Origin of the sequence: Sphingomonas sp. (assembly GCF_026460985.1) — a bacterium.
In the GTDB taxonomy this organism is placed as follows: domain Bacteria; phylum Pseudomonadota; class Alphaproteobacteria; order Sphingomonadales; family Sphingomonadaceae; genus Sphingomonas.
The window spans coordinates 1-49,848 of the sequence record NZ_JAPKNM010000086.1 but is presented as its reverse complement, the minus strand read 5'-3'; the positions used below and the strand labels follow the sequence as shown (position 1 = coordinate 49,848).

At 68.5% G+C, this 49,848-nt stretch carries 46 protein-coding genes and 1 tRNA gene; 19 read left to right on the top strand and 28 right to left on the bottom strand.

From position 1 onward, the window contains the following. The 11 genes from MT490_RS14470 to MT490_RS14420 all read left to right on the top strand — a co-directional run. Positions 1-902 (top strand): cbb3-type cytochrome c oxidase subunit I (locus MT490_RS14470; protein ID WP_297389091.1); only part of this gene is annotated, 902 nt, incomplete at its 5' end. A gap of 12 nt (positions 903-914) precedes the next feature. After that, on the top strand, positions 915-1,649 hold the full coding sequence (gene ccoO / locus MT490_RS14465; protein WP_297389088.1) for a cytochrome-c oxidase, cbb3-type subunit II: 735 nt from the start codon (positions 915-917) through the stop codon (positions 1,647-1,649). Continuing rightward, positions 1,646-1,810 carry a cbb3-type cytochrome c oxidase subunit 3 gene (locus tag MT490_RS14460; protein ID WP_297389085.1) on the top strand — a complete coding sequence of 55 codons (165 nt, stop codon included), beginning with the start codon at positions 1,646-1,648 and terminating at the stop codon, positions 1,808-1,810. The genes ccoO and MT490_RS14460 overlap by 4 nt, the downstream gene beginning before the upstream one ends. Beyond that, entirely contained in the window at positions 1,803-2,723 is a 921-nt protein-coding gene (gene ccoP / locus MT490_RS14455) for a cytochrome-c oxidase, cbb3-type subunit III (protein WP_297389083.1), read from the top strand. Before MT490_RS14460 ends, ccoP begins: the two co-directional genes overlap by 8 nt. A gap of 7 nt (positions 2,724-2,730) precedes the next feature. Then, positions 2,731-4,203 (top strand): cytochrome c oxidase accessory protein CcoG, encoded by a 1,473-nt coding sequence (gene ccoG, locus MT490_RS14450; protein WP_297389080.1) that lies wholly within the window; start codon positions 2,731-2,733, stop codon positions 4,201-4,203. After that, a complete protein-coding gene (locus MT490_RS14445) occupies positions 4,200-4,658 on the top strand; it encodes a FixH family protein (RefSeq protein WP_297389078.1) in 459 nt (152 codons plus the stop codon). The genes ccoG and MT490_RS14445 overlap by 4 nt, the downstream gene beginning before the upstream one ends. Continuing rightward, entirely contained in the window at positions 4,655-6,796 is a 2,142-nt protein-coding gene (locus MT490_RS14440) for a heavy metal translocating P-type ATPase (RefSeq protein WP_297389075.1), read from the top strand. Before MT490_RS14445 ends, MT490_RS14440 begins: the two co-directional genes overlap by 4 nt. Further along, positions 6,793-6,960: a cbb3-type cytochrome oxidase assembly protein CcoS gene (gene ccoS, locus MT490_RS14435; protein WP_297389073.1), complete on the top strand. Its 168-nt coding sequence runs from the start codon at positions 6,793-6,795 to the stop codon at positions 6,958-6,960. Before MT490_RS14440 ends, ccoS begins: the two co-directional genes overlap by 4 nt. 23 nt (positions 6,961-6,983) lie before the next feature. Further along, on the top strand, positions 6,984-7,175 hold the full coding sequence (locus tag MT490_RS14430; RefSeq protein WP_297389071.1) for a hypothetical protein: 192 nt from the start codon (positions 6,984-6,986) through the stop codon (positions 7,173-7,175). A 56-nt stretch (positions 7,176-7,231) separates the two neighbouring features. Beyond that, positions 7,232-8,590 carry an oxygen-independent coproporphyrinogen III oxidase gene (gene hemN, locus MT490_RS14425; RefSeq protein WP_297389070.1) on the top strand — a complete coding sequence of 453 codons (1,359 nt, stop codon included), beginning with the start codon at positions 7,232-7,234 and terminating at the stop codon, positions 8,588-8,590. Positions 8,591-8,632: 42 nt separating this feature from the next. Further along, positions 8,633-9,880: a DUF4010 domain-containing protein gene (locus tag MT490_RS14420; RefSeq protein WP_297389068.1), complete on the top strand. Its 1,248-nt coding sequence runs from the start codon at positions 8,633-8,635 to the stop codon at positions 9,878-9,880. A 454-nt stretch (positions 9,881-10,334) separates the two neighbouring features. On the opposite strand, the gene MT490_RS14415 is transcribed toward MT490_RS14420, so the two are convergent. The 4 genes from MT490_RS14415 to MT490_RS14400 form a co-directional block, all read right to left on the bottom strand. Then, positions 10,335-10,865, bottom strand: coding sequence for an OmpH family outer membrane protein (locus tag MT490_RS14415; RefSeq protein ID WP_297389065.1), 531 nt, complete (start codon positions 10,863-10,865; stop codon positions 10,335-10,337). 19 nt (positions 10,866-10,884) lie between these two features. Further along, a complete protein-coding gene (locus MT490_RS14410; RefSeq protein WP_297389061.1) occupies positions 10,885-11,322 on the bottom strand; it encodes an outer membrane protein assembly factor BamE in 438 nt (145 codons plus the stop codon). A gap of 37 nt (positions 11,323-11,359) precedes the next feature. Next, the gene (locus tag MT490_RS14405; RefSeq protein WP_297389058.1) at positions 11,360-17,881 is read right to left on the bottom strand and encodes a YadA-like family protein; all 6,522 of its coding nucleotides are present in this window, start codon (positions 17,879-17,881) and stop codon (positions 11,360-11,362) included. A 160-nt stretch (positions 17,882-18,041) separates the two neighbouring features. Further along, positions 18,042-18,569 (bottom strand): hypothetical protein, encoded by a 528-nt coding sequence (locus tag MT490_RS14400; RefSeq protein WP_297389056.1) that lies wholly within the window; start codon positions 18,567-18,569, stop codon positions 18,042-18,044. Between the two features lie 1,070 nt (positions 18,570-19,639). Here MT490_RS14400 and MT490_RS14395 point away from each other — a divergent pair. The 4 genes from MT490_RS14395 (at position 19,640) to MT490_RS14380 (ending at position 25,096) form a co-directional block, all read left to right on the top strand. After that, a complete protein-coding gene (locus MT490_RS14395) occupies positions 19,640-20,140 on the top strand; it encodes a response regulator (protein WP_297389053.1) in 501 nt (166 codons plus the stop codon). A 694-nt stretch (positions 20,141-20,834) separates the two neighbouring features. Beyond that, positions 20,835-21,560, top strand: a complete 726-nt coding sequence (locus tag MT490_RS14390; RefSeq protein WP_297389050.1) for a response regulator transcription factor — start codon at positions 20,835-20,837, stop codon at positions 21,558-21,560. Then, positions 21,557-22,879: a FecR domain-containing protein gene (locus MT490_RS14385; protein WP_297389047.1), complete on the top strand. Its 1,323-nt coding sequence runs from the start codon at positions 21,557-21,559 to the stop codon at positions 22,877-22,879. The genes MT490_RS14390 and MT490_RS14385 overlap by 4 nt, the downstream gene beginning before the upstream one ends. A gap of 3 nt (positions 22,880-22,882) precedes the next feature. Beyond that, the gene (locus MT490_RS14380; RefSeq protein ID WP_297389045.1) at positions 22,883-25,096 is read left to right on the top strand and encodes a CHASE2 and HATPase_c domain-containing protein; all 2,214 of its coding nucleotides are present in this window, start codon (positions 22,883-22,885) and stop codon (positions 25,094-25,096) included. On the opposite strand, the gene MT490_RS14375 is transcribed toward MT490_RS14380, so the two are convergent. Together MT490_RS14375 and MT490_RS14370 are read right to left on the bottom strand one after the other, a co-directional pair. Then, on the bottom strand, positions 25,070-25,546 hold the full coding sequence (locus tag MT490_RS14375) for a DUF4136 domain-containing protein (protein ID WP_297389040.1): 477 nt from the start codon (positions 25,544-25,546) through the stop codon (positions 25,070-25,072). The genes MT490_RS14380 and MT490_RS14375 overlap by 27 nt on opposite strands. Before the next feature lie 634 nt (positions 25,547-26,180). Then, positions 26,181-26,273, bottom strand: a tRNA-Ser gene (locus MT490_RS14370). A 160-nt stretch (positions 26,274-26,433) separates the two neighbouring features. On the opposite strand from MT490_RS14370, the gene MT490_RS14365 reads away from it, so the two are divergent. From MT490_RS14365 to MT490_RS14355, 3 genes are all read left to right on the top strand, one after another. Then, positions 26,434-27,189, top strand: a complete 756-nt coding sequence (locus MT490_RS14365; protein ID WP_297389037.1) for an EipA family protein — start codon at positions 26,434-26,436, stop codon at positions 27,187-27,189. 101 nt (positions 27,190-27,290) lie between these two features. Continuing rightward, positions 27,291-29,270, top strand: coding sequence for a PAS domain-containing sensor histidine kinase (locus MT490_RS14360; RefSeq protein ID WP_297389034.1), 1,980 nt, complete (start codon positions 27,291-27,293; stop codon positions 29,268-29,270). A gap of 34 nt (positions 29,271-29,304) precedes the next feature. Further along, positions 29,305-29,568, top strand: coding sequence for a DUF1294 domain-containing protein (locus MT490_RS14355; protein WP_297389030.1), 264 nt, complete (start codon positions 29,305-29,307; stop codon positions 29,566-29,568). 231 nt (positions 29,569-29,799) lie between these two features. Here MT490_RS14355 and MT490_RS14350 read toward each other — a convergent pair whose 3' ends face one another. Together MT490_RS14350 and MT490_RS14345 are read right to left on the bottom strand one after the other, a co-directional pair. Continuing rightward, positions 29,800-30,579 (bottom strand): energy transducer TonB, encoded by a 780-nt coding sequence (locus MT490_RS14350; RefSeq protein WP_297389027.1) that lies wholly within the window; start codon positions 30,577-30,579, stop codon positions 29,800-29,802. Between the two features lie 95 nt (positions 30,580-30,674). Beyond that, the gene (locus MT490_RS14345; protein ID WP_297389024.1) at positions 30,675-31,997 is read right to left on the bottom strand and encodes a dihydroorotase; all 1,323 of its coding nucleotides are present in this window, start codon (positions 31,995-31,997) and stop codon (positions 30,675-30,677) included. Positions 31,998-32,044: 47 nt separating this feature from the next. On the opposite strand from MT490_RS14345, the gene MT490_RS14340 reads away from it, so the two are divergent. After that, positions 32,045-32,785, top strand: coding sequence for a folate-binding protein (locus tag MT490_RS14340; protein WP_297389021.1), 741 nt, complete (start codon positions 32,045-32,047; stop codon positions 32,783-32,785). A 336-nt stretch (positions 32,786-33,121) separates the two neighbouring features. Here MT490_RS14340 and MT490_RS14335 read toward each other — a convergent pair whose 3' ends face one another. The 20 genes from MT490_RS14335 to MT490_RS14240 form a co-directional block, all read right to left on the bottom strand. Next, entirely contained in the window at positions 33,122-34,438 is a 1,317-nt protein-coding gene (locus MT490_RS14335; RefSeq protein ID WP_297389018.1) for a hypothetical protein, read from the bottom strand. Positions 34,439-34,583: 145 nt separating this feature from the next. Further along, complete coding sequence (locus MT490_RS14330) at positions 34,584-35,714, bottom strand: OmpA family protein (protein ID WP_297389016.1); 1,131 nt, start codon at positions 35,712-35,714, stop codon at positions 34,584-34,586. A 109-nt stretch (positions 35,715-35,823) separates the two neighbouring features. Beyond that, positions 35,824-36,327: a DUF2793 domain-containing protein gene (locus MT490_RS14325; RefSeq protein WP_297389013.1), complete on the bottom strand. Its 504-nt coding sequence runs from the start codon at positions 36,325-36,327 to the stop codon at positions 35,824-35,826. Next, a complete protein-coding gene (locus MT490_RS14320; protein WP_297389010.1) occupies positions 36,324-38,480 on the bottom strand; it encodes a phage tail protein in 2,157 nt (718 codons plus the stop codon). The genes MT490_RS14325 and MT490_RS14320 overlap by 4 nt, the downstream gene beginning before the upstream one ends. Before the next feature lies 1 nt (position 38,481). Next, complete coding sequence (locus tag MT490_RS14315) at positions 38,482-38,883, bottom strand: peptidoglycan endopeptidase (protein ID WP_297389007.1); 402 nt, start codon at positions 38,881-38,883, stop codon at positions 38,482-38,484. Continuing rightward, complete coding sequence (locus tag MT490_RS14310) at positions 38,880-39,686, bottom strand: DUF2163 domain-containing protein (RefSeq protein WP_297389004.1); 807 nt, start codon at positions 39,684-39,686, stop codon at positions 38,880-38,882. The genes MT490_RS14315 and MT490_RS14310 overlap by 4 nt, the downstream gene beginning before the upstream one ends. Next, entirely contained in the window at positions 39,683-41,935 is a 2,253-nt protein-coding gene (locus MT490_RS14305; protein ID WP_297389001.1) for a DUF2460 domain-containing protein, read from the bottom strand. The genes MT490_RS14310 and MT490_RS14305 overlap by 4 nt, the downstream gene beginning before the upstream one ends. A gap of 143 nt (positions 41,936-42,078) precedes the next feature. Next, positions 42,079-42,639: a tail tape measure protein gene (locus MT490_RS14300; protein ID WP_297388998.1), complete on the bottom strand. Its 561-nt coding sequence runs from the start codon at positions 42,637-42,639 to the stop codon at positions 42,079-42,081. Then, a complete protein-coding gene (locus MT490_RS20360) occupies positions 42,632-42,973 on the bottom strand; it encodes a phage tail assembly chaperone (protein WP_363321753.1) in 342 nt (113 codons plus the stop codon). Before MT490_RS20360 ends, MT490_RS14300 begins: the two co-directional genes overlap by 8 nt. Beyond that, positions 42,973-43,314, bottom strand: coding sequence for a gene transfer agent family protein (locus tag MT490_RS14290; protein WP_297388995.1), 342 nt, complete (start codon positions 43,312-43,314; stop codon positions 42,973-42,975). The genes MT490_RS20360 and MT490_RS14290 overlap by 1 nt, the downstream gene beginning before the upstream one ends. Next, positions 43,311-43,718: a phage major tail protein, TP901-1 family gene (locus tag MT490_RS14285; RefSeq protein WP_297388992.1), complete on the bottom strand. Its 408-nt coding sequence runs from the start codon at positions 43,716-43,718 to the stop codon at positions 43,311-43,313. The genes MT490_RS14290 and MT490_RS14285 overlap by 4 nt, the downstream gene beginning before the upstream one ends. Before the next feature lie 95 nt (positions 43,719-43,813). Then, positions 43,814-44,209, bottom strand: coding sequence for a DUF3168 domain-containing protein (locus tag MT490_RS14280; protein WP_297388989.1), 396 nt, complete (start codon positions 44,207-44,209; stop codon positions 43,814-43,816). After that, positions 44,206-44,415, bottom strand: a complete 210-nt coding sequence (locus tag MT490_RS14275) for a hypothetical protein (protein ID WP_297388986.1) — start codon at positions 44,413-44,415, stop codon at positions 44,206-44,208. Before MT490_RS14275 ends, MT490_RS14280 begins: the two co-directional genes overlap by 4 nt. After that, on the bottom strand, positions 44,412-44,966 hold the full coding sequence (locus MT490_RS14270; RefSeq protein WP_297388984.1) for a hypothetical protein: 555 nt from the start codon (positions 44,964-44,966) through the stop codon (positions 44,412-44,414). Before MT490_RS14270 ends, MT490_RS14275 begins: the two co-directional genes overlap by 4 nt. A gap of 150 nt (positions 44,967-45,116) precedes the next feature. Next, positions 45,117-46,175, bottom strand: coding sequence for a phage major capsid protein (locus tag MT490_RS14265; protein WP_297389094.1), 1,059 nt, complete (start codon positions 46,173-46,175; stop codon positions 45,117-45,119). 648 nt (positions 46,176-46,823) lie between these two features. Next, entirely contained in the window at positions 46,824-47,195 is a 372-nt protein-coding gene (locus MT490_RS14260) for an HK97 family phage prohead protease (RefSeq protein WP_297388981.1), read from the bottom strand. Next, positions 47,192-47,500 carry a DUF6127 family protein gene (locus tag MT490_RS14255; protein WP_297388978.1) on the bottom strand — a complete coding sequence of 103 codons (309 nt, stop codon included), beginning with the start codon at positions 47,498-47,500 and terminating at the stop codon, positions 47,192-47,194. The genes MT490_RS14260 and MT490_RS14255 overlap by 4 nt, the downstream gene beginning before the upstream one ends. 46 nt (positions 47,501-47,546) lie before the next feature. Further along, the gene (locus MT490_RS14250) at positions 47,547-48,653 is read right to left on the bottom strand and encodes a phage portal protein (RefSeq protein WP_297388975.1); all 1,107 of its coding nucleotides are present in this window, start codon (positions 48,651-48,653) and stop codon (positions 47,547-47,549) included. Positions 48,654-48,850: 197 nt separating this feature from the next. Further along, entirely contained in the window at positions 48,851-49,333 is a 483-nt protein-coding gene (locus MT490_RS14245) for an N-acetyltransferase (RefSeq protein ID WP_297388972.1), read from the bottom strand. A gap of 4 nt (positions 49,334-49,337) precedes the next feature. Then, positions 49,338-49,848, bottom strand: a 511-nt coding sequence (locus MT490_RS14240; RefSeq protein WP_297388970.1) for a spermidine synthase, incomplete at its 5' end; no start/stop codon positions are given.

Genomic DNA, 49,848 nt, shown 5'->3' with positions numbered 1-49,848 from the left:
ACGCCGTCGGCTTCTTCCTGACCGCCGGCTTCCTCGGCATGATGTATTATTTCGTGCCCAAGCAGGCCGAGCGGCCGATCTACAGCTACCGGCTGTCGATCATCCACTTCTGGTCGCTGATCTTCCTCTACATCTGGGCCGGCCCGCACCACCTCCATTACACCGCGCTGCCCGACTGGGCGCAGACGCTCGGCATGGTGTTCTCGGTGATGCTGTGGATGCCGAGCTGGGGCGGCATGATCAACGGGCTGATGACGCTCAACGGCGCGTGGGACAAGGTCCGCACCGATCCGATCATCCGCATGATGGTGTTCGCGCTCGCCTTTTACGGGATGAGCACCTTCGAGGGCCCGATGATGTCGGTGAAGAGCGTCAACTCGCTCTCGCACTACACCAACTGGACGATCGGCCATGTCCATTCGGGCGCGCTCGGCTGGAACGGCATGATCACCTTCGCCGCGATCTACTACATGACGCCGCGCCTCTGGGGCCGCACCCGGCTCTATTCGCTGCGCATGGTCAACTGGCACTTCTGGTGTGCGACGCTGGGCATCGTGCTCTACGCCGCCTCGATGTGGGTGGCGGGCATCACCCAGGGCCTGATGTGGCGCGAATATGGGGACGACGGCTACCTCGTCTACTCCTTCGCCGAAGTCGTCCAGGCGATGCACCCCTATTACGTGATCCGCGTGGCCGGCGGCCTGCTCTACTTCCTCGGCGCGCTGTTCATGGTCTGGAACGTCTGGATGACGATCGCCGGCAAGCTCCGCGAGGAGGCCCCGATGAGCGACGCCGCCTTCGATCCGGCGCGCGACCATCCCCTCCCCGCCCGCGACGCGGCGCCCGCCCCCGCGTCGCTGCCCGCGAACGATGGCGGCCGCGTGACCGCCGCCGCCGAATAAGGAACGCCGAAGATGCCAAGCCTCGTTCAGGGCCACAAGAAGATCGAGCGCAACGTCACGCTGCTGGCGGCGCTCGCTCTGGTCACCGTCGCGATCGGCGGGATCGTCGAGATCGCGCCCTTGTTCTGGATCCAGTCGACCGTCGAGAAGGTCGAGGGCGTGCGCCCCTACACGCCGCTCGAGCTTGCCGGCCGCAACATCTATATCCGCGAGGGCTGCTACGGCTGTCACAGCCAGATGGTGCGGCCGTTCCGCGACGAGACTGAGCGCTACGGCCATTACAGCCTCGCCGCCGAGAGCATGTTCGACCACCCGTTCCAATGGGGTTCCTCGCGGACCGGCCCGGACCTCGCGCGCGTCGGCAACCGCTATTCGGACGAATGGCACGTCCAGCACCTGAAGGAGCCGCGGGCGGTGGTGCCGGAATCGATCATGCCGCGCTACGCCTTCCTCGCCGAGCGCGAGCTCAAGGCGGGCGACATCGCCGCGCACCTCAAGGCGCTCCGAGCCGAAGGCGTGCCCTATAGCGACGAGGACATCGCCAAGGCGGCGCAGGACCTGCAGACGCAGGGCTATGGCGACGGCGACACCGCCGATCTCGCGCGGCGCTATCCCAAGGCACAGTCGCGCGACTTCGACGGAAACCGCGGTCGGCTGACCGAGATGGATGCGCTCGTCGCCTATCTCCAGGGGCTCGGCACGCAAGTCGACTTCGCCGCCGCAGCAGCACGCGAGAAGGCGAAATGAACTACGACGCGCTGCGCCATTTCGCCGACAGCTGGGGACTGGTCGTCATGGCCGCCGTCTTCCTGACGCTCGTCGCCTGGCCCTTCCTGCCCGGTTCCGCCCGCGGAAATGTCCGCGCCGCCACCAGCATCTTTGAAGACGAGGAACCTATCGATGGCTGACAACAAGCGCATCGACGAGAAGACCGGCACCAGCACGGTCGGGCACGAATGGGACGGGATCGAGGAACTCGATACCCCGATGCCCCGCTGGTGGCTGTGGACCTTCTACGGCACCATCCTGTTCGCGATCGTCTATTGCGTCGCCTATCCGGCATGGCCGCTGATCAGCGGGGCCACGGAAGGCGTCCTCGGCTGGTCGAGCCGCGGCCAGCTCCAGAGCGAGCTTGCCGCGGAGCGCGACCGGCGCGCGCCGGTGATGCGCGCGCTCGCCGCGACGCCGCTCGAGCAATTGCCGGGCAACCCGCAGCTGTTCGCCGCCGCGGTGGAGGGCGGACGCTCGGCATTCAAGGTCCACTGCGCCGCCTGCCACGGCGCGGGCGCTGCCGGAAGCAAGGGCTACCCCAATCTCAACGACGACGACTGGCTGTGGGGCGGCGACCTCGCCACGATCCAGCAGACGCTCGAGCATGGCATCCGCCAGCCCGGCGACGACGCGACGCGCCAGTCGCAGATGCCCGCCTTCGGGCGCGACCAGCTGCTCAAGCCCGAGGAGATCGAGGACGTGGTGTCCTATCTTCGCTTCGCGTCGAAACAGGAACCCGCGAACGCCTCCGCCAAGCGCGGGGCGCCGGTCTTCGCCAACAATTGCGCCGCGTGCCATGGCGACAATGCCCGCGGAAACCGCAGCGTCGGCGCCCCCAACCTGACGGACGCGATCTGGCTCTACGGCGGCGATCGCGCGGCGCTGGCCGAGACCGTCGCCAACAGCCATGGCGGGATCATGCCCGCCTGGGGCAAGCAGCTCGATCCGGTGACGATCAAGATGCTCGCCGCCTATGTCCATGCGCTCGGCGGCGGCGAGGCGACTCCGCCAGCCGCACAGGTCGCCGCCGCTCCGGCCGAGCCCCGGTGATCGAGCGATGAACGCGCCTGCCGGGCCCGGCCCCGCGTCGCACCTCTTCGAGGCGCGGCGCAAGGTGCTGCCCAAAGCGGTGAAGGGACCGTTCCGCCGCTTCAAATGGGCGGTGATGGCGCTCACCCTGCTGGTCTATTACGCCACGCCGTGGCTGCGCTGGGACCGCGGGCCCTACGCCCCCGACCAGGCGGTGCTCGTCGACCTCGCGCATCGCCGTTTCTACTTCTTCTCGATCGAGATCTGGCCGCACGAATTCTATTACGTCGCCGGACTGCTGGTGATGGCGGCGATCGGGCTGTTCCTGGTCACTTCGGCGGTCGGCCGCGCCTGGTGCGGCTATGCCTGCCCGCAGACGGTGTGGACCGATCTGTTCCAGCATGTCGAGCGCCTCATCGACGGCGACCGCAATGCCCAGCTCCGCCTGCTTGCCGCGCCGTGGGGGCCGAAGAAGATCGCCCGCCGGATCGCCAAGCACGCCATCTGGATCCTGATCGGCCTGCTCACCGGCGGCGCGTGGATCTTCTACTTCGCCGACGCGCCGACGCTCGCCCGCCAGTTCGTGCGGGGCGAGGCGCCGCTCGTCGCCTACACCACCGTCGGCATCCTTGCGGCGACGACCTATGTGCTCGGCGGGCTGCTGCGCGAGCAGGTCTGCCAATATATGTGCCCCTGGCCGCGCATCCAGACCGCGATGATGGACGAGCGCTCGCTCACCATCACCTACAAGTTCTGGCGCGGCGAACCGCGTACGCGCGGCCTCAAGCGCAGCAAGGCGGCGGAGACGCATCCGGTCGCGCTGCTGGAGACCGGCGACTGCATCGACTGCAATGCCTGCGTCGCGGTCTGCCCCACCGGCATCGATATCCGCGAAGGGCCGCAGATCGGCTGCATCACCTGCGGACTGTGCATCGACGCCTGCGACGACATGATGACGCGCATCGGACGCGAACCGAAGCTGATCGCCTATGCGACCGAGCTCGACGCGCGCGCGGAGCAGGCCGGCGAGGCGCCGGTGTCGCCGCTGCGCCGGCTGCTGCGCGTGCGTACGCTCGCCTATTTCGCGGTCTGGTGCGCGATCGGCATCGCAATGCTGACGATGCTCGAAGGTCGCACGCGGCTCGAGCTGAGCGTGCTCCAGACGCGCAACCCGCTCTGGGTGCGGCTCAGCGACGGCGCGATCCGCAACACCTATGAGATCAAGGTCCGCAACCTCGAGGCTCGCCCGCGCGAGATCGAGCTGACGATCGGCGGCGTGCCCGGAGTGGTCTGGGCGGAAACCGGCGACCGCGCCGGCGCGGGGCAGAGCGTGCGCTTCCGCGTCGAGGCCGACAAGGTCGCCAAGGAGCGCCTGTTCTTCGCCGCGCCCGAGGCGGGGCCGCAACGCAGCGATCTCCGCTTCACCGTCCGCGCGCTCGACCCGCAAGGCGAGGTCGCCACCACCACCAGCCATTTCGAACGCCCGGAGATCCGGCAATGACGCGTCCCTTCACCGGCCGGCACATGGCGGCGATCCTGATCGGCTTTTTCGGCATCGTGATCGCCGTCAATTTCGTCATGGCGACCAATGCCGTGCGCACCTTCGGCGGCGCCGTGGTCGACAACAGCTATGTCGCGAGCCAGCGCTTCAACGCCTGGCTCGCCGAGGCCCATGCGCAGGATGCGCAGGGGTGGAAGGCCGAGGCGCGCGGCACGAGCGACGGTGCGCTCCTCGTCGCGCTCAGGGACGCCGACGGACCGATCAAGCGTGCCGCGGTAACCGTCGAGGCCGAACACCCGCTCGGCCGCCTGCCCGGCCGCAGCTTCGCTCTCACGGCGCTCGGCGACGGCCGCTACGCCGCCCCGCACGCGCTCCCCGCCGGCCGCTGGCGGATCCGGATCGACGCGCGCGCCGCCGGCCGCGACGCCCGCTTCGTCGAGGATGTGCGGCTATGAACGCCCCGACGTCGCTCCGCGCCGCCGCGCCGCTTGCCGACACCGATCTCGTCGTCGACGGGCTGCGCTGCGCCAGCTGCATCGCCAAGCTCGAGCACGGCCTGCTCGCGCTCGACGGCGTGATCGAGGCGCGGGTCAATTTCACCACGAAGCGGCTCCACGTCGCACACGATCCGGCGCTCGACGCCGAGGCGCTGATCGCCGGAGTCGGCAAGTTCGGCTTCGAGGCGCACCTGCTTGCCGAGGCGAAGACCGCCGACAGCGAGAGCAAGCGACTGGCGCGCGCGCTCGCCGTGGCGGCATTCGCGGCGATGAACGTGATGCTGCTCTCGGTCTCGATATGGTCGGGCGCCGACGGCGCCACCCGTGCGCTGTTCCACTGGCTCTCCGCGTTGATCGCCTTGCCCGCCGTGGCCTATGCCGGCCGCCCGTTCTTCGAGAGCGCGTGGCGCGCCCTGCGCCAGGGCCGCACCAACATGGACGTGCCGATCAGCATCGGCATCACCCTCACTTGCGCGATGAGCCTCTACGAAACCGCGGTGCAGGGCCCGCACGCCTATTTCGACGGCGCGGTGATGCTGATCGCCTTCCTGCTCGGCGGCCGGCTGCTCGACAGCGTGATGCGCGAGCGCGCGCAGGATGCCGTCGCCTCGCTGCTCCGCAAGCTGCCGGACGACGTGCGCGTCCTCGATGATGACGGACGGGTCCGCAGCGTGGCGGTGGCCGAAATCCGGCCCGGCATGCGCGTGCTGGTTCCCGCCGGCGACCGCATCGGCGTCGACGGGGTGGTCGAAGCCGGAATCAGCGATATCGATCGCAGCATCGTGACCGGCGAAAGCGCACCGGAGCCCGTCGAGGCCGGCGGCATTGTGCTCGCGGGAACGATGAACCTCACTTCGCCGCTCGCCGTCCGCGTCACCGCCGCGGCGACCGACACGGTGCTGGCCGACATCGCCCGGCTGATGGAAGCCGCCGGACAGCACAAGTCGCGCTACGTCCGCATCGCCGACCGCGCCTCCCGCCTTTACGCGCCGGCGGTGCATCTGCTCGCCGCGCTCAGCCTCGCCGGCTGGCTGATCGCCGGCGCCGGCTGGCACGAAGCGCTGCTGATCGCCGTCGCGGTGCTGATCATCACCTGCCCCTGCGCGCTCGGGCTGGCGGTGCCAGTGGCGCAGGTCGTCGCTTCCGGCGCGCTGATGCGCCGCGGCGTGCTGGTGCGCGACGGCGCCGCGATCGAGAAGCTCGCCGCGGTCGACACCGTGCTGCTCGACAAGACCGGCACGGTGACGCTCGGCCAGCTCACCCCGGTCGCCGGCATGCCCGAGGATCCGGAGGCGCGTCGCCTCCTGCTCGCACTCGCGCTCGGCACCCGCCATCCGCATGCCCGCGCGATCGCCGCAGCGCTGGAAGCCGAGGGAGTCGTTCCGGTGCCGCTCAGCGAGCTCCGCGAAGTGGTCGGCAGTGGCGTCGAGGCGATGGTCGACGGGCGCCGCGCGGCGCTTGGGCGACTTGCGTGGGTGGCGCCCGGTACCGAGGCGCCGGATGCCGAGGAGGTGAGCACTTGCTTCGCGTTCGACGCGGCGCCGGTCTCCCGCATCCTGTTCGCCGACGCCGAACGCGTCGACGCGCCCGCGGCCGTCGCCCGCCTCAGGAAGCTCGGCCTCGACCTACAGTTCGTCTCGGGCGACGCCTGGCTGGTCGTCCGGACGCTCGCGCACCGGCTCGGGCTGTTCGCCCGCGCACGGATGTCGCCCGCCGACAAATATGGTGCGGTCGCCCGGCTCGAGGCCTCGGGCAAGCGCGTGCTGATGGTCGGCGACGGCGTCAATGACGGACCGGCGCTCAAATGCGCCTCGGTCGGCATGGCGCCCGCCGCCGCCAGCGACGTCGGGCGCCAGGCCGCCGACGTCGTCTTCTTCGGCGACCGCCTGATGCCGGTGCCGGTCGCGATCGCGGCGGCGCGGCGGACGATGCGGGTGGTACGGCAGAACTTCGTGCTCGCCATCGGCTACAACGTGCTGGCGGTACCGCTGGCGATCGCCGGCTATGTCACCCCGCTCGTCGCTGCCCTGGCGATGTCGGGCTCGTCTATCCTCGTCGTCGCCAATGCCCTGCGCCTGCGGAGCGCCGCGCGATGAGCATCGTCGCCGTCCTCATCCCCGTCGCGCTGCTGCTCGGCCTGCTCGGCCTCGGCGCGTTCTTCTGGGCCTCGTCGAGCGGCCAGTTCGACGATCTCGACGGAGCGGCGCTGCGCATCCTGATCGAGGACGAGGCCGCCGCTCGCCCGGATGACCGGCGATGAGCCGCGCCGCGACTCTTGTCGCGATGGCGGCGATGCTGCTCGCCGCCGCACCGCGCGCGTCCGCCTCCGCACCGGTGTTGGGGCGCCTCTGCGCCGCGCACCCCCTGCCGCTGCCGCTGCGCCAGCGCGACGAGCGCCGCGACTGCCCCGATGCCTGTCACGCCGCCTGCACGCGAAGCGCGCGCGGCGAAGGCGAGGACGAGAACTGCGACTGAGCCATCCGGGGAATCCACAAGTGCCGGGCCGCGTCGCTGCTGGCATGGCGCACACGATGACGATCGCGCTCGCCCGCTCCGCCGCCGAACCCGCCTGGCCCTTCTACCCCGAGCTGCTCGCCACGCCGGTGCCGCGTTACACCAGCTATCCCACCGCAGCCGAGTTCGTCGAAGGCTTCGACGGCGAGGCGCTCGGCACCGCGCTGGACCATGTCTCGGCCGACGCCCCGGTCTCGCTCTACCTCCACATCCCCTATTGCCGTGAAATCTGCTGGTATTGCGGCTGCAACACCGGTGCGGCCAACCGCAGCACGCGGCTCAACGCCTATCTCGAGTCGCTGCTGCGCGAGATCGCGTTGGTGGGGGCGAGGCTCGACGGTCGCGGCAGGATCCGCAGGATCGCCTTTGGCGGAGGCAGTCCCAATGCGATCGCGCCGCAGCAGTTCGATGCGCTGGTCGAGGCGCTGACGCGCCACTTCACCCTCGACGATCCCGTGCTCTCGGTCGAGATCGACCCGCGCGGGTTCGGCAGCGACTGGGCCGAGACGCTGCGGCGCAACCGAGTCACGCGCGCGAGCCTCGGCGTCCAGACGCTGGCGCCGCGTCTGCAGGCGGCGATCGGCCGGGTCCAGCCCGTCGAGACCATCCGCCGCGCGACACAGTTGCTGCGTGGCGCCGGGCTCGACTCGATCAACTTCGACCTGATGTACGGCCTGCCCGGCCAAACGGCGCGCGACCTGCTCGAGACGCTCGACGAGTCGGTGGCGATGGCGCCCGACCGGCTCGCCGTGTTCGGCTATGCGCATGTCCCGCACCTCATCCCACGCCAGCGGCGAATCGACGCGACGGCGCTTCCGGACGCGTCCGCCCGGTTCCGCCAGGCCGCGCTCGCGCACGACCGCCTGATCGACCATGGCTTCGTGCCCGTCGGCTTCGATCATTTCGCCAGGCCCGGCGACGCGCTCGCAGAGGCCGCCGCCTCGGGGGCCCTGCGCCGCAACTTCCAGGGCTTCACCGAGGATCAGGCAGAGATCCTGATCGGCCTCGGCGCCTCGGCGATCAGCACCTTCCCGGACCGGCTGCTGCAGAACGAGAAGAATGCCGGCCGCTATCGCGAGCGGATCGCCGCCGGCGCGCTACCGGTGAACAAGGGCGTCATTCGCGACGCCGAGGATCGCCTCCGCGGCACCGTGATCGAGCGCCTGCTGACCACCGGCCGGGCCGAACTCCCGCGCGCGATCGACCTGGCGCCGGAAATCGCGCGAGTGGAACGTTTCGAGGCTCGAGGTCTGGTGCGGGTCGAAGACGACTTCATCGAACTGCTCCCGCAAGCTCTGCCATATGCACGCACCATCGCGGCGGTGTTCGATCGCTATCGGCAGGCGAGCGTCAGCCGCTTCAGTTCGGCGATCTGATTTGGAATCCGGCCGCGCTCTCCAACCTGTCGGGTGCGAGTGATGCCCGACTTCGTCCCTGGGCTGGCGCTGGCGCTCGCGATCGGCCTGCTGATCGGCTTCGAACGCGGCTGGCAGTTTCGCGACGAGCCCGACGGGCAACGCGTGGCTGGCGTGCGTACCTTCGCGATCCTCGGGCTGCTCGGCGGCCTCGCCGGCCTGACCGCCTCCGGCGCGCTTCTCGCGCTCGGATTGGTCCTCGTCGTTGCCGCGGCAGCCATGTTGCTGATCGGCCATGCGCTGGCGATGCGCCAAGACGGCAACGTGAGCGCCACGGCGGCTGTCGCGGCCTTCGCGACCATGCTGCTCGGCGCGCTGGCTTCGACCGGGCAGCACGCGCTCGCGGCGATCGCAGCCGCCGCAATCGTCACCTTGCTGTCCGCTCGTGGTCCGCTGCACCGGCTGGTCGAGCAAAGCTCCGAACAGGACGTCCGGGCGCTGGTCCGACTGGCGTTGGTCGCCTTTCTCGTCCTGCCGTTGCTGCCCGATACGGGCATCGGCCCGCATGGCAGCCTCAATCCACGCCGGATCTGGGTCGTCGTCGTGGTGATCGGCACCATCTCGTTTGCCGGCTACATTCTGACACGATGGCAAGGCCCGCGGCATGGCAGCCTCGTCGCCGCGGCCTTGGGGGCGCTCGTGTCCTCCACCGCGGTCACGCTGGCCTGCGCCCACGCGATCCGGCGCGGCGAAGGCGCCGCCAATCAGGCGGGCGTGGCGCTCGCCTCGGCGATCATGCTGGCGCGCACCCTCCTGCTGGTCGCGGCGCTGGCACCGCTGGCACTCTCCGATGTCGCGATGCTGGTCGGCCCGGCACTGGCCGTCGCGATCGTCGCGGCAGCCTTGCTGCTTTGGGCAACCGCGGCGCACGGTGGAAGCTCTGCCGAAGTCCCGGCAAAGCCGCCCGGTTTGGCCACGGCGTTCCTCTTTGCGGCGCTGGTGGCCGTGATCACGGTGGCCGCCGCATGGCTCGAGCATCGGATCGGCGAGGGTGGCGGCGCGGCGGTCATCGCAATCGGTGGCATGGTCGATGTCGACTCCGCCATCGCGGCGATCGGTGCCCTTCCCGCCTCGGCGCTGTCGGCGCGGCTGGCGGCGCTCGCGATCGCCGCTCCCGTTGCCTTCAACACGCTGCTCAAGCTCGGTCTGCTCTTGAGCATCGCCGGATGGCGGCGCGCGCAATGGGCCGCGCTGGCACTCCTCCTGCCGGTCGTCGCCGTCGGGGCAAGCACTGCGCTGCTGCTGGCCTAGCTGTCCGGATCAGATGCGGGTCGCTCCTGCGGAGCGGCATCGGGTGTGTAGCCCGGATCGGGCGGACAGACATATTCCGGCGCGCAGCGGCCTGGCTGCTCTGCCGGCGACGGCGTGGATGGCGCCTCCGCGGGCGCGCGCGGCTCGATCGTATCGGGCACAGGAGAAACCGGCTTGTGGGACATGATCGCATCTCCATGCTGGCTTCGGAAGCGACAGCAAGCACAGCCGGAATGCGCGGCGGTTGGCGTGTCGAACATTGGGAAATGTACGAGGCAGCCGCGTCGGTAAGCTTCCCAATGGGATCGCCCGGAAGGCCGAGAGGACGAAACCCGGCATTGAACCGAGCGCCACTGACGCTCGGGTACGCAACCCGAGTACGGGGCGGGGCCATGCCGAAACTGGCCGGATTGGCTGACCGATGCCAGAAGAACGGTTCCGCGCGAGAGGCGTCCTATTGAAGAACGATGTTCTGTAGCACGCTGTCCATTTCGCGGGCCGCTGCCCCGGTTATGTCCATGGCGTTGTTCCAGCCATAGGCGTGGTCGCGTTCCATCACGACACTGCATGCGCTGCGTGTGATGACGCGGCTGAGTGCGTCGTTTAGCGCGCGATCGATCTGCTGCTGGCCGCGTGTCTGCGCGGCGATGAAGCGCGCATTCTGCTGCTGCTCGATGCCCTGCGCCCGTTGGTTGAGCGCAGCCAGCTGTCGCTGGAATTCGATCGGCGCGATGCCACTCTGCCGCGCTTCGAGCGCCTGGCGCTCGCGATCGAGGGACGCGCGTCGTTGCGCCAGCTCGCCGTTCAGCGACGTCTGCATCTGCCGCAGCTGGACCTGCATCGACTGGCCCGCCCGCGAGGCGCTGATCGCGCCCATGCGCGACAACAGGCACATTCCCGGGATCGGCGATCCGAATGTCTGCGCCGACGCGGGAAGGCTGACGAGCATGAGCAGGGAGGTGGCGAACAGGCCGATCAATCGCATGGCGCCACCTCTCTCTCAATCAGTTCGCGGCCGCAACCCGATCCGCGCAGGATTGTTCCTGCCAGATCACTTCGGACACCGTGACGCTATAGCGTCCGCGCTGCCGCTCGAAACGGATCTGCATCCGGCAGCGCACCCGTTCCGTGCTCCCCGGCGCGACGGGGAAGAACAGGACATAGTTCCACCGGCGCGTGATGCCCTCGCCGAAATGCGGCGGGCCGAGCAGCGGATAGATGCTGAACTTGTCGACCCCCGGCGTGATCAGCCGCACGGATGCGGGGCTCACCGTCACGCCCAGTTTCTTGTGCTCGAGCGGTGCCTTGTGAAAGGCCGAGGGATCGACCGACGCCACATAGGTGGCGGGCGGCTGGGGTGAAGCCTTTTGCGCGACGGCCGCAGCCGGACTGATGAGGCCGAACCCCGAAAGGATCGTGAGCGCGAGGAACTCGGTTTTCATTGCGTCCTCCTTGGAAGGTCAGATGAGCGGTGGCGCGTCAGAACTGGAAGCCGACGCCGGCATTGGCGCCGACACGCTTCTGCGTGTCGTAGGTCGCGCCCGCCTTGATGACGGTGCGGCCGTCATCCATCACCCGCGAGAGGCCGAGGGCGAAGGCGGATTGCCCCTGATAGGTGCCGGCACCGAACGCCAGCATCCCGCGGCCCGGCTCGAACGCCTGGGGAAGTCCCGCCGCCGCCAGCGCGCCCGCGGTCCCGGCATTGGCGTCGCGCCGAACCTGCGACAGATCGAACTCCAGGCCGGCCAGCCGCGTGTCGGTATAGGCGTTGGCCGATGCGAGCGTGCTCGCCAGCCCGTCGTTGAGCTGCTGGAGGTTGACCGCGTCGGTCGGCGCGACGCCGGCGGCGACGTTGTGCAGCACCGCCGCCTGGCCACCCGGGTTGAACGTCACCGAATTGCGCGAGGCGTCATATTGCACCGAATTGTTGGCGACCTGCTGCACCTGGTTGAGCTGCGATCCGTTGACCGCGTCGGTCGAAGTGGCGTTCACCGCGCCGGCGCCGACATTCTGGACCACGTTGCCGCCCATGTTGACGCTGGTGTTGGCGCCGACAGCGAGGCCGCCATTGGCGTTGACCACGCCGGTGAAGGTCGGGTTGCTGGCCATCGCGACCTCGAGCCGGTTGCCGTTCAGCGTCACGACCGTGTTGGAGCCGGCAGTGACGTTGAGCGTGCCGTTCGAAGGAACGTTCGTCGCCGGTCCGCCATTGGCCTGGATGTTCCAGCCCGCACCCGCCGTCTGGTTGATCGCGGTCAGGGCGTCGTTGACGTTGGTGTAGGTGTTGCCGCCGACGTTCAGCGAGGTAGACACCGTCCCGGTCGTCGGATCGTAGCTCGAGTTCCCGCCAAGGCCGGCGGCGGTGCTGTTGCCGAGATTGGTGACGTTGCTCTGCACCGTCGAGACGCTGCCCTCGATGTTGGTCACCCGGTTGTCGAGGCCGGCGACATTGTTCTCGACATTGGTCACCCGGTTCTCGACCGCGTTGGTCCGGCTCTCGACCGTCGTGACCCGCCCGTCGAGGTTGGTGACACTGCCCTCGACAGCCGTCACCCGGCTGTCGAGATTGGTGACCTGGCTGTTCACGCTCTGCGCGACCGCATCGAGCTGGCTGACATTGACCGCGTCGGTCGGGGCCGAACCCGCCGCCACGTTGGTGAGCTGCCGCTCGGCGCCGGCCGCACCGATCGAGACTTCACCCGCCGAGTTCTGCGGTGCGGCGAGGCCGTAGCCGGTATAGCCGATCCGCGAACCGACGCTGGTCGTCGCGCCCGCGCCCAGCGCGACGCTGCCCGAGAAGCTCGCATTGGCGCCCGGGCCGATCGCGATCGACTGGATGCCGTTCGCGATCGAATTGGTGCCGAGGGCGACGCCGTCCGCCTGCGAGACCTGGGCGTTCTGGCCGATCGCGGTCCCGCCGGGCGCGGTCATCTGGACGATCGCGCCATTGCCGATGCCGATGCCGTTGTCGCCATTGACCACCGTGGTGGGGCCGACCGCGATCGATTCCGCGCCCACCGCGAGCGAGTCCGGCGCCGTCGAATTGGCGTGGAAATACTGCACGGGGGTCACCGAGACCGAGGAGATCGCGCCCTGGAGCTGGCGGAGCGTCACCGCATCCTGCGCGCTCGTACCGTCGGCGACATTGGTGATCTGGCGATAGTCGCTCGTCGCCGCGTTGCCGACCGACACCGCGCCAAGCAGGGTCGCGTCGGTCGTGTTGTAGGGGACGAAGCCGATGCCGGCCGCGATCGTGCCGCTGATCGGCGCGATCGCACGATCGGCAACCGAGCCGCTGCCCAGCGCCAGCGAACCGTCGATGCTGGCCTGCGCGTCGCGCCCGATCGCCACCGCGTTCCCGGCGGTTGCGGTCGCCTGATAGCCGATCGCGGTCGAGCCCACCCCCTGGGCGAAGGCGTCGGTCTGCGCCAGGCCGGTCTCGTTGGTGCGGGCATAGCGGATGCCGTCGCCGTTCGCGTCGGAATAGGCGGTCGAAGTGTTGCCGGCGATGTTGGTGATCGTGTTGCCGAGATTGGTGAGATCGCCTTCCACCGTCGTGACGCGGCCATCGAGATTGGCGATGTCGGTCGTGTTCTGGGTCACCTGCTGGTTGGTGGCGAAGAGCTGCGATCCGTTGACCGCATCGGTCGAGGTCGCGTTGATCGCCCCGTCCGCCACGTTGGTCAGGTTCTGCGCCGCACCCGGCGCCGCACCCGAGCCGCCGGGCGCTACAAGGGCAAGCTGATCGGCGATGCCGGTCCGCTGCACCGGCCCTGCCGTGCCGTTGTTGACGTTGTTGGTGAGGTTGGTGATCGCAGTCGTGTTGCCCGCGATGGCGGTGGTGTTGCCAGCGATCGCCGTCGTGTTGGCGGTGACCTGCTGGTTGGTCGCGAAGAGCTGCGAGCCGTTGACCGCGTCGGTCGAACCCCCGTTGAGCCGGCCCGCCGCGACATTGGTGATCGTGCGCTCGGCGCCCGCCGCGCCGACGCTCACCGTGCTGGTCGGCGTCGTTCCGGCGAAGCTGTAGGCGGTGCCGCCGATCGTCGCACCACTCGTGCCCACCGCCACCGACGTGATCGAGCCGTTGCCCAGCGCGATGTCGCCGGCATTGTTGGCCACCGCATTGGGGCCGATGGCGACCGAGTTCGTTCCCAGCGCCTGGCTGTCCGCCAGCGCCGAGTTGGCGTGGAAATATTTGATGCCGCCGCCAGTGGTGATGTTGGTGAGATCGCCCTCGATGGTGGTCACGCGGCCGTCGAGATTGGTGATGTCGGTAGTGTTCTGGGTGACCTGCTGGTTGGTCGCGAAGAGCTGCGAGCCGTTGATCGCGTCGGTCGAGGCCGCCGAAATGGTGCCGTCGGTCACGCCGGTGATCTTGCCCGTGCCGCCGTCGTTGACGGTGACGCCGCCGAAGGTCGGCGAGTCGGCCAGCTGGATGTTGATCGCGCCGGTGACCGGATCGGTGACCGTCCTGATATTGCTGCCCGAATAGCTGCCCGCCGTGGTGGCGGTGCCCGCGATCGTCAGCGTTTCGCCGAGATTGCGATGCACGACGCCTGCGCTGGCGTCATTGCCGGTGAAGTTGACGCCCGCCGCCGATACACCGGAGGTGAAGCTGGTGAGCTGGCTGACGTTGACGGCATCGGTCGGGTTCACGCCCGCCGCGACGTTGGTGATGGTTGCGCCCCCGGCATTGATGCCCGTGGTGGTGACGCTCGGCCCGCCTGCGATGGTGAGGCCGGTGGTGCCCAGCACCGTGCCCCCCGCGGTCACGCTGTTGAGCGTGACGTTGTCGGCGAGGTCGAAGCTCACATTGTTGCTCGCCCCGCTTTTGGACACGACGATGTTGCCGTCGGCATTGTTGAGATCGATGCTGTTGCCCGTCGCGCTGTCCACGCCGACGCTGGTGGCATTCGCGCCCTCGGCGCTGATCGCCCAGCCCTGGCTGATCGCTTCGACCGCCTGGTTGGTCGCGAAGAGCTGCGATCCGTTGACCGCGTCGGTCGAGCCGCCGTTGAGCCGACCCGCCGCGACATTGGTGATGGTGCGCTCGGCACCTGCCGCGCCGACGCTCACCGTGCTGGTCGGCGTCGTTCCGGCGAAGCTGTAGGCGGTGCCGCCGATCGTCGTGCCGCTGGTGCCCACTGCCGCCACGGTGCTCGAGCCCGAGCCGAGCGCGACATCGCCGGCGCTCGCCGTGGCAATCGCGCCGTTGCCCAGCGCGACATTGCCGGCGATGCCGGCCGCGCCGGCGGTCGAGCCGTTGCCGAGCGCGACGCTGCCCTGGCCGATCGCCCGGTTGTTGTTGCCGATCGCCACCGCGCCGTTTGCCTGGTTGGCGGCCGTTGCCGTCGCGGTTCCGTCGCTATTGGCGATATTGTTCGCGCCGCCGGTGAAGGCGCCGGTGCCGCTGGCAAAGCTCGGATCGCCGATCGATACAGCGCCGTCGCCGAAGGCGGTGTTCAAGCGCCCGATCGCCACCGCGCCGCCGGCGGCGGTGGCGGCATTGGCCGTGCTCAGATTGCCGATCGCGACGTTGACGCCTGTCGCGCCGGTGGTGGCGGTGTCGCCCAGGGCCACCGAGGAGGCGCTCCCGACCACAGACCTGTTGCCCATGGCTACCGAGTTCGTGAACGCAGCGACCGTGTTCTGGCCGATGGCGATTGCGCGGTTTGCGGTTGCCGAGGCTGGAGCACCGGTGGGCACCGTTCCGCCACCGCCACCGATGGCGATGGCCCCGATGCCCGTTGCGCTGGCGCCCGTCGTCGGCCCGGAGCCGATGGCGATGGCATAGGTGCTGCCTCCCGCCGCCCCCCCGCCGAGTGCGATCGAGTTTGTAAAGAGCGCGGAGGATTGGCCACCGATGGCGATCGCATTACCACCGAAGGTGTGCGTCGCTGTGCCGATCGCAATCTGATCGGTGGAGGTCCCGGCCCCCCCCGGGTCTTGGTTGAAGGCGCCAATGCCGATGGCGACGCTGTCCAACGTCTGCGAAGCCGCATTCACCCCCATGGCGATCGAATTCGTCCCGGTCGCGCCGTTATTGTTGTAATTGCCGCCGGTGACGCCGCCGTCGTTGACGCTGAGATAATGGATGGCCGTCGCATCGACCGTGTTCGCCAGCGCGTCGATCGACTGGTTGGTCGCGAACAGCTGCGAGCCGTTGACTGCGTCGGTCGAGCCGCCACTGATCCGCCCCGCCGCCACGTTGGTGATCGTGCGTTCGGCGCCCGCGGCGCCGACGCTCACCGTGCTGGTCGGCGTGGTGCCGGCGAAATTGTAGACCGTGCCGTTGATCGTCATGCTCGTCGTGCCGACCGCGACCAAGGTGCTCGAGCCCGAGCCGAGCGCCACGTCGCCGGCATTGTTGGCGACCGCGGTATCGCCGAACGCGACCGCGCCCGCCGCCAGCGCGCTGCTGGTGCTGCCGATCGCGACCGAGCCCTGGCCCACCACGTTGTTCTGATAGCCGATGCCGACCGCGCCCTGCGCCGCCGTGCCGGGCGTGCTGATCGCCTGGCCGCCGCCGCCGACCATGTTGGTGTTGCCCATCGCGACCGAACCGTTGCCGGTGGCGGTGTTGTCCTTGCCCTGCGCCACCGCGCCGTCGCCGGTCGCGGTGCTGGGATCGCCGATCGCGACCGCGCCGTCGCCATTGGCGACGTTGCCGGCGCCGATCGCCACCGCCTTGCCGCCGGTGGCCGTCGTGTTGGTGCCGATGGCGACCGAATCCGCGGAATTGGCGATCGCGTTCGTGCCGGCGGCAATCGCATTCTGGGCGCTCGCATTCGCGGTGTCGCCCACGGCCAGCGCGCTCAGCCCGCTCGCCGACGCGCTGACGCCCAGCGCGGTTGCGCGGTCGTTGGTCGCAAGGGTGTTGTTACCGATCGCGACGGCCCCGACGTTCGTGCTCTGGGCTCCCGAACCTGCCGCAACGGAGCCGAAGCCGCTCGACACAGCCTGATTGCCCAGGGCCAGCGAATAGTCTCCCGAGGCATTGGAGACGGTGCCGAACGCCGACGAACTGATCCCGCCCGCGCTGGAATTGAAACCGGCGGAGGCAGAATCGGCGCCGGCGGCGTTGGCCAGGCGCCCGACCGCGGTGCTGTTAGCGCCGCCGGCGATGGACCCATGACCGCCGGCCCAGGCATAGGCCCCGCTGGCCGTGGCACCGACGCCGACGGCAGTAGAGTTCCCTCCCGAGGCAAGCGAGAAAGTGCCCAGGGCACTCGCGCCCGCTGCGGTGGCATTGGCCTGAACGCCGAGCGCGACCGTATTGACGTTGTTCGAGATGGCACCTTGCCCCACCGCCACCGCACCCCCGGGACCGGAGGCATTCGCATTCAGACCGAGCGCCACTGTATATTGACCAGACGCAACGGACTGGCGCCCGATCGCGACGGCGTCGTTCAGAGACGCTGTCACATCGGTGCCGATGGCGATGGCGCCGGGCGCAAGCGCTCCCGATCCGGCCAGGGTGCGCGCACCGAGATAGACGGTGTTGATCTGGGTCGCGGCCGCCTGGAAGCCGATAGCGACGGCGTTCTGAGCGCCGGCACTGGCGAGTGTGCCTTGCGCAATCGAATCCAGTCCAGCCGCCGTCGGCTGGTTTCCGATCGCGACGCTGCGCGGTCCGCTCGCGGTGGCCGTGGTCGCGGTGGTTCCGATCGCGATGCTCTGCGCGCCCGATGCGGTGCCGTTCCCGACGGCGGTCTGGGCTTGCGCCGCTGCTGGTAGCCCCAGCGCGACGATCGCGGCCAGGCCGCCGATCATGCCCGCGGGACTTGCGGACGACAGAAGTGCCGACCGGACGCCGCCGCCGAAGCCCAGTGATCCCACGCCCAATTCCCTGCGGTTGACGCCCAGCACGCGATGCGCGCGGCGCAGCATCGCCATCAGCCGGCGCCGCTGCGTCCAGCTTCCCTCGCTCCTGCCGCCGATCCAGTTCCTGGCGAGGCCGGTGTGACGATCGCCATTCGATGCGGACGCAACGCTAACCATGACAATTCCCCTTTTTTGCTCGCCGGTTGGACAGTGGGCGAGAGCGCAGACACGGACCCCTCCGCAGCAAGCCATGTGCGGATCGGCCATCGGGCACGGTAATTTTGGGGACGGGCGCCGTCCGGCTCGCGGAAAGTTCAGCGCCCGCCCGTCGCGGGCTTCACCCGGGCTGGGCCATCCCGGCCAGGGTCACCACCACGCAGGTGGAGCCGTTCGGAATCACGAGCGCCTGCCCCTGATTTCCGCCGAGCCGATATTGCGGGACGCCGGAGAGCCTCTGTTCCTCCACGCTCCCCGCGGGCAACAGGCGCAGGACCTCGGCGCAGGGCTTCTGGAACGGAGCGACGCGGATCATATAGCCTTCGCATCCCTTCGGCATCGGCGTCGCGAGCACGATGCCGCCGGCCGGCCCCTTGAGATCGGGCAGGTTGTAGGCCATCCCGACGACGCCCTGCACGATATGGGCGTCGGGCGCTTCCTTGCTGGTCTCGGTCTTGAGGGTATAGGCCGCGCCCTGGGTCATGCCTCGACCGAGCGCCGCGTAGAGGCTGGCGCATTTCCGCGCGCCGAGCTTGCCGGCCTGGTCCTGGAAAAGGTTGGCCGGAGGCGGCGCAGCCTGCTGGGCAAGTGCTGAAACCCCCGCGCCACAGGCAAATGCGATACCGGCCATTGCCGCGAAGGCGGTCAAGTGGCGCTTCGGACGCCGCACCGGCGCGCTTTCCCCGGCCGATTCATATCCTGTCTTCTGAGACACGAGCACCTCCTACCAGTTTGTCGACACGGTCCGCACCCTAGAGAGGCACGAATTGTCCCATTCCCGGACGTTAGATAGGAAGAAAAAGTTAAAAATTCGTTAATTCTGCGAATAATATGATAAAATTCCACGTAAAATTGGAATTATCATAAATATACAAATGCGCTGCGTTTGACCAAATACTGTAGCGTATTGGCCAGATATACTTCAGACGCGAATTCAATCATTCCCATCGATGCGATTTCCGATGGGAGAGCATTTGCTCGATTATGAAATTGGCTGCCCCGTCCTGACGCTTTCCGAGCGCAAGCTTGCAGCCAGCTATCCTATGGGCCTGCCAAAACCATTTCCCCTCTTCTTGTTCGGATCGCCCCGCTCGGCGGCGCGGCAACGGCCGCGTGGGCACAGGGCGAGCAGGAACGGCAATGGTTCGCGTCGATCCCGCTCGACGAACCAAAACCGCCGGAGCAGGTCAGCTCCCGCCTCGCTCGGTTCCCATGCTTGCGCTTGAAGATTGGGTCGCTGCCCCAAGCGGCTGAGCCACCTGGGAAGGAGCGCCGGCCAATATGGACGTAGGGCGGACAGGCGCCGGCCATCATGGGGTGCGGACGAGCCCACCCGATCGGGCGGTTCTCGAAACGCCGCCAGCAGCATCGCGGTGCGTTTCGCCGTCTGCAATGCCTGGCACTATTCACTGGCGCCCCCGCAACTACAGAGGCGCCGATGTCATATCAGGCCAAGGAATGGAAGAATAAACGACAGATTTTACAGAATGTTACAATCTGGTTTCGATAACAATTCATGGCCGCTCAATTGCGGCTGCCGGCAAGCGCCCGGCCCATCTCGGACCGAACGTGCAGCAGCTCGATTTCTCCGTTCCGCAATCCTGGGCACGCCACGCTGCGCTTTGTCCGGAGCATCTCGCGGGACTGATGAATTCGCACCGCTCGGTATTTTACGACTGTTTACTCCGCGCGACTCGGGTTCGGCGTTAGATCTGCGCAATGCACGCGCAATCGTCTTCAGGCATCGCCGATGAACGGCGGACGGTCCTCGTTGTCGAGGACGATCTCCGCATCCGTCTTCAACTGGCCCATTGCCTGCGCGCCGACGGCTATGCCGTGGTGGAGGCCGGGACCGCCGACCAAGCGGTGCGAATACTCGCAGCCGACCGTCGAATCGGTTGCGTCTTTTCGGACGTTCAGATGCCAGGCGCCTTGAGCGGTGCGGACCTTGCCCGATGGGTGATGTTGAATCGACCGGGCCTGGGCGTGATTCTCGCCTCTGGCGGCCTTCGCGAGGAACAGGTCGTGGCATCCCTGGAAGGCGAAGTCCCGTTTCTTGCCAAACCGTTCCGATATGCGCGCGTGAGGGATCTCCTGGACATGATCTTCGGAGAGCCGCGGGCGCGCATCGACTGCGAGGTGAAGGAGGGCTCCGTGACAGATGTCCAGGCCCTTCCGGCAAAGCGCTCGGAGCATTCCTGGGAATGCACGACGCCTTAACCATGTCGCCGGCCATGTAGGGATCTTTATCCGGGAGCTCCTCGAACTTCAGTGCCAAACAGGCGGCTTGTCTTCCGCCAACCGAACCACCCGCTTTCGCCCCATCGACATGCCCAAGGCCGATGCGCTCGTGCCCTTGTCCTGTCCGCGACCCTGAGAAACCGGTTTCGCGCCGAGGATGAACGGCACTTCATCGCCTCTCGATGCTCTCCGCGATTCGTTGTACTTTTCCCGATAGTGCAAATTGAAGTATATTATATGTTATACATTCGGTATTACAAAATGATGTAATGGACTAATTATATAATGTTCTTCACTGTCCTCGACCAAAACATCCAAACATCATAGGCATACTTATTTTGGATTGCGGAGAAACATTACAAACTTGAGCGAGAAATACGCCCAGTTGCGGTGCCGTTACAACTGTTTACATACGCCGAGATTGTCCCGGTGCAGGCGCCTTTGCTAGCAGCGCCTGCTGAAGATGATCGATCGGGACCTCAAATGAGGACCTGCGGCGTAGAGATGGGTCATGTCTCCAGTGCGAATTGTCCGGAACCGAGGCTCATACCGGATGGGACGGGCCGTCCGTGAAAGGAATCCGAGTTCCGATGGCGAACGGAGACCGAGGCCAATGGCGATCATTCAGAGAGCGGCATGACCACCACGACCGCAACGGTGCGCGCCTGATGGAGTGGCGCAGAAACGAGGCGCCAAGGTGCGGATCGCGGTAGTCGACGACGACGAGAGCGTGATCGAGTTCGTCTGCGCGCCTCTCGGCGTGGCGGGTCACGGCTGTTCCGGCTTTCGGACAGGGGCCGCGCTCCTCGCCGCGCTTCGGCGCGAGACCTTCGATCTCATCCTCCTCGATTGGAACCTTCCGGACAGTTCGGGGATGGAATTGCTGCGCTCGATCCGCGAGGCGGTTTCGCGCTCCACCGCCATCATCATGCTGACGAGCCGGTCCGACAAGGACGACGTCGCCGCGGCGCTTCATGCCGGCGCCGACGATTATGTGGTGAAGCCCGAGAGCGCGGCGGTGATCGTCGCGCGGGTCGAAGCCGTATTGCGGCGCGCCATGCCCATGGCCGCCCAGCAGCGCCTGCTGCATTTCGGCAACTACACCTTCGACCGGCTCACGGAGCATGTCCGTGTCGGAGAGGAGGAAGTCTCGCTCAGCGCCAAGGAGTTTCATCTCGCGCTCATGCTGTTCGAGAACATGCATCGCGCCCTCTCGCGCGGCTATCTCCTCGAGACGATCTGGCAGAGCTCCGGCGATCTTCCCACGCGCACGCTGGACATGCACGTCTCGCGCATCCGCACCAAATTGAATCTCACGCCGGAGAATGGCTATCGCGTCGTCGCGATCTCCGGCTATGGCTACCGCATGGAGCGCTTCGGGGCGGAGGGGCAGGAATGATCCTTGCGATGGCATTGCATGCCATTCCGCAAGCCTCACCGATCCAGCCCGGGCGGAAGTCCGTCGAAACGATCGTCTACACGGTGCGGCGCGGTGACACGCTGGACCGGATGAGCCGCAGCTTCCTCGTCGAGGAACGGACCTGGCGATCCCTGCTGAAGCTGGCCGGCATCCGCGATCCGCGGCGATTGCCCACAGGGCGCCGGCTCGTCATTCCCCGCGACTGGCTGCGCTACACCGTCGAGCCGGCGAGGCTCGCGAGCTATCGCGGAAACGTGCGCGTTGCGATCAGCGGGCGCCCGGTTTCGCCGACGGTCGGCATGCCGGTGATCGAGGGCACGCAGCTGGCCACCGGCGCCAACAGCTTCGTGACCTTGATCCTCGCCGACCGGTCGCAGATCGTGCTCCCCTCCCAGACGCGCGTTCGTGTCCGGCAGCTCAGGCGCATTCTCCTGACGGGTGCCGTGGACTATCGCCTCGAGGTCCAGAATGGCCGTCTCGAGACCAAGGTGACGCCGCTCGACGAGCCCTCCGGCCGATATCGCATCGAAACGCCGGTCAGCATGACCGCGGTGCGTGGAACCGAGTTCCGCGTGGCCTTCACGCCGGACGCGACCACCGCCGCCACCGAAGTGCTTGGAGGCACGGTGGCCCTCTCCGATGCGGAGGACAGCCAGCCGCCGCTTCGGCTCGAACCGGGCATCGGCGCCACGATCGACGGCACGGGCGCCACGCGCACCGAAAAGCTGCTTCCGGCGCCGGACCTGGACAATCCGGGGCAGCTGCAGACCCATGACAATGCGGAATTCCGCGTCCGTGCCGTACCGGGCGCCGCGCGGTATCGCGCCGTCATCGCGAGCGACGCCGGCTTCGTCGAGAATCTGGCCGAGCAGATTTCCGCCGACGGATCGTTCGCCATTGCCGATATCCCCAATGGCAACCAGTTCGTCCGCCTCTCCGCGATCGCTCCCAGCGGTCTCGAAGGGCTTGCGCAGGCCTACAGCTTCACGCGTCGCCTCGCATCCATCCGGGCCTCGGTCAAAGCCGAAGACGACGGGTATCGGTTCCGTTGGACCGGGGCCGGCGGCGGCGCGCGTCGCTATCGCTTCCAGCTCATGCCCGGAGCCGTCGGTGCACGCCCGATCGTGGATCAGGTCGGCTTGCAGGAAGATTCCGTAACGCTGCGCAACCTGGCCCCGGGCATCTATCATTGGCGGGTCGGCCTCTTGCAGATCGATTCGGGGGAAAGCGTCGAGACCTGGACCGATCCGGAGAAGCTGACCATCGCCGACGCCTCCGCCCACCGATCTGGCCCCTAGCCGTTGATCCAGCGGCGGCTGCTGTTCGAATGGTGCGCGATCGCCCTCCTGGCGCTCGCCGTCTCCTGCGGCCTGGCGGTCGTGGGCGCGACGTCGCGGCTCGACAACGCCATCTATGACGGATTGGTCCCTCTCCGAGCGGCGGCGCCTTCGCCTCGAATCCTGATCGTGGCGATCGATGACACGAGCATCGCCGCGATCGGTCGGTGGCCTTGGGGCCGCGACGTCCATGCCCGGGCCATCGAGCGAATCGCCGCCGCGCGCCCGGCCGCCATCGCCTATGACGTGATCTTCACCGAGAATGGGCGCAGCGCGCGTGAGGACGCGCTGCTCGCCGCGGCGATGCGCCGCTCTTCGGTCGCGCTGCCGCTGCTGATCGACGCTCCCGGCGCGAACGGCAACGCCTTCGACGTGGTGCCGCCGATCCCTCCGCTGCGCGCTACCGCCGCGGCGCTCGGTCACGTGGCGCTCCCGCATGAGCCCGACGGCAGCGCACGCGCCGCGCTGCTCGCGATCGAGCAACCCGGTCGGCTGTGGCCGCACCTCGCCGAGCAGATATTCCGGCGCTCGACGGGCGCCGCTTCCCCCGCCTTCCGCCGTGCGGCGGAGCGTGGCGACTTCCGCGTGCTGATCCCCTATGCGCCTCCGGGGTCCTTCCGGACGGTGGCGTTCAAGGATGTGCTTTCCGGGGAGGTGCCCGAGGAATTCCTTCGCGGCCATATCATACTCGTCGGCGCCACCGCAGGCGGCCTGGGCGACCGCCACTTCGTCGCGGGCGCGGGCAGCCTTCCCGGCGTGGAAGTGCAGGCCAACCTGCTCAACGCATTGCTCGCCGACCGGTTCGTGCAAGTCGCACCCCTGGGCTGGCGCCTGCTCTTCGCTGCTCTCCCCGGCCTCGCGCTGCTGCTCCTCTTCCTCCGGCTCCGCCCGTCGCGGGCACTGCTTGCCTCCCTGGCGATATTCGGGATCACGGCGGCGCTGCCGGCATTGCTCCTGATCCTCGCAGGGATCTGGGTGCCGCCGGTATCGGCACTGCTCGCATTGCTGATCGTCTATCCGCTCTGGGGCTGGCGGCGACTGCACGCCATCCATCGCGCGATGTCCGACGAACTGTTCCGCTTCGCGAGCGAGAGCGGCGTCCCGCTGACGACTGCGCGCGCCGGGCTCGATCCGGCCGGACACAGCGCGCTCGCGCTCAGCACGTCGATCGCCCGGCTGCGCGACATCAAGCAATTCGTCTCCGACACGATCGAAGGGGTTTCCGATCCGCTGATCGTCACGACGCTTTCGGGCGAGATGCTGCTGGCGAATCGCCGGGCGCAGTCGCTGATCGATGGCGGCCTCGATCCCTCGACAATTGCCGGATTGCTTCAGGAACCGGCGCAGGAAGATCTCATTCTGCCCGACGGTCGCAGCTTCTCCCCGCGGACGACCCCGCTCACGGGTGCCCTGCGCGAGCAGCGAGGCTGGATCGTGCTGCTCGTGGAGATCAGCGCGATCCGTGCAGCCGAACGCGATCGTGAGGAGGCGATCGAGTTCCTCAGCCACGACATGCGCTCACCTCAAGCCGCTATCATTTCCCTTCTGGAGAGCGAGATCGGCAGGTCGGTGCCGGCTGACCTGGCCGCGCGGCTCGCCGGGCATGCCTGGCGCACGCTGCGTCTGGCGGACGATTTCGTCCAGCTTGCGCGCCTGCGAGGCACCGACTTCGACCCCGAGGAGACCGACCTCCGCGATTCGCTGGCCGAGGCAGGCGATGCGGTCTGGCCGCATGCCGCGCGAAAGAGGGTGCGCGTCGTCGCGCCGGAGATCGGCGAGTCGTGCTGCATCATGGGGGAGCGTCAGGCCCTGACCCGTGCGTTGCTCAATCTTCTTGATAATGCGGTCAAGTTCAGTCCTGCTGACGCAGAGATACGCTGCCGCGTCGAGGAGACCATCGACCAGGGCCGCCGCTGGTATGCGCTCTCGATCGAGGATAGGGGACCGGGAATCCCGCCGGAACGTCTTACGCGGCTTTTTGGGCGTTTCGGGGCGGTGGACAATGGAGGGCCGGGAACCATTGCTGGCGCCGGTCTGGGGCTGAGCTACGCGCGCGCGGTGGCCGAACGTCACGGCGGCTTCCTGCTCTACAGCCCTGCGAAATCGGGCGGCGCGCGTTTCACTTTACGATTGCCTGCGCTCGATCCCTCCTCATCGTCCGAGCGCGCTTCGAGCTAGCTGCGGGATTGTTTTGGTGGCCGCCTTCGCGCAGCGGCGCGCCGTCGCGCCGGTGCGGAACACGATACGTCCATCGTTGCGGTCGATCATCGCGACCGACAGAACATATTGCCTACGTCGGCACAGCGCTATTCCGGTCGACGCGCCGGCACTCACGACCCCGCGCCCGGCCGACACTTCGAGCGGCAACGGCGCCGTGGCGAGGCCGACGTCGACGCGATAGGCGGCATCCGCGCTTTCTCGCAATCCATGGCCGGCAAGCTCCTGTCGCACGGCTTCACGCGCTTGGAGAAGGCTGGGATCGCTTTCCGAAGCATCGCCCGCCATGACGAAGTCGGGCGTCCGGAGCGCCGACCCCGCAGCGAACGCGCCACTGTTTCCCATGATGGGAGGAGCGCAGGCCGAAAGTGGGATGAAGCCAATTGCGACAGCCATGAGTCCGATGCGCAATCGCCTCTCCTCGATGCGGAAAACTGGCAACGCATAGGCGAAACGAGCCTCGCAGCTCAACTTCGCGGACCATCGCGTTCGATCGCCCTGCCTCATTGGGCGCTGTGTCAGCCGATGATTTTCCGCGAGCTGCCGTTTTCCGTCGATGGCTCGCCGGATCCTGTAACCGGTGAACGATGAACCACGGGATTCTCCGGGTCGACCGACATGTCGGAAGACCAGCGTATCAGGGGCGCCGGATTCGGCGCGTTGCCTTCCGGGTGCTCGAGTTGCCGGAGAATGTTAGCGAATCGACGCAATGACATGATCAACACCGATCTGCGCCAAGGCGATCCAGGACCATATAGTGAGTCAGTGGACGCTTTCGGCTCGACGAAGATTCGAGGCTACACGAATGAAGCCCTTCTTACAGCAACAAGTTCAGCGTTTTTACAAGAGTTTACAGGGCCATATTCTCGATGGCATCCGCCCGCAGGCACATCGTGCGTCGTCGAGCCATCTGTCATGGCAACGCTCCCACATAATGCATGCGCTTTGGCGATGCATCAAGAGACACGCAGATGCGTATCGCTTCGCAGGACCCGCAGAAGTCTGCGGAAAATGAGACAATGTGAGATGGCGGGAGGCACGAGCCTGGCGGAGACGGAGGGATTCGAACCCTCGGTACGAGTAATCCCCGTACGGCGGTTTAGCAAACCGCTGGTTTCAGCCACTCACCCACGTCTCCGGAAGAGGCTCGAAGCCGGCCCTATAGCGACGGACTTTGGAGCGATCAACGGCAGAACCGCCTCGACGCAAAATCGACTCCCGTCGTCGTCCGTTCATTGCAGCGTCAGGCGCCGGCAAGTAGCGTGCGAGGCTGGAAGTTCCTCGGGGGTGGAGATCGAATGCGCGTGCGAACCTTGATGCTGTGGGCGGCGACGGCCGCGCTCGGGCTCGCGGCGGCCCCCGTCTCCGCGCAGATCACCACCATCGATCCCAACACCGCGATCGATTCGGACCTGCAGACGCCGCCGCCGCAGGCGCAGGAAACGCCGCCGCCCGCGGACCAGGGCGCGTACCAGGAGGCCCCGCCCGCCGAGCAGCAGGCCGGGCAGCAGCCCGCTTTGGCGCCCGTGGCCCCCGTCGACGCGGGCACCAATGCGCGCAGCCAGGCCACCAACACCTATCAGCGCGACGATCTGATCGGCGCGGCCGAGGGCGTGTTCGGCAAGGGCGCCTCGGGCCTGGCCGGGATCATCGAGGACATCCTCAAGGACCAGGGCCAGCCCAATGCCTATATCGCCGGGCGCGAGGCGGGCGGCGCGATCGGCGTCGGCCTGCGCTACGGCTCGGGCGAGATGTTCCACAAGGTCGAGGGGCAGCGGAAGGTCTATTGGACCGGCCCGTCGATCGGCTTCGACATCGGCGGCGACGCCAACAAGGTCTTCGTGCTCGTCTACAATCTCTACGACAGCCAGGACCTCTACAAGCGCTTCCCCGCCGGCGAGGGGCGCGTCTATTTCGTCGGCGGCTTCTCGGCGAGCTATATGCGCCGCGGCGACGTGGTGCTGATCCCGGTGCGGCTCGGCGTCGGCTGGCGGCTGGGGGTCAATGCCGGCTATATGAAGTTCAGCGAGAAGCAGCGCTGGCTGCCCTTCTGATCCGGAAAATCCCCCCGCTTTCCACGCCTTAGGAACAAAGGCCCGGCCAGCCGCGTTGTGCCCGCCAAGTCGGGCCACATGGGGTCCCGCGAGGGAGCCCCATGACGACCCCAGTCACGACCGATGCCGCTTCCGCCGAACCGGGCACCAACCGTTTCGAGCTGCTCGTCCAGAGCGTCACCGATTATGCGATCTACATGCTCGATCCCACGGGCGTGGTGGCGAGCTGGAACGCCGGCGCCGAGCGGTTCAAGGGCTATGCGGCCGAGGAGATCATCGGCCAGCATTTCTCGCGCTTCTACACCGACGAGGACCGCGCCGCGGGAATCCCCGCGCACGCGCTCCGCACCGCCGAGCAGGAAGGCCGGTTCGAGGCCGAGGGCTGGCGCGTGCGCAAGGACGGCACGCATTTCTGGGCCAGCGTAGTCATCGATCCGATCCGCCGGCCCGACGGCGTCCTGCTCGGCTTCGCCAAGATCACGCGCGACCTCACCGAACGCCGCATCGCCGCCGAGGCGCTGCGGCGGAGCGAGGAGCGCTTCCGCCTGCTCGTCCAGAGCGTGACCGACTATGCCATCTACATGCTCGACCCGGACGGCCATGTGGTGAGCTGGAACGCCGGCGCCGAGCGGTTCAAGGGCTATGCGGCCGAGGAGATCATCGGCCAGCATTTCTCACGCTTCTATACCGACGAGGATCGCGCGGCAGGGATCCCGCAGGCGGCCCTCGAGCATGCGCGCACCAAGGGCCGGCTCGAGGCCGAGGGCTGGCGCGTGCGCAAGGACGGCACGCATTTCTGGGCGAGCGTGGTCGTGGATCCGGTTCGCGACGCCAGCGGCGCGCTGATCGGCTTCGCCAAGGTCACGCGCGACCTGACCGAGCGGCGCCAGTCGCAGCAGGCGCTCGAGCAGGCCCAGGAGGCCTTTTACCAGGCGCAGAAGATGGAGGCGATCGGCAAGCTGACCGGCGGCGTCGCGCATGATTTCAACAATCTGCTCGCCGCGATCGTCGGGAGCCTGGATCTCGCGCGCCGCCGGGCGGCCGATGGCGGCGACATCACCCGCTTCATCGACAATGCGATGAAGGCGGCCGAGCGCGGCGCGACGCTGACCCAGCGCATGCTCGCCTTCGCGCGCAAGCAGGAGCTCAGGCTCGAGACCGTCGATCCCGCCGCCCTGGTACGCGGCATGGCCGATCTCCTCCAGCGGACGATCGGTGGCGGGGTGCGGATCGACACGCAATTCCCCCTGGTCGTGCAGCGCGTGCACGCCGATCCCGCCCAGCTCGAGCTCGCCTTGCTCAATCTCGCGGTCAATGCCCGCGACGCGATGCCCGAGGGCGGGCGCATCGTCATCGCCGCGCGCGAGGAGCAGGTCGGGCCGGGCGAGGGCCTCAAGCCCGGCGCCTATGTCTGCCTGTCGCTGTCGGATACCGGCCAGGGTATGGACCCCGAGACGCTCGCGCGCGCCACCGAGCCCTTCTACACCACCAAGGGCGTGGGCAAGGGCACCGGGCTGGGCCTGTCGATGGTCCATGGCTTCGCCGAGCAATGCGGCGGCAGGCTCTTGCTCGACAGCCGCCCGGGCGAGGGCACCACCGCCGACATCTGGCTCCCGGTCGCCGACGGAACGGTGCCGCTACGGCCCGAGGACGATACCGCCGAGACGCGCGTCGTGCCGGCCGATCAGCTGGTGGTGCTCGCGGTCGACGACGACGCGCTGGTCCTCACCAACACCGCGGCGATGCTCGAGGATGGCGGGCATCGCGTGCTCCAGGCGACCTCGGGCAGGATGGCGCTCCAGTTGCTGAGCGAGAGCCGCGTCGACGCGGTCGTCACCGATTTCGCGATGCCCGAGATGAACGGCGCGCAGCTCGCCGAGGCCGCGCAGGCGGGCTGGCCGGGGCTGCCGGTGCTGCTCGTCTCGGGCTATGCCGAGCTTCCCGCCGACACCGCTCCGGACCTGCCCCGGCTCGCCAAGCCGTTCCGCCAGGACCAGCTCCTGCGCGGCCTCGCCCAGGCCGTCGCCGCGCATCGCCCGGGCGGCAAGGTGGTCCGGTTTCCGGAGCGCAAGCGGCGCTAAGGTTTCGCTCAGCTGTAGCTGCTACGCTGCGGGAATGCTCGTCTATGCGATCCCCGCGCTGCTGATCGTCAATCTCTGGACGATGCTGCGCTTCTATGACGACAAGCAACGCGCGCGGCTGGGAAAGCGCAGGATCCCGGAGGCGGACCTGCTCGCGCTGGCGCTCATCGGCGGGAGCCCGGGCGCTTTCGCCGCCCGCCATCTCTTCCGCCACAAGACGCGCAAGCAACCCTTCTCGACTTGGCTGATGCTGATCGCAGTGGTGCAGATCGGCGCCGCAATCGGCTTCGCGATCTAGGGTCCGCCCGCAGTTACCGTCATCCCGGAAGCCAATTTTCTCCAAATCTGTGATTTGGGAAGAAAATTGAGCTGTCCGGGATCCACCGAGAGGCAGATGCTGGTGGAGAGGTGGATCCCGGACAGTAAGGCTTTCCGACGAAAAACCTGGCGGTTTTCCGGGAAAGCCTAACTTCCGGGATGACGGGTTTGGCTTATTGAATCCGGACCCTGGGCAAACTTGGACCGACCCCTACCACCCAAATCTCCGCCTCGGCCGCGGCGGCGGCGCCTCGGCGGGCTCGCGGTGGATCTCCCAACTATGGTTCTCGACGATCACCGCCGGCACCGGCCGCCCGCGCGCGTCGCGCGAGGGGCGAAAGCGGAAGCGTTCCTCGATCAGGCGGCATGTCGTCGCGTCGAGCTCGCGGCTGCCGCTCGATCGGGTGACCTCGCATTCGCGCACCCGCCCGTCGGTCCAGACGAGGTAGCGCACCCCCACCGTGCCGCCGATCCCCGCTTCGGCGGCGCCGTCGGGATAGTCCGAATCGCGCAATTGCCCACGGACCCAGCGCGGCGGGATCTCCTCCCCGCCGGCGCCGCTGCCGTCGCCCTCGCCGCCGCTCCCGCGGCCATCGCCTTCGCCCCCGGCGCCGGTTCCGGGGCCCACCACATCGGCATTGCCCGCCGTCGGCGCGCTCCCCACCCCGGCGATCGGCGCCGCGACCACCGGCGGCGGGACCGCGAGCGGCACCACCGGCTCGGGCGCGACGATCTCGGTCGGCTCGGATCGCAGATTGGGCGGGGACGCCGCGCCTTCGCGCCGGCTGCTGGTGCGGTGCGGCACCAATTTCTCGGGCGGCGGCGGGGGTGGCTCGGGCCCGACTTCGAACAAAGTAAGCGCTTCCCCGGGCGATGCCCCGCTACCCAGCGCCAGCCCCGCGACCAGCGCATAGCCGAGCGCCGCGGTCAGCGCCGCCGCGCCCAATGCGGCGCGGGCCCGCTCCATTCGCGTCGATCGCACAAAGGTCATGCTCGCAGCCGCCGGCCTCGTCGGGAGATTCCCGAAAGCACAGGCCGAATGAACGTGCGCTGGCCGTCAAAGGATGCACCGGCGCCGCGATCGGCTCAGCCGAACTCCACCGCTTCGAACCGCACCGGCGCGCCGATCGCCGCATTGGCTAGCTGGCCCTCCCACATCACGCGGTTGCCGCGGACGATGGTGCCCAGCGGCTTGCCGGTGAGCGCCATGCCGGTGAAGGGCGACCAGCCGCACCGCGACGCGAGCCAGCTCTCCTCCACCGTCCAGCGCGCCTTGAGGTCGACGATCGTGAAGTCGGCGTCATAGCCCACCGCGATGCGCCCCTTGCCGGCGATGCCGAACACGCGCTGCGGCCCGGCGCTGGTCATGTCGATCAGCCGCTGGAGCGTCAGCCGCCCCTCGGCGACATGGTTGAGCATCAGCGGCAGCAGGGTCTGCACGCCCGGCATGCCGCTCGGGCTCGCCGGATATTCCTTCGCCTTCTCCTCGCGCGTGTGCGGCGCGTGGTCCGATCCGATCACGTCGGGAACGCCCTGGTTGAGCCAGCGCCACAGCCCGTCGCGATGCGCGCCCGATCGGATCGGCGGGTTCATCTGCGCATAGGTGCCGAGCCGCGGATAGGCGTCCTCGCCCGCCAGCGTCAGGTGCTGCGGCGTCACTTCGCAGGTCGCGATGTCCTTGTGCCTGCCCAGCAGTTCCAGCTCGGCGGGCGTGGTGACGTGGAGCACGTGGATCCGCCGCCGGGCTTCGCGCGCCAGCCGCAGGATGCGCTGCGTGGCGAGCAACGCGCTCTCGTCGTCGCGCCACACCGGATGCGAGGCGGGATCGCCGGCGATGCGCTCGCCCAGCCGCGCATTCATCCGCGCCTCGTCCTCGGCATGGATCGCGACGCGGCGCTTGCCCGAGGCGAGCACGCGCGCCAGCTCCGAATCCTCGGCGACGAGGAGGTCGCCCGTGGACGCGCCCATGAAGATCTTGACGCCCGCCGTGCCGGGCAGCCGCTCGAGCTCCTTGAGCTCAGGAGCATTGGCCGCGGTCGCGCCGACATAGAAGGCATGATCGCACCACATCCGGTCCCTGGCGCGCGCGAGCTTGTCGTGCACCGCCTCGGCGCTGTCGGTATTGGGCTTGGTGTTGGGCATCTCGAACACAGCGGTGACGCCGCCGAGCACCGCCGCGCGGCTGCCGCTCTCGAGATCCTCCTTCGCCTCGAGCCCGGGCTCGCGGAAATGGACCTGGCTGTCGATCACGCCGGGCAGCACGTCGAGCCCGGTGCAGTCGATCGTCTCGCCCGCGTCGCCGACGTGGCCGATCGCGACGATGCGGCCGCCGCTGACGCCCACGTCCAGTTCGGCCGGTCCGCCGGGCAGATGCACCCGCCCGCCCTTGAGCCTGAGATCGACGTTCATGCTATCGCCCTCTTCCGTCCTGCGTGCCCGGCTCCTACCTGTTCGCCATGAGCGAGACCAGTCCCGGAACATGGCTGCCCGATCGCGCGCTGCTGCGCGTGCAGGGCGAAGACGCGCGCGGCTTCCTCCAGGGGCTGGTAACGCAGGACATGGCGGAAATGGCCCCCGGCGCGCCGAAATGGGCGGGGCTGCTCACCCCGCAGGGCAAGGCATTGTTCGATTTCATCCTCTGGGACGACGGCGACGCGATCCTGATCGATTGCGAGGCGGCCGGGCGCGAGGCGCTCGCCCGCCGCCTCACCCTCTATCGCCTGCGCCGCGCGATCAGCATCGAGCCCGTGGAGGGCGACGTGCACTGGTCCCCCGACGGCGCCGAGGGCGTCCCCGATCCGCGCCTCGCCGCGCTCGGCCGCCGCTGGCTCGGCCCCGCCGGCGGCGTGCCCGCGATCGGCTGGCCGGCGCACCGCCTGCGCCTGGGCGTGACCGAAGGCCTGGCCGAGCTCGGCCAGGACAAGACGCTGTGGCTCGAATGCAACGCCGGCGAGCTGAACGGCGTCAGCTTCACCAAGGGCTGTTATGTCGGCCAGGAGAATACCGCGCGCATGCATTATCGCGCCAAGGTCAACCGCCGCCTCGTCGTCGCCCCGCTCGCCGAGCCCGGCGACCGGACGCGCGCGACCTATCCGGAATTGGGGCTGATGGTGGAGCTGCGGCGGACGGAGGCGCTGGGGGACGCGATCGTCCCGTTATGGTTGGCGACGGCGCTTGAGGACGCGCCGACCGCCTGATCCTTCGCGCAGGCGGGCCTGGTCCGCTCCGGCAAGCGTCTCACCTACGCCCAACCTGGTAGGAGGGTCTGATGCCGAAACGGAAAAGCCAGGAGTCGCCGAAGGAGCAGAGCGAACGCTTTCGGCGGGAAGCTCGAGAGCTCATAGACGCCGGCGAACTAAATCCTATCGAGAGCGGGCGCGGCGTCGATAGGATTGTCTCGAATGCCGGTTTGAAGCGAAAGCAGCCCCCGTCTGGTGACGGGGGCTAGCTTAAGCGATTATCCGCCAGTGTTCATGAAGGCTCTCCCCAGCGTGGTGGCACCAAAGCCATTGCGGGACGGGTTGTCAACCAAGCTAGTGACCGCCATCGTATAAAACAACCTCTCCGGCGGCAACTGCTATCAAATGCACCCATGGCCGCAAAAGTTCAAAATTCCGTGAAGTGGGCAAGATTGCCTTTGCCGACTTCGAGTCCTTGCCATGAGCGAGGGCGTTGCGAATCTGCGTAATGGACCGCGCGAATGTCTCAACCCCCTTCGGAGCGAACGTGTCCACCTCCGTTCGCTCCGCTACCAACGCATCAATCACCAAATCGCCTTCGAAACAGGTATTTTTGGCGAAGAACGCCTTGTTCTGAGAAATCTCGTTCCACAGGCGTTCGACAGGTATCACGTCCTGCAGAAGGCGGACGATGGTATCCTGTTCTCGCTCCAGCTTCGCTTCTCGAAGAAGGAATAGGATCTCCGTAGAGGAGCGCTCCACGTCATCGACTGCAGACGGCCGGTTCAAGATCTTTCGAATTTCGCCTCGCAGCGCGCCGTGCATATGCCCGTATGAAACAAACTCGATAATACGATAAAAGTTCAAGAAATTAGATGCTGGATTGGTTGTCGCATACGCGGCAGAATAAAAAATGAGCAGTGCTGCCTCAAGCTCCTTGCTGGATATGCGATTAGGGAATGATCCTTCGATATATCTATTACGGGGATTCACACTCTCAGTCATAGGTTCTGGAAATATTTCTATCACCGGAGACGCCGCATCATAATATTTTAGATAGAAATTAATGTGCCTGATCAGCTTTATGACGGAATCGTTATCCCATGTAAGATTATCTATCCAAAATGAAACAGGCGTCGCGTAAGCTGGCGAACGAACCTCCTCAGAATATTCGCTGTACTCACGAAATGATCTAAGGTTTCTGAAATTGGTAGTACCCATTTGAAGAGGCGTGAAACTCTTTGCGATGGTCAAGAGCGTATCGCTGGAAGGACCGAACTCGCATTTATGCGTTTTACCTGCGACTCTCAACGAGAACTTCCGAGTTTTTACCTCCTCTTGCTCCTCATCCAGCTTGTATGCGGTCCAGATGACTTCAAGTCTCTTATCCCGCTTATGGTATATCGCAGAATATCTCGGTGGTAAGTACACGTCAGCTAGAATTGCCGCCAAACTTCTGGGATCATCAGGTATCAGCAGTGCAACGGACGCGTCCTGCCACGGATCAAGGATGCCGGCGCGGTCATCCTTTCCATTTGTAAGCTCGGCAATACGCGCGCCATCATTGCTCGATAGGAAGGGCGCAAATAGCTCAGCTATCTTATCACGCGCACCAAATCCTGCCGCGCGCTTTGTACGAGCGCGCTTGGGCGCACTAACTGAATTTGCCATTACCCCTCCCGATTTGCGCGAAGGGTCGTAGACAGTCCCTCAGATGTCAACTGTGGGCACGCGATGTATAACAACACCAAAGAAAAAGGGGAGGCCGGTTTCCCGACCTCCCCGATTTCTTGCCGTTCCGAAGAACCGGTGTGGCTTACTGACCCGAACCCGGGCCGTACATGATTTCCACACGGCGGTTCTGCAGCTCGCGGACGCCGTCGGCGGTCTCGACGCGCGGGCGGCTTTCGCCGAACGCTTCGGTCGAGATGACGGTTTCCGGAACGCCGCGGCCCGAGAAATAGGCCTTAACCGAGTCGGCGCGACGCTGCGAGAGACCCACGTTGTAGCTCGCCGGACCCGAACGGTCGGCGTGGCCCGCCAGCATGACCTGCGCGTTGCCGCAGTTCTGGTAGTTGCTGATGGCGTTGTCGAGGATGCTCGCGGCCTCCGGCGTGATGTCCGACTTATCCCAGTCGAAGAACACGATGTACGGTCCGGGGGTGCAGCGCACGGGCTCCGGCGTCGGCTCGGGGGCCGGCGGCGGGGTGTAGGGCGGCGGAGCCGGCTCGGGAGCCGGTGCCACGGGCTCGGGCTCGGGAGCGCCGAAGTTGAACACCAGGCCGCCCATGATGCTGTGCGAGCGGAAGCGGCCGAACCAGTTGCGGCCCGCGACGTCGACGAGCTCGGCGCCCGGTGCGTTGAAGAAGCGATACTTCAGCGAGACGTCGATCCGGTCCGACAGCGGCGCGCGCACGCCGGCGATGGCCTGCCATGCGACGACCGTGTCCGAATCGTCGAGCGCGTCGCCATTGGTGTTGAGCGCAAGGCGGTTCTTGACGCGAGCGACGCCGAGGCCGGGGCCGACAAAGCCCTGGACGCCATCGTCGTCACCGAAGTCCCAGAGCGCGTTGACCATGAAGCTCAGCGCCGACGAACGGCCGCCCGCATAGTCGTAGGTGCCGCCCGGCGCCATCACCGTGGCGCCCGCACCGTTAACGTACGGAAGCGTGGTGGTCGAGCGGAGGCCGGTCACGTTGGCGGCGCGATAGCCGACTTCCGCCTCGAGGCGCACAGGGCCGAGGTCGTAGCCGACGGTGCCGCCGACGTCGAAGCCGGCACGGTGGTCGACGGTGACGCTGTCGATCGCAGCGCCGACGTCCCAATCGATGTCTTCGACCAGCATGGCGCCGCCCTCGACACCCACGTACCACGCATCGTCGCGTGCAAGTGCGGGCGTGCTGAGCGCGGTCGTTGCTAGTGCCAGAGTTACGGCAAGCTTCCGCATTTTAATCCCCTTTCAAAGTTGTCACTACGGACAGCGACAAACTCACTACCGAAACGAAAGTTTCTGCGCAAGCTCACAAAACCGGCACTGTTGCATCAACGTCACAGGTTCAACCGCCCTCGATCAAACCATGTGCGCGCAATGCTTCCAGCACCGAAACGATCGCGATCCGCGCCTGGGCATCAACCGTCGTGCCTCCCACAGGTTCCGCGATCGCCTCGTTCCTCGGCCCAACCACTTGGATACCCTCGACAAATAGTTTTCCCTGGAGCTCGCCGAGGCGCCATTCGCCGTCCGCGAAACGCGCCACGCCCTGGGCCGCACCCAGCCATAATTGCATGCCTTCGCAAGGTTGCACGAAGAGCCAGCCGGCGTCGGTCCAGCCCGCGATTTCCCGCGCATGCCCCGCCCAAGGGCCGGTAGGCGCAGCGCCGACGATCCAGCATTCGCCGATTCCCGGATCGGCCGGCGGGGTGTCGACCGCCGCGGCGACCGCCGCCGCCTGGACGCTCAGGTCGAGCAGCGCGAGCGCCGCATTGTGGAACATCTCCTTCTGCGCCTGCCCCGGCTGGAGCAAAGGCAGCGCGAGTCGCGAAGTAACGCCGTCGGTCATCCGTCTTCTCCCAGGGCCGGCAGGATCAAGGTCGCGGGGGGCGACAGGCCGTGCGCCCCGATCTGGCGGACGGTGACCGCCACGGCCGCCGCCCTCTCCTCGGCCGTCAGCACGATTCCCGGCACCTCGGTAAGCGCCGCGCGGCCGCCCCCGTCCCAGGCGATCTCCACCTGGTAGCGCTCGCTCTCCTCGGCGAGCGGCGCGTCGATTCCGTCGATCCAGTCCCAGCCGCTCCTGCTGCGCCGCGTCCAGGCGATCTCGGCGCCGCCGCCGGGCAGTCCGGTGGCGCGCAGATGGACCGGGCTTGGCGGCACCACCGAGATCCCGCCGACCATCGCCTCGGCCGCGCCGGGCTCGACGTCCCCCACGCCCTGCGCCAGCACCCGGATCGTCTTGCCCATCGCCTCCGCCGGCAGGTCCAGCGTCACCAGCGCCTCGGCATCGAGCAGGACGAAGCGGTCCCCGGCCGAGTGGGTCGCGATTCCGGCCTCGGTGCCGCGGCGCCCGCGCCACAGCCCGGTGAGCGCCCATTGCCGCCCGCCCAGCGGCACCGCGCGCGCGAACTGGAGCAGTTCGCCGCTCGCCATCGCCAGGTTCGCGCCCGCAGCCAGCGCGGCGGGATCGGCGTCGTGGAGCAGCATCGCGCCGTTGACGAGCTCGACGACGAGCATGTTCCGCCGGTCCTCGACATGGCTCGGCGCCGGGCCTGGCGGCGTCACGACATGCCCCAGCACGGCGGGCATCGCAGTCGAACCAGCCGCCGACCAGGTCGCGCCGTCGTCGCTGCTGACGAGCAGGGCGGCGCTTCGCCAGCCCGGCCCGGTCCCCGCAGCGGCGATCGCCAGCCGTGGCACGGTCGCCAACGCGCCCAGCGGGGGCAGCTCGAACGCATGGATTCTCGTCTCGCCGAGGGGCAGGTCGGGCGCCGGCAGCACGCGGCCGCCGCTCGCCGCGGCAGAGGGCGCGCCCGGCGCGACCGCGACGCATTCGAGCAGCACCACCATGCCCTCGAGCCGCCATTGGTCGACGCGCCAGACGCCGGGCGCCCCCGCTATCGTCACGCGCTCGCCCGGCCGCACCGCCAGCGATCGCCAGGGCAGGGCCAGGGTGCGCCGTTCGCGCTCGACGTCGAGCCGCGCCAGCGCGGCCTCGGCGATTCCCTTGGCGCTCGCCGCGTCGATCGCCGCGGCCAGTTCCATCCGCGCCTCGCGCACCCCCGCGCCCGGCGCTACCGCGCGCTGCACCCCCGCCTGATAGTCGCGTGCCGGCTCGTAATAAGCGAGCGTCAGCGTCCGCGGCGCGGCATCCGCGGCGGCGATGTCGCGCCGGCCCCGCGCCTCGCCCGCGCCGGCATCTTCCAGTGCCAGTGCGGGGCCGCCGCCGCTCAGCAGCACCAGCTTCTCCGCATCGGCGCGGAACCAGCCGCCCGCCGCCCCCGCCAGCATCTCGATCACTGCGCGCACCGTCGCGCCCGAGGCGGCGAACCCTGCCAGCGGGACCGTGGCCTCGGGCGCCTCCAGCACCGCGCCGCCGAGCGCCTGCGCGATCGCCCCCGCCGCCTGCGGCCCCGCATCGCCGATCACTTCGAAGCTCAGCGAGGGGATGCGGTTGCCGAAATCGGCCAGCTCCAGATCCTCGAACACGACATAGGCGATCCCGCGATGCGCGGGCGCCAGCCCCGCTCCCTCCATAGCTGCGATCAGCGGATCGGGCGCCTGGTCCTCCGAACCGAGGTGCAGGCGAAACACCGTCCGCGCCTTGAAGTCGCCCGCGGCACCGCGCAGCAGCTTGCCGTCCGCCCAGATCCGCCCCACGCTTTGGATCGGCCGCGTCGAGAGCGCCACGGCGAACGAGGCGGTGTAGCTGTAACTGGTCGTGCTCGGCCTCCCCTTGCCGCCGCTCTGGGTGCTGCGATGCTCGATCAGGTCGGTCGCCCAGATCACCGATCCCGCCACGCGCATCGTCCCGAAGATCTTGGGGATCTGCGTGCCGTAGGAGGATGTCTGCACGCGCAGCTCGGTCAGCCGCGGGCCCTCGCGCCCCTTGGGCTTCAGGATTTCGCGGTCGATCGCGTTGCCGGCCAGCGCGCCGATCGCGCCGCCCAGCGGCCCGCCGATCAAGCTGCCGGCGGTCATCAGCACCACCGTCGCCATTTCAGTCTCCCTCGCTCGGGCGCCAGCGGCCGATCACCGGCCAGGGCAAATCGGGCCGCTCCACCACGCGCCGCCGCACCGCGTCGGCATGGATGATCCCGGTCTCGGCCTGGATCGCGAAATGCAGCTGGCCGGGGCCGGCGCGCAGCAGCAGCAGGTCGCCGGGCCGCGCCCCTCCGGCGGGCACCAGGCCCAGCGCCTCGATTGCCGCAACGGTGCGCCCGGCATCGCCGCTTCGAAGCGCATAGCCGCTCGGCACTTGCCCCTCGAAGCCCTCCGCGCGCAGTGCCAGCGCCGCCAGCCCCACGCAGTCGAGCCCGTCCGTCACGTCGCGCCCATGAAGCCGGAACCGCACTCCCAATGCCGCCCGCGCCGCCGCGACGGCGCGCGCGCCCGGGCTCATCCGCCCGGATACCGCGTCAGCAGGTCGATCCCGGGCAGATAGGGCTCGCCGCGGAAATTGACTGCGTTGCCGAACCTCCCCGCGCAGGTCGCAAGGCTCTTGTCGCACCCCTCGACCAGCTCGACCAGCGCGCCGGCGGCCACGAGGCGCGGCGGCCGCCGCAACGTCACCGTCGCCCCCTCGGAGCGCGCGATGGCATCCTCCAGCCCCGAATTGGCCCCCCCGAACCAACGGAGGCGCCCCCCGCCATAGGCATTGGCAATGGGCTCGCCTGCATCGAGCGTGACCGTCGCCCCCGCCACGCCGGTTACCCGCGCGAACCGTCGCCGCCCCGCCATCGCGACGCGGCAGCGCCGGTCGCCCAGCGCGGCGCGGCATTCGGGCGAAGTCTCCTCGACCACCGCCTGCTCGAGCGCCGCCGAGACCCCGCGCAGTTCGGCGGTTAGCATGCCGCCCCGCGTCTCGACCGCGCCGATCGTCCCCTCGCCCAGGGCCACCGTCTCTCCCGGCGCGGACCAGTCGACCGCGAACAGCGCCACCCGCGCGCCGTCCCAGCGCCCCGCAAGCAGATCCGCCTCGCCGATCGCTGCGCTGGTCAGCGCCCCCGTCACGTCCATGCTGTCGGCGTCCAGGCTCGCGCTCCGGCTGATCGCGCTCGGCGTCATCCCCGGCGCGGCGCGATAGACCAGTCCGTCGAGCTCGAGGTCGCGGTCGTGCGCGGTGATGCCGATCGTCACGCCGTCGCGCCGCTCGACGCGCCAGCACAGGGCCAGCGTGGTGAGTTCCCCGTCGAGCCAGCTCATTCGCGTATCTCGACGAGCGGCACCGATGCCGCCGCCCCCGCCAGATAAGTCGCGCGGCTGACCGTCAACCGGTCCTCGGCGAAGCGCACCGGCACGTCGAAGTCGAAGCTGGCGGTCACCACCGCGCCTGCGGGCGGGGGCACGTCGAGCGTCACCATGCCTCCCGGCCCCAGGTCGAACCCCATGGTCGCCACGCCGTCCACCGCCAGGCGAAGCGTGCCGCTCACCGGCCGGGTGATCCGCCGCGCCATTTCGCCATAGCGCTTGACCAATTGGAAGCGCGCCTCGATGCCGTCGCCGATCCCGATCACCCCATGCTCGGCCGACGCGTCGAACGGGTCGCGCAGCCGGAATCCCCGCGCCGGCCCCATCCGCGCACGGAAGAAGCCGATCAGCGCCGCGATGTCCGCCTCGGAGCGCACCCCCGGCCCCACATCGTAGCGCATCCGCGCCTCGGCCCATTCGGCGTTGCGGTTCTCGCGCCCGCCCGCGCTGGTCACGATCGCCGTCGACACCTCCGGCGCCACTTCGGCCTCGCGCCCCAAGGCGAGCGGGAACAGCACGTCGTCGAACGCGTCCATCTCTTCCTCCTGCTCGAAATGCACGAAACCGTCGCGCAGCACCTGCGGCAACGCCCAGACGAAGGTCTCGGCGACTCCGCGCTTCCGCCCCCGGCCGGCCGCCGCGGCGATGTGCCGCCACTGCGCCTTGTCCTCGGGGTTCAGCACGAAGCCCGCGAGATAATGCTGCTCGCCCGCCGCATAGCCCAGCCGCGCCTCGGCCAGCGCGACGCCCCTGGCGCTCGCCGCCGCATTGCCCGCCGCCGCCCAGTCGTAATCCTCGAGCTGGAGCACATCGAAGGCCGGCCCCGCCCAGCCGATCGGCAAATTGGCGCGCTGGAGCTCGGGCGCCTCGGGATCGAGCACCGTCGGCAGGTATGCGAGCAGCAGCACCTCCGCCCCCGGCGCCCAGCGCACCACGTCGCGCAGCGCCAGCGTCGACGCCGCGAGCAGCGCCCCCGCCTCGTCGAGCACTTCGGCGTCGACGCTCCCGCGCACATTCTGCTCGGGCGGATCGCCGAGCGCCGCCTTGGCCGCGTCGTCATGGATGCACAGCCGCCCGTCGGGCATCACCCACCACCAGGGCTCGCCGATCTGGAACCGGACCGCCAGCCCGGCGGCCTGCGCGATCCCCACGAACGCCAGCGCGACGACGCGCAGATAATACATCGCCCCCGCATGCGCCGGGGAGAGCAGGGCCGAGGGCGGGCTCCATCCCGTCAGCCCCGGCGATCCGTCGGCCGCGCGCTGCTTCCAGTCGTTCCAGCAATGCTGGTCGAGCAATTCGTAGGAGAGCGACCAGATCACCTCATAGCCGAGCGCCTCGGCGCGCCGCGCGAAATCCATATGCCACGCCGCGCACGCCACGTTGAGCGTACCCCCGGCCAGGCTGACATAATAACCGCCCGAATTGGGCTCGAGCCGGAAATAATGGCTCATCCCCACATAATGGAGGATGGTCCCGCGATAGCCGAGCTGGAGCGCGCCCCGCAGCACCCGCGCCGGCGTCAGATGGTAGCAATCGTCATAGCCGTTCGCGATCCTGAGACCATGCTCGGGCACCACAAGGTCGCCGATCGCGAGCACCGATCCCGGCCCCTCGCATGCGATGTCGCTGATCTCGACCCAGGCCTCGACCGGCGCCGCCAGCGCAGCGTCGCTCTCGGTATAGCCTTCGGGCACCAGCGACACGAACATCCGGTCGACGTCGCCCGCGAACACCGGATCCGCCTCGTCCGGCAGCACGAACCCGCCTGCGAGGTCCGCGAAGTCGATCGTCACCACCGCATCCTCGGGGTCGCCCTCGGCATGGTTCCACAGCCGTACGTACCAGGCGCGCGGATCGCCCGCGGCGTCACGCCCCTCGATCGTCAGCACCGGCCCGTTGACCGCATCGAGCGCCAGCACCCCCGACGACCGCCAGCGGAACCGCAGCCGGCAACCACGGAAGTCCCGGTCGGTCTCATAAGCGAGCAGCACATGGTCGTGCCGGTCCTCGGCCTCCCAGATCAGCCCGGCCAGATCGTCCTGCCGATAGAAGACCGCGTCGACGCGCAGCGCGTCGGGGGCGGTCGTCACCACGCTCGCCATCATCGGCCGCGGGAAGTTGACTGTCCAGTAGAGCGGATCGAAGCGCGAAATCGCGCCCTCCATTTGCCCCCGCCGTTCGGACGCCAGCCAATGTGCCATAACTCCCTCTCCCCTTGTGGGAGAGGGAAGGGGCCCGCGCGCGAAGCGCGTGGAAAGGGTGAGGGGGACCTCACCACTGCGCCCGCTTCCCCCTCACCCTTCCGGCGCTGCGCGCCTCCCTCCCTCTCCCGATGGGAGAGGGACTATTCCACCTCCGCCAGCGCCGCCTTCACCGCCCGCGCCACTTGCCGGCTCGACTGGGCCAGCGCCCGCGGCGCCTCGCCCGCCCCCGCATTGACCGTGATCGCCACCCGCACCTCGCGCGGCCCGCTCGCGATCGGCGCCGCCACTGCGCCCGCGCTCGCCGGCACGAACAGTTCGGGCCCGCGCTCGCCGACCCAATAGGGCCGCCCGGGGCTCACCGGCCCGCCGGTCGCGCGTCCCGGCGCCCCGCCGAACAGCCCCAGGATCGTCCCCAGCAGTCCCTCGCCGCCGCCCGCGCCGCTCAGCGCGCCCAGCCCCCCGCGCAGCGCCGCCGCCGCGATTTCGTCGAGCACCGCCAGCGCCATCCTGCGCAGGTCCTCGAACCCGAACTTGCCCGTCCGCACCGCGCGCAGCAGCGCACCCTCGATCGCGCGCCCGGCGCGGTCGGCGCCCGCTTCCAGCGGCCCCTCGATCTGCCCGCGCATCTCCGCCACGTCGCGCGCGAAGCCGCGCGTGTCGGCGCGCACGCTGACGATCAGCCGTTCGATCTCTTCATCCATCGGGAAACAACTCCTCGAGCCGCGCGCACTCGGCCGCGCCCAGCGGCTCCGCCGCCTCGCCCGCCAGCGCCCGCACCAAAGCCGCCAGCTCGGCCGGCGTCGCATTCCAGAACGTCTCGGGCGTCCACCCGAAAGCGAGCCCCGCCGCCCCGGCAAGCCGAACGGCCCAGACGGAAAATTCCTCCCCGAGCTCGTCTCGGGGAGGGGGACCAGCCGCAGGCTGGTGGAGGGGCCGCCGCGTCAGCGGCGGTTGCACCGCCGTCCCCTCCACCACTCGCTCCGCGAGTGGTCCCCCTCCCCGAGCAAGCTCGGGGAGGAATGGTTCAGCACCCATCACCGCCCCGCCAATATCTGCCCGAGCAGCGCCTTGAGCACCGGCGTGTTCGCCGCCAGCCCGCGCGCCGTCACCGCTTCGGCAAAGCCCTCGCGCGTCAGCCCCTCGGGCCGCGCACCGAGGCAATGCCAGAAGAGCCCCACCATCTCGCCCAGCGCCAGCCGCCCTTCCGCGGCACGCTCGACCAATGCGAACAAGGGCCCCAGCTCGCCCTCCGCCGCGACCAGAGCCGAGAAGCTCGGCCGAAGCACCAGCGTCTCGCCAGCAATGCGTAATTCCGCCTCGCCACGCGCCGGATTGGCGCCTCTTTCAAGCCCCTCAGGATCCACGCCGACGCTCACGCGCTCACCACCGGCCCGGAGCTCTCCAGGCTGAGCGTGTAACTGCGCTCCCCGTTGAAATCGCCGGCATAATCGAGCCGCGTCACCAGGAAGCGCCCGGTCATCGTCTCGCCGCTCTCGAAGCTCAGCCGGTAATCGTCGATCACCCCGGCGAGCGCATTGGTCTTCACCCGGCCTTCCGCCGCCGATCCGGTGAACACCCCCGCGCCCGACACGCTCACCGATCGTACGCCTGCGCCCGACAGCAATTCGCGCCACCCGCCCGAATCCTTGGAGGTGATCACCACCGCCTCGCCGTTGACGCTCAACTGCGTGGTCCGCAGCCCGGCCACCGTCGTGAACGCCACCGGCGATCCGCCATTCCCCACCTTGAGCAGGAACGCGCTACCCTTCTCCGCCGCCATATTCTTTCTCCTCTAAAATCCTCCCCGGAACGGGGAGGGGGACCAGCCGAAGGCTGGTGGAGGGGGCCCGCCACAAGCGACCCGCCAGCCGAAGCTCAATTCGCCTGCAGCATCCGCACCCGGAACTCGATCACCGCCATGGACAGCCCGGAGCCCTCGCCCGCGATCCGGCTGCGCAGGAAGGCGAGGCTGACGATCCGCCATCCCTCGCCCAGCTCGCGCGGCAGTTCGGCGATCGCGTTCGTGATCTGGTCGGTGCGCGCGCGCAGCCACACGCGGTCCTCGCCCGTTTCGAACAGCCCCACCGCCAGCCGCCCTTCGCGGCCGGCCATGTCCTTGGTGCTCCAGTCGACGAGCACCGCGTCCTCGATGATCACATAGGGCCGGACGCCGCGCGCCGGCGGCGCATCGAACACCCCGTTGAGCTCCAGTTCCGGACCCGCGCCGAGCACTGCCCGGACCGCCTCGACCAACACCTGATGCGCGCTCATCGGAGCAGCCCTCCCAGCCAGCGGAACGCGGGGTCGCGCAGCCAGCGCCGCCCGAGCCCGCGTCCCGAAACCACCACGCGCGCGCCCTCGGCCGCCACCGACACGCCGGGCAGCGCCTCGCCGGCCACATCCGCCAGCCGCGCCGCGACCCGCACCGCCGCCCGCGCGCCCATGTCGCGCGCCCGTGCCTCGAGCCCGTCCATCATGCCGATCGCCGCGCGGTCTCGAGCCGCAGCCGCCGCCACGGCCGCCACAGCGCCGCGACCGCCGCCGGCGGCGCTCCGCCGCTCGCCCGCGCCTCGAACAGATGGGCGGCGAGCAGCACCACGCCCTGCGCCAGCGGCGCGGGCAATCCGCTCCATTCGGCGGCGAGCCCGGCGGCATAGCCCACCCGCACCCGCCCCGCCGCACTGGGCGAGGTCACGCGCACCCAGCCCTCGCTCGCCGCGTCGATGTCGATCGCATAGCTGCCGGCGGGGAGCGCAAAGCCCGCCCCCTCCGCCGGCAACCCCTCGACGCTGTTGATCGCGGCGACCGGCGCGCCGCCGAGCCGCTGCCATTTCGCGAGCGCGGGCAGCACCGCTTCCCACGTCCGCACGATCAGCGCCTGGCCGGTGAACGCCTCGCACAAGGCCAGCGCAGTCGCCGCATGCCGCTCGAGCAGCGCATCCTCGGCCGCGCCCGAGATCCGCAGATGAAGCTTGGCGGCATCGCGCGCGGCAGCGATCGCCGCCGCCGGAAAGGGCGGAGCAAGCATCGATATCTCCTTCCTGAACTCCCTCTCCCCTTGTGGGAGAGGGAAGGGGCCCGCTCGCGAAGCGAGTGGGAAGGGTGAGGGGGACTGGGTCTCAATCCCCCTCATCCGGCGCTACGCGCCACCTTCTCCCACAAGGGGAGAAGGACCTGCTTACGAAGCCGCGAACTTCAGCAGCTTGATCGCCTCCGAGTTGCTCACCATCCCGCCGACGCGCTTGGTCGCGTAGAAGTGCACGAACGGCTTGTTGCTATACGGATCGCGCAGCACCTGGGTCTCGCCGCGCTCGGCGATCAGATAGCCGGCCTTGAAGTTGCCGAACGCGATCGACAGGCTGTTCGCGGCGATGTCGGGCATGTCCTCGGCCTCGACTACCGGATAGCCGAGCAGGGTCGCCGGCTGCCCCGCCGCGAGGCTCGGCGCCCAGAGGAACGCGCCGTCGCTGGTCTTGAACTTGCGGATCCGCGCCAGCGTGGTGCTGTTCATCACCCAGCTCGCGCCCTGCCGGTACGGCGCGCGCAGGCTCTGCACCAGGTCGATCAGCTTCTCCTCGGGATTGGCCGCGAACGCCCCCGCGGCGCCGCTCGCCAGATATTGCAGCGTCCCGAACGGCCGGCTCGCGTCGAGGGCGGTCGAAGTCGCCGCGGCGAGGAACCCCTTGGGCTTGTTCGTCCCGTTGCCGTTGACGAAGGCCGATCCTTCCGCCGCGGCGAACTCGCGCGCGATCTCCACCGCCAGCCATTCCTCGACGTCGAAGGCCGCATCGTCGAGCATCGCCTGGCTCGCCGCCGGATTGGCGTAGAGGTCGCCGCTCGGCGGGGCGACTTCGTTGAAGGTCGGCGTCGCCGTCTCGGGTCGCGTCGCCGTCTCGGCGGCCCAGCCCGAAGCGATTCCGCCGCTCGCGATCAGCTTGCGATAGCCGCTCGATCCCACCTTCACGACAGTGGCGATCGCGCGGATCGGCGACACCGCCTTCAGCGTCGCGTCGATCCGCGCGTCGATCTCTTGCGGAACGGCATAGCCGCCCGCGGTATCGCTCGCGCCCGACATCGCCTTGGTCTCGACGCCGCCGCTGCCGGCGCGCAGGAACCCCTCGAACGCCGCGCTGCCCAGCGGCCTTCCGCCCGCCAGCATCGGCCGCACCGGCGGCAGCCCCGCCTTCTCCACCGCCTCGAAGCTCGCCTCGAGGTCGTCCGCCTTCACTTCGATCATGTCCGTCTCCCACATGAAAAACCCTCCCCGAGAGCGTCCCGGGGAGGGGGACCAGCCAAGGCTGGCGAGGTGGCGCCGCCAGAGGCGAGACGCCGCTACTTTCGTGAATGGCCGCTATCCGCACCAAGTTCGGTGGTGCAGGCAGGCACTGGCCAAATGATATGAAATAATAGCGCGGATTCCCGACGCCGCCCTTTGTCGGGTTGTTCAACGAATTCCTGAAATCTATTCGCGGCGATGCGCTCTAAAGTTGGTAGCGCGCTCCGTACCTTTGGTTAAATAGGAACCGGCGGCTCGTCCCGTCTGCCACGGGGCGAAACCATCCGCCCAAAGGAGGTGATTCACATACCTACTGACATTGCTACAATGATCATCAGCATCATTATGATGATGATCGCATTTGCCGCTCTGGTGGTTCAGATCATTCAGACGGCTCGTTCCAAGTAAGCTTGCGCTTGCTTGATTCGACGGGAGGGGGCGAGCCTGCCAGCTCGTCCCCAAACGATTTGGCCCCGACCGCTGCCACGGTCGGGGCCATCGTTGGGGGTGTTCACACACGCTCCCGACATTGCGTTTAAACAATAGATTGAATCGGTTTCGGTTTCAATAACCCCGGTAACCAGGCCGGATATATAGCGCCGCGTCCGCCTAGATGCTCACCGCATGCACCCGCGCCAGCGGCTGCATCGGGCTCGCCACCAGGCTCACCTCGATCAGCTGCAGCGCCCGGATCTCGCGCCGCGTCGTGCCGCGCGCCTCGGTCACCCGGTATCCGAAGGACAGCCCGGTCACCGCGCCCTTCGCCACCGCCTCGGCGAGCGCGGGCGTCGCGATCCGGCCGATCACGCGCAGCCCGCGCGCATCCTCCGCCAGCCGCTCGACCGTCCCGACCGGCGCACCGCCATGCTGCCACAAAAGGGGCACCGGCCCGCCCAGCCGGAACGCCCCCCGCCGCACCACGTCGCCGCCCCGGTCGGGCACGTCGAACACCGCCGCATAGCCCGCGAACCGAACGTTCACTTCAGCCAGCCCGGAAAGCCCAGCTTGACCGCGAGCCCCACCAGCACGAGCGCGGCGAGCATCCGCCCCGCCCAGGAGAACGCCGCCTTGAGCGCCGATCGCTTGGCGTCGCGCCATGCCCCCAGCAACTCGCGCAGCTCCGCCATGTCCTTCGCCGCGCTGGCATCCTCGAGCCCCAGCCGCGCCAGCGCCCGCTGCGCGCTCAGCTCGCCCGCCTCCTCGGCGATCGCCCTCAGCGTCGCCGTGTCGGCGCCGTCTTCCCTGGCCTGCTCGATCAATTGCGCGAGTACCGTCTCGTTACGCATCCTACTCTCCCGATTTCCCCGCCCGGATTGCCCGCCCGCCGGCGCGTCAGGTCAGCCCGACCATCGCCCTTTTCTCGTCGTCGCTCAGGAAGTCCGCCGCGCTCACCTGGCGCCACAGCCGCTCGCGGTCCTCCGCCAGCGCGGTCACCCGGTCGAGGTCGACCGCGAGCGACGCGTCGGCGAACCAGCCCTTCAGCGCCTGGGCGATCCCCGCGAGGATCGTCTCCGCCACCGGCAGGATCGCAAGTCGCCACAAGGCGCGGTTCGCCTCGCGGTAATTGGCATAGGCCGCGTCGCCCGGCAGCCCGAGCAGCATCGGCGGCACGCCGAAGGCGAGCGCGATCTCGCGCGCCGCCGCCGCCTTCAACCCCACGAAGTCCATGTCGGCGGGGGTCATTCCCATCGCCTGCCATTTGAGCCCGCCCTCGAGCAGCATCGGCCGCCCGGCATTGGCCGCGCCCGCGAACCCGGCCTCGAGCTCGCTTTTCATCCGCGCGAACTGGTCCGCGCTCAGCACCCCGCCGTCGCCCGCGTCATAGACCAGGGCGCCCGAGGGGCGCGCGGCATTGTCGAGCAGCGCCTTGTTCCAGCGCGTCGCGGCATTGTGGATCGCGATCGCCCCCGCCGCGGCGCCGAGGCAGCCGAGCCCATAATGGTCGTCGACCGGGTTGAACGCCTTGATGTGCGCCACCGCCGGCCGCCCGCCGGCATCCTCCGCCGTCAGCCGGGCGACATGCGCGCCCACCCGGTAGCGATAGGCGACCGGCCAGCCGCCCGCATCGGCCTCCACGCTCACCCGCTCGGGCCTGAGCGCGAACAGCTCGCGCACCTGGCCTTCGCTGTCGGTCAGGATCTGCACCCAGGCATTGCCGTGGAGCAGCAATTGCGCCGCCACCGTCTCGATCAGCGCCTGCCCGCCCGAGCGCGCGGTCGCCAGCGCCGCCAGCGCCGGGTCGCTCGCCTTGAGCGGTGCCGAACCCACGCCTTCGCTCACCAATTTGACCGCGCGCTGCGCCACCGGATTGTGGCAATAACCCTCGCGCACCTGCGCCTCGTAGCTGCGCGGCCATTCGCCGACGCCCGCCACGTTTCCGCCACGCGCCAAGGGAAGCCGGACGCCCTCGCGCCCGGACTTGCGTCCGAACCATTTCATGCCTGTCTCCCGGATGCCGCTCGGCGGCCTCATTGCTCCCCTCCCTGCTTGCAGGGAGGGGATGGGGGTGGGTGCGCGCGTCTGCGCGCCCAAAAGACTCTCTCGTGCCTGGTGAAGCAGCAGCGGACGAGGCATCGAGCCTCACCCGCTGCTAAACCCACCCCTTGCCCCTCCCTTTCAGGGAGGGGAATTCGACTCTAAACCTCCCGGTACATCACCAGCGCGTCGACATAGCCCGCGTCCGGATGCCGGAACGCGCCCGGCAGCCGCCCGACGATCTCGAACCCCATCCGCTCCCAGAGCCCTACCGCCCGCGCGTTCGTGCTCACCACGAAGTTGAACTGCATCGCGCGATAGCCGCGCGCGCGGGCGTGATCGAGCGAGTGCGCGCACATGCTGCGCGCCACGCCCCGGCCCATTGCCGCCGCGCTCGTCATGTATCCGCAATTGCAGACATGCCCTCCGCCGCCCGCCTGGTTGGGGCGGATATAATAGGTCCCGAGCACCACGCCCTCTTCCTCGGCGACGAAGACCTCCTTGTCCGCCCCCATCCAATAGCCAAGCGCCTCGGCCTCGCCCATCTCGGGGTCGAGCGCATAGGTCGTCCCCTCGCGGATCGTCGGCAGGATGATCGCCGCCACGGCTTCCACGTCGGCCGGCGTGGCTGGTCTGATCTGCATGTCCCTACCGCTTCGTCGCGAACCAGATCACGTGCCGCGGCCCCTTGCCGTTGCTGCGCGCCTTCACGCCCACTTCCTCCACCGCGAACCCCGCATCGCGCAGCCGCCGCGCGAACCTGGCATCGGGCGCCGCCGACCACACCGCCAATATCCCGCCGGTCCGGAGCGCCGCCCGCGCGGCCGCCAGCCCGCGATCCGAATAGAGCCCGTCATTGCCCGGCCGGGTCAGCCCGTCGGGGCCGTTGTCGACGTCGAGCAGGATCGCGTCATAGCCGCCCCGCCCGCGCCGGATCACCGCGCCGACATCGTCGATCACCACGTCCACGCGACGGTCGTCGAGACACCCCGCCGCCAGCTCGGCCATCGGCCCCTTCGCCCAGTCGATGATCTTCGGCACCAGTTCCGCCACGGTCACCCGCGCGTCGCCGTCCAGCCGCGCCAGCGCCGCGCGCAAGGTGAACCCCATCCCATAGCCGCCGATCAGCAGATGCGGCGCCGAAACCCGCAGCCGGTCG

Bases quoted from the DNA above. Each gene is read 5' to 3' on its own strand.
- ccoO (WP_297389088.1), top strand. From the start codon at position 915: ATGCCAAGCCTCGTTCAGGGCCACAAGAAGATCGAGCGCAACGTCACG.
- MT490_RS14460 (WP_297389085.1), top strand. From the start codon at position 1,646: ATGAACTACGACGCGCTGCGCCATTTCGCCGACAGCTGGGGACTGGTC.
- ccoP (WP_297389083.1), top strand. From the start codon at position 1,803: ATGGCTGACAACAAGCGCATCGACGAGAAGACCGGCACCAGCACGGTC.
- ccoG (WP_297389080.1), top strand. From the start codon at position 2,731: ATGAACGCGCCTGCCGGGCCCGGCCCCGCGTCGCACCTCTTCGAGGCG.
- MT490_RS14445 (WP_297389078.1), top strand. From the start codon at position 4,200: ATGACGCGTCCCTTCACCGGCCGGCACATGGCGGCGATCCTGATCGGC.
- MT490_RS14440 (WP_297389075.1), top strand. From the start codon at position 4,655: ATGAACGCCCCGACGTCGCTCCGCGCCGCCGCGCCGCTTGCCGACACC.
- ccoS (WP_297389073.1), top strand. From the start codon at position 6,793: ATGAGCATCGTCGCCGTCCTCATCCCCGTCGCGCTGCTGCTCGGCCTG.
- MT490_RS14430 (WP_297389071.1), top strand. From the start codon at position 6,984: ATGGCGGCGATGCTGCTCGCCGCCGCACCGCGCGCGTCCGCCTCCGCA.
- hemN (WP_297389070.1), top strand. From the start codon at position 7,232: ATGACGATCGCGCTCGCCCGCTCCGCCGCCGAACCCGCCTGGCCCTTC.
- MT490_RS14420 (WP_297389068.1), top strand. From the start codon at position 8,633: ATGCCCGACTTCGTCCCTGGGCTGGCGCTGGCGCTCGCGATCGGCCTG.
- MT490_RS14415 (WP_297389065.1), bottom strand. From the start codon at position 10,865: ATGCGATTGATCGGCCTGTTCGCCACCTCCCTGCTCATGCTCGTCAGC.
- MT490_RS14410 (WP_297389061.1), bottom strand. From the start codon at position 11,322: ATGAAAACCGAGTTCCTCGCGCTCACGATCCTTTCGGGGTTCGGCCTC.
- MT490_RS14405 (WP_297389058.1), bottom strand. From the start codon at position 17,881: ATGGTTAGCGTTGCGTCCGCATCGAATGGCGATCGTCACACCGGCCTC.
- MT490_RS14395 (WP_297389053.1), top strand. From the start codon at position 19,640: ATGCACGCGCAATCGTCTTCAGGCATCGCCGATGAACGGCGGACGGTC.
- MT490_RS14385 (WP_297389047.1), top strand. From the start codon at position 21,557: ATGATCCTTGCGATGGCATTGCATGCCATTCCGCAAGCCTCACCGATC.
- MT490_RS14365 (WP_297389037.1), top strand. From the start codon at position 26,434: ATGCGCGTGCGAACCTTGATGCTGTGGGCGGCGACGGCCGCGCTCGGG.
- MT490_RS14360 (WP_297389034.1), top strand. From the start codon at position 27,291: ATGACGACCCCAGTCACGACCGATGCCGCTTCCGCCGAACCGGGCACC.
- MT490_RS14355 (WP_297389030.1), top strand. From the start codon at position 29,305: ATGCTCGTCTATGCGATCCCCGCGCTGCTGATCGTCAATCTCTGGACG.
- MT490_RS14350 (WP_297389027.1), bottom strand. From the start codon at position 30,579: ATGACCTTTGTGCGATCGACGCGAATGGAGCGGGCCCGCGCCGCATTG.
- MT490_RS14345 (WP_297389024.1), bottom strand. From the start codon at position 31,997: ATGAACGTCGATCTCAGGCTCAAGGGCGGGCGGGTGCATCTGCCCGGC.
- MT490_RS14340 (WP_297389021.1), top strand. From the start codon at position 32,045: ATGAGCGAGACCAGTCCCGGAACATGGCTGCCCGATCGCGCGCTGCTG.
- MT490_RS14335 (WP_297389018.1), bottom strand. From the start codon at position 34,438: ATGGCAAATTCAGTTAGTGCGCCCAAGCGCGCTCGTACAAAGCGCGCG.
- MT490_RS14330 (WP_297389016.1), bottom strand. From the start codon at position 35,714: ATGCGGAAGCTTGCCGTAACTCTGGCACTAGCAACGACCGCGCTCAGC.
- MT490_RS14325 (WP_297389013.1), bottom strand. From the start codon at position 36,327: ATGACCGACGGCGTTACTTCGCGACTCGCGCTGCCTTTGCTCCAGCCG.
- MT490_RS14320 (WP_297389010.1), bottom strand. From the start codon at position 38,480: ATGGCGACGGTGGTGCTGATGACCGCCGGCAGCTTGATCGGCGGGCCG.
- MT490_RS14315 (WP_297389007.1), bottom strand. From the start codon at position 38,883: ATGAGCCCGGGCGCGCGCGCCGTCGCGGCGGCGCGGGCGGCATTGGGA.
- MT490_RS14310 (WP_297389004.1), bottom strand. From the start codon at position 39,686: ATGAGCTGGCTCGACGGGGAACTCACCACGCTGGCCCTGTGCTGGCGC.
- MT490_RS14305 (WP_297389001.1), bottom strand. From the start codon at position 41,935: ATGGCACATTGGCTGGCGTCCGAACGGCGGGGGCAAATGGAGGGCGCG.
- MT490_RS14300 (WP_297388998.1), bottom strand. From the start codon at position 42,639: ATGGATGAAGAGATCGAACGGCTGATCGTCAGCGTGCGCGCCGACACG.
- MT490_RS20360 (WP_363321753.1), bottom strand. From the start codon at position 42,973: ATGGGTGCTGAACCATTCCTCCCCGAGCTTGCTCGGGGAGGGGGACCA.
- MT490_RS14285 (WP_297388992.1), bottom strand. From the start codon at position 43,718: ATGGCGGCGGAGAAGGGTAGCGCGTTCCTGCTCAAGGTGGGGAATGGC.
- MT490_RS14280 (WP_297388989.1), bottom strand. From the start codon at position 44,209: ATGAGCGCGCATCAGGTGTTGGTCGAGGCGGTCCGGGCAGTGCTCGGC.
- MT490_RS14275 (WP_297388986.1), bottom strand. From the start codon at position 44,415: ATGATGGACGGGCTCGAGGCACGGGCGCGCGACATGGGCGCGCGGGCG.
- MT490_RS14270 (WP_297388984.1), bottom strand. From the start codon at position 44,966: ATGCTTGCTCCGCCCTTTCCGGCGGCGGCGATCGCTGCCGCGCGCGAT.
- MT490_RS14265 (WP_297389094.1), bottom strand. From the start codon at position 46,175: ATGATCGAAGTGAAGGCGGACGACCTCGAGGCGAGCTTCGAGGCGGTG.
- MT490_RS14255 (WP_297388978.1), bottom strand. From the start codon at position 47,500: ATGCGTAACGAGACGGTACTCGCGCAATTGATCGAGCAGGCCAGGGAA.
- MT490_RS14250 (WP_297388975.1), bottom strand. From the start codon at position 48,653: ATGAAATGGTTCGGACGCAAGTCCGGGCGCGAGGGCGTCCGGCTTCCC.
- MT490_RS14245 (WP_297388972.1), bottom strand. From the start codon at position 49,333: ATGCAGATCAGACCAGCCACGCCGGCCGACGTGGAAGCCGTGGCGGCG.